The sequence below is a fragment of the Brevibacterium sanguinis genome, from assembly GCF_039528855.1.
In the GTDB taxonomy this organism is placed as follows: Bacteria; Actinomycetota; Actinomycetes; order Actinomycetales; family Brevibacteriaceae; genus Brevibacterium; species Brevibacterium sanguinis.
Genome location: NZ_BAAAMB010000010.1, coordinates 201576 through 256261, shown reverse-complemented (window position 1 = coordinate 256261; position 54686 = coordinate 201576). Strand labels below are relative to the sequence as shown.

The window sequence follows — 54686 nt, the reverse complement described above, 5'->3', positions numbered from 1 at the left end:
CCGCCCTGGGACTCGAACCATTCGCTCACCCACGCGGCGATGACCTCGGAGTAGAGGTACGAGTAGTAGCCGGCGGCATAGCCGGAGGCGAAGATGTGGCCGAAGTACGTCGTGCGGTAGCGCGGCGGGACGAGCGGGGAGAACCCGGAGGCCGCGAGGACCTCGGATTCGAAGGAGAGGACGTCGGTGATGTGCTCACCGGCTTCGAGCGAGTGCCAGGAGAGGTCGAGCATCGCCGCGGCGAGGTATTCGATCGTCGAGAACCCCTGCCCGAACGCTTCGCTGTCGATGAGGGCCTGGACGAGGTCCTGCGGCATCGGCTCGCCGGTGTCGACGTGCTTGGCGTAGTGGGGGAGGACCTGCGGGTGGAAGCGCCACATCTCGTTGAACTGCGAGGGGAACTCGACGTAGTCGCGGGGCACGGAGGTGCCGGCCGTCGACGGGTACGTCGAGTTCGCGAAGAGACCGTGGAGGACGTGGCCGAACTCGTGGAAGAGGGTCGTCAGCTCGGTGGGGGAGAGGAGCGTCGGCCGTCCGGGACCGGGCTTGGCGAGGTTGAGGGAGAGGGTGACGACCGGCAGGTGGCCGGTCAACCGGGAGGCGGGGACGAGCTGGTCCATCCAGGCGCCGCCGCGCTTCGTGTCACGGGCATAGGGGTCGATGAGGATGAGCCCGAGGGTGCGTCCGCCGAGGTCGGTGACCTCGACGCTGATGACGTCGTCGTGCCAGCCGACGGTCCCGTCGCGCCGGGCGAACGTGATGCCGTAGAGACCGGTGGCGGCGCGGAAGACGCCCTCGGTGAGCACGGAGTCGAATTCGAAGTACTGCGCGACCTCGTCGGGGTCGACCCCGAATTCGTCGGCCCGGTACTTCGCGAGGTAGTGCATGACGTCGGCGGGGGCCACCTCGGTGAGGCCGTAGCGCTGCCTGACCGTGTCGAGTTCCGCGCTGAGCTGGGCGTTCGCGGGGGCGATGAGGGAGGAGACGATGTCCGCGGCGGCGTCGGGACCGCCGGCGGTCTGGTTGTCGATCGCGTACGAGGAGTACGACGGGTAGCCGAGCAGCTTCGCCTGCAGGGCGCGCAGGGCGGTGATGTCGGCGACCTGGGTGCGGGTGTCCCCGTCGCCGCCGCGGGAGCCGCGGGCCATCGAGTTCGTCAGGACGTGGTCCCGGGTGGCGGGGTCGTCGAGCGACCCGAGGACGAGCTGCTGGGTGAAGTTGTTGAGTGGCAGGAGGAAGCCGTCGACCTCGCGCTCGCCGGCGCGGGCGGCGGCAGCCGCGATCTGGTCCTCGCTCAGGCCGGTGAGCTGGACGGCCTCGCCGAGGTGGACGGCGAGCTCGCGGGTGTCAGTGCCGAGCGCACGGGAAAAGGATGTCGAGAGGGCGGTGAGTTCGGCCTCGATCGTCGCCATCTGCTCGCGCTCCTCGTCGCCGAGGCGGGCCCCGGCGCGGACGAAGTTCTCGATCGTCAGCTCCTGTTGGCGCTTGTCCTCGGGGTTGAGGTCGGTGGTCGGGACCTGCTCGATGCGGTGGAAGAGGTCGACATTGAGCAGAATCGCGGTCCGGGTCGCCGACAGCCGTGCCCACACCTCGGCGACGGCGTCGGTGAGGTCGGCGGTGAGGTGGTTGGATTCGACGGTGCGGACGAGAGCGGCGAGCCGGGCCATCGGCACGGTCGCGGACTCGAAGCGGACGGTCGTCGTCGCGAACGTCGGGTCCGCCTCGTCGGCGACGATCGTGTCGACCTCGGACAGCGCGAAGGAGGCGGCCGCCTCGGCGGCGGTGAGGAGGGACTCCGCGGTCACCGCGGTGAAGTCGGGAAGTGAGAAGTCGCCTTGTGGGTCGAGGAGGGAGTCCCAGACATCGATGGCGGTGGATTCGGAACTCATCGTCGACGTTTCGCTTTCTTGATGGTCTTCTCAGGTTTCGCCTCCGATCCTAACGCGTGGCGGCGGCTGAGCGCATGGCTCCTGGCTAGACTGGGGCGCATGACCAGCGCATCCCTCCCCATCACCAGCGCCTTCCGCGTCGGGTTCACCGGCACGCTCGGCGTCGGTCTGGCCATCGCGCTCATCACCGCACTGCAGTCGGTGGGCACGGTGATCATCTACATCGGGCTGGCGCTGTTCCTCGCGCTCGGGCTCGATCCGATCGTGCAGTGGCTCGTGGCGCGCAAGCTCTCGCGGACCTTATCGGTCATCGCCGTGGTGCTCGCCTTCATCCTCGTCGTCGCCGGGATCATCCTGCTCATCGCGCCGACGCTCATCGCGCAGATCCAGCAGTTCATCGGGGATCTGCCGGGGATCATCTCCCGGCTGTCGACGACGGAGTGGGTCAACGAGCTCGAGCGGCGGTTCACCGGCTCGGTCGATCTCGACGCGATCTTCGCGAGCGTGAGCTCGTGGGTCTCCGATCCGCGCAACGTCCTGTCCGTCGGCGGCGGCGTCGTGTCCGTGGGAGCGGGGATCCTCAGCTTCCTCACCGGGGTCATCATCGTCGTCATCCTCACGATCTACTTCGCCGTGACCCTGCCGACGATCAAGGCGGCGATGCTCTCGCTCGTGGCGAAGAGCTCGCGGGAGACCGTCGACTCCGTCACCGAGGAGGTCACCCGATCGATCGGACGCTACGTCCTCGGGCAGCTGTCGTTGGGTGTCATCAACGGCGTGTGCTCGGCGATCTTCCTCACGATCATCGGGGCCCCGCTGCCGGCGCTGCTCGCGTTCGTCGCGTTCCTCGCCTCGCTCATCCCGCTCATCGGTCCGATCTCCGGAGCGATCGTCATCACGGCGTCGTGCCTCATGGTCTCGCCCGGTCTCGGCATCGCGGCGGGCATCTACTACCTCATCTACATGCAGGTCGAGGCGTACCTGCTCAGCCCCCGCATCATGAAGGCCGCGGTCGATGTGCCCGGTGCGCTCGTCATCATCGCCGCGATCGCCGGCGGCACCCTCGGCGGTGTGCTCGGCGCGGTGGTCGCCGTGCCCGTGGCCGCGTCGTTCCTCATCGTCATCCGCAAGGTCGTCATCCCCGCCCAGGACAGGAAATAGGGGGCGGTCGTCGTCGGGTCAGGGCTTGGTGGGGGTGTCATCGTTATCCTCGCCGAGGCTGTTCCCCCGTGAGGCGAGACGCTCGATGACGAACCGGCTGAGGTAGAAGGTCGCGAAGTACGTCAGGACGATGACGAGCACGGCGAACAGAGCTTCGCCGGCACCGAATGCCGGAATCCCCGCAAACACGGCCACCGTGATGGCCAGGAGATAGGGGATGAGCCGGAGGACGGGGCTCAGTTCGCTGCTCATGACACGAGCCTAGCAACGAGGGTGGGCCAGTGGCCCACCCTCGTGCTCATCCGTCGGTGACAGACGCTCGTCAGCTCGCGGCTCGCGTGCCAGCTCTGTCAGCCTACGGCTCGCGAGTCAGCTCTTGACTGATCCGTCAGCTCGTGAAGGGCTTCGCCTCCTCGTGGAGGGCGTTGTGGAGGAAGTCGATGGCGACGGTCCTGGCGAGGTTCGCGGCCTTCGTGTCGCGCAGGCTGTCGAGGAGCAGGAAGTCGTGGACCATGCCGGCCACCCGCATCGAGGTGACGGGGACGCCGGCCTCGCGCAGCTTGTTCGCGTACTGCTCGCCCTCGTCGCGGAGCACGTCGGCCTCGTCGGTGATGACGAGGGCCTCGGGCAGTCCCTTGAGATCCTCGAGTGAGGCCTGCAGCGGTGAGGCGTACTTCTCCTTCCGCTGTGCCTCGTCGGTGGTGTAGGCGTCCCAGAACCACTTCATGCCGTCGCGGGTGAGGTAGTAGTCGTCGGCGAACTGGATGTAGGACGGGGTGTCGAAGTCGGCGTTCGTCACCGGGTAGAGCAGGGCCTGGGCCTTGAGCTCGAGGCCGCCGCGATCCTTGTTCATCAGGGCGAAGACGGCGGACATGTCACCGCCGACGGATTCGCCGGTGACGGCGATGCGCGAGGTGTCCATGCCGTGGTCGGCGCCGTTGGCGGCGACCCACTGGCCGACGGCGTAGTTCTGCTCGACCTGGGTCGGGTACTTCTTCTCCGGGGCGCGGTCGTAGACGGGGAAGACGCCGACGGCGTTCGCGCCGACGGTGAGTTCGCGGAACAGTCGGTCATGGGTCTTGTCGTCGCCGAAGACCCAGCCGGCGCCGTGGATGTAGAAGAGGACGGGGAGGTCGCCGGTCGCGCCCTTGGGGCGGATGATCCGGGTCTTGACGGTGCCCCATTCGCCGGCGTCGACGTCGACCCATTCCTCGTCGACATCCGGGCGTTCGACGCCCTCGCCGCTCTGGAGGTCGAGGAGGATCTTGCGGCCCTCCTCCGGCGGGACTTCGTAGATGCGCGGATGCGGTGCGGTCGCCTCGGCGAGGTCCTTGGCTTCGGGCTCGAGATACGGGGTGACGGGCTGGGGGATCTCGGTCATGGGAATCATGCTCCTTCGTTGTCATCAACGGCGTCGGTTCATCGTGGTCGGCGATGCCGGGTCCACGTGAACGACGGGGTCGGCGGGTGGATGCTGCAAGCCGACCTGTGCATTCAGCCTACGGAGGGGGATATCATTCCGCTATGGTCACAAACGACACGTACCAGGGAGATCGCGACAGGCGGAGTCCGGAGATCGCTGTTGTCCGCTACGGTGACTGTCAGTTGGCGGCGGTGTATGGGCTGACCGATGTGTTCCGGGTGACGAATGAGCAGCTCGAGCTGCTCGGCGGTGATGAGCGGCGCGTACGGGTCAGTCATTGGGAGTGGAACGGGGACGGGGTGACGTGCACCTTCGATTCGCATTCGGGAACGCCGCATGCTCCCACCCATGTCATCTTCCCGCCGAGTCTCGTGGCCCCGGAGCTGATGGGGGAGTCCGGGATTCTGCGCGATTGGGCGCTGGCGCAGCGGGCGGACGGGGCGGTGCTGTGCGGTCTGTGTGCGGGGGTGTTCGTGCTGGCGGAGACGGGACTCCTCGATCATCGGCGGGCGACGACGCATTGGGCGTTCGTCGATGAGTTCGCGCGGCGGTTTCCGCGCGTGCGTCTTGATGCCAGTCGGATGGTCATCGACGAAGGTGATGTCATCACGGCGGCGGGGATCATGGCGTGGCTCGATTTCGCGCTGTCGTTGGTCGAGGCACTGTTCGGGCCGAGCATGATGATCCGGACGTCGCGGTTCATGCTCGCCGATGCGCCGCGGACCGAGCAGCTGCCGTACATGGCCCAGCTGCCGTCGACGGCGCATCAGGACGAGGTGGTTCTGGTCGCGCAGGAGACGATCGATCGGGAGCTCGCGTCGTCGCTGACGCTGAGTCGGCTGGCTGCGGTCACGTCGACGCACCCGCGGACGCTGCAGCGTCGCTTCAAGACGGCGACGGGGATGACCGTGACGCAGTACGTTCAGAGGCTGAGGGTCGAGCGGGCCAATCATGCGCTTGCGACGACCGGTGACACCTTCGAGGCGATCGCGCGGTCGGTCGGCTACGACGATCCGACGACGCTGCGTCGGCTCATCCACCGCGAGACCGGTCTGACTCCGACCGGTTACCGGCAGCGTTTCGGTGCGAAGGGGATGCTGGAGGACCGAACCGACGCGCCGTAGCGGAGAGCTGGGGCCGGCCGGGTTCGGGCCGAACCGCATCGGCCATGATCTGCGTCGTCGCAACGCTGCGGGACTGAGGTGGTCGATCGGTCCGGACGAGAGCAGGCTGGGACTCGAGGAGCTTCGGATTCGGGCGGATGTTCACAACAGCGGTGATCCAGAACGGCGGCGGGTCAGTACGGCGGCTATTCAGAACGACAGTGGTTCGGAATGGCAGTGGTTCAGAACGGCGGAGGCTCGCCGTTGTCCCAGACCCACTCCTGTTTCGCGGGGTCCTTCCTTTGAATCGAACTCGTGCGCTTCGTCCATCCCGGGAATCCTCTGTCAGCGGCCGGCCCCGGGCAATCCCTGGAGGTCCGCACCTCCCCGGGAGCTGGGGCAGTCGAGTCCCCCTGGGGTGGGCCGGGGTCAGGAGCTTCATGTTCGGGGTCGGGGGTGGCTGAATGGTCGGCGGTGTCGGCACGATCGGAGGTGTCTGCGTCCCCACGAGTCTCGATGAGGCGGGCGTTCTCCGCGTTGACAGGGCTGTCCCCGGGGACTGTGGACACACGTGTCCCGTGGGCGAACGTGTACTCCAACACTCCGTGGCGGTTCATCCGGACCGAGTATCTGCCGTCCGTTTTGCCCTGATGATGCTGCTCGCACATCGGGTGGAGGTTGCCGAACACCGTGAGCCCGCCTGCGGCGGGATCGTCGTGGTTGAACGGGATGATGTGGTCGATCTGGGAGGACTCGGCACGCCTGCGGCATCCGGGCATGGAACACCACTGCCATTGGGAGACCAGTGTGTTCCGGACTCCTTCGGGAATGTAGTACGACGTGGCTTTCGCATCGATCGGAGTGCCGGTGGCAGGGTCGGTGAGGATCCGCATCCACGATGAGCAGTTCCCTGCGATCATTCGGGCGGTCTCGGCGGGGACGGGTGTGCCGTCGGAGAAGGTGCCGGGCAGGTCGCAATCGCCCATGAGGCTCATGCACGGGACAGTGATCATCATGCGCGCCTGCCCTGCCAGCCAGTAGGGGGCCGTCGGGCTGACGAGGACGAGGGAGAACGCAACTCGCCCCTGCTCGTCGCACTCGATGCCGTCCAGGCGCGTCATCCGGATACCGGTCGAGGGCTTGAGCTTCCGATCGTCCGGCGTCGTCTCGTTGTGGGCGGCGGTGCCGCCTACCCCAACGTTGAGTGAGGTGGCAGGATCGCCGGAGTCGACCATTCCCTCGGTGCCGCTCATCTCCGATTCACCTGACGACCCCTCATTGTCGGCCGCAGAGACAGTGCTGGCCGCAGGATTCATGCCGTCTGCTGAGTCGATGCCGATCGCCGTGTGGATCGCGGCAGCCATGTCGTCGACTGTTTGCACGTTCTCGAGGTCGAGCGGGATGTCGCGAGTCGTCGTCGACCCCGTTTCGGTGTCCCGGGCTCGCACCTGAACGCGCAGCTGGGGAACGCTGCTGGTGAGAATGTCGAACATCAGTGCGTCGATGCCGCGCAGATCGTCGAGGCAGGCACCCTCGGGCAGTTGATCGGCGAAAGCCGCGGTGTTGCCATTCCGAATCGCCTTCGCGAATGCCTCGATGCGCAGGTAGCAGGCCTGCAGCTCGGCAGAGGATCCGGTGAGCATCATGCACGCGCTGCCGTCGGGGTTCGTCATCAGAGATACCCGTCGCCGCTCGTGCGCCGTTTGCGTACGGTCCTCGGGCGGCTGCAGGATGCCGATCTTCATGCTCAGTGACTTCTTGAAGGTCTGGATCGTGACATCCGGGCGCCGCTGGCACAGGTATTCGTCGATGACCGGCAGCAACGAGAAGTGCACGTTCTCGCACTGACGGGTCGCGGCGATGACGTGTTCGATGGTGAATTCTCCGGCCAGGCAGCGGGCATGGAACTTGGGGAGCCCGTGGATGAGCGTCATCGCGTGCGTGACGTGCGCGTACGTGCTGCCGATGGTGGTTCCGAGGATTGAGGTGAGCTCGGCGATGTCTTCGGAGTGGGAATGCATGTGGACCCAGCCGTCGAAGGTCTGCGTGGGCCGGAAACGGGGAAATCCGGGCAGCTTCGCCGAGGTGGTGCCGGGCATCCCTGCCGACGCATCCTCGGCGTCGTCGGCAGTGACCCAGTCGGCGGTACAGCCGGCGTTCTTGGCGAATCGATGCACGGTCTGGGAGAAGCTCGCGTGCTCATAGGGCCGATCGGGGTCGGGGTTGAGCAGGTTGAGGTGCGCAATGACGTCGGCGAGGAAGAGCTTCGCTGTGACCTCGAATGCCGTGATCTGGGCCCGATCGCTGGCGGTGTAGAAGGCGACGGCCTCGGCGTAAGGAGATGAGGGATCGATGTCGAGGCGTGACGGTGTGCGGCCAGGTTCGTCCGCGGAAAGAGCGGATTCGGTTGTGTCTTCCACGGCTGGTCACCTGTCTTCCCACGTCAGCGTGGCTGATGACAACAGTGTAGTTCACGTCACATCTGATGTCAATGAATATTTCGAAACTCGTTCGAACGAAGAATTCATTCATTTCGCGGTGCTCAGTGATTTTCGGTCGGTGGAAGATCGTCTCGGTTGGGTGTGATGGGGGTGCGTCCAGAGGTCGTGTGGGTCGGTCTGGGGGTGTGCGAGCGTGCTCGCCGACCCTGGGAGTGGGTCAGATTTCTGTGCGCCGAGAGGGGCACCGCGGATCGTGTGAGCATGGCCGGTGCCAGCGTCATCAGGACTGACGGTTCGAGTGACAGCCACCTCACACGCCGGTACCCTCGGGGAGAACACGACAGGGACCCGGCGAGCGGTTTCGGGAAAGCATCGGTGACGGCGCGGAACGTCGGCAGCCAGACTTCAAGAGGAGGCGCACATGCACTGTCTTCCGCGAAGTGCGCTGATTGAGCGCCTTGCGGCTGGGGGCTTTTGTTCGTACCGGATGTCCGACGGAACATCCTCATCTCGACACCGGTCGACTGGCCCAGGGATTCCGACTGCCGCGAAGAAGCCTCCGTCATGACGGGGAGTCCGTTGCCGCCGTGGCCGAGTCGCGCGCCGACGTTCGGAGGAGTTTCACTTCGTGCCGTTGACGAGCGCGACGTCGCGATGGCCATGGAACTGTCGACCGACCCGTACGTGCCGCTGACGGGATCTCTACCGCACAATGCTGCTGACGACGATGCTCGGGCATGGACGATGCGCCAACAACGGCGATATGCCGAGGGCACCGGCTTCTCGTTTGCCATCGTCAGCGTTGACAGCGGAAAGTCTGTCGGCCATTGCGGTCTTTGGCTGAGGGAGCTCGATGATGGTCGCGGTTCGGCCGGGTACGCCATCGTGCCGTCCGCTCGAGGTCGAGGTTTCGCCGCCGATGCGCTGAGCGCTCTGACATCATTCGGGTGGACTCTGCCCGAACTTCACCGCATCGCTCTCTTCATCGAACCGTGGAACCATGCGTCTGTGCGAACTGCGAAGCGAGCGGGGTATCGTCGGGAAGGACTTCTCGCGAGTCATCAGCGCATCGGCGGCGAACGCAAGGACATGCTGCTCTATGCTGCCATCAAGCCCGTTCGGGCATCGCGATCGTGAGATCAAGAACCTGCTTGGCGATCGGGAATTCATGGGTGTGACCGCGCCGAGGCGGTCGGGAATCCTTCGCTATGTGGATGGGGAACGTGGATGGGGGAACTCTGTGGAGTCGAACGACGGTGACGTGATCCGAGCAGTCGTCTTCGACGTAGGAGAGACGCTCGTCGACGAAACGAGAATGTGGACTGCTCTGGCCACGTCGGCCAATGTCCAACCTCTCACACTGTTCGCTGTATTGGGGTCGATGATCGAGCGCGGTATCGACCATCGTCGCCTCTGGAACGAGCTCGGAGTGCGAGCCCCCGATATCACGCACCGCCTGGAGCCCTCCGATCTCTACCCGGATGCGCTGCCGTGCCTGAACGCTGTGCGGAATGTCGGCTATCTCGTCGGCATCGCCGGGAACCAGCCTGCGGGTGTCTGCCGTCAATTGGAGACGCTCGGATTCGAGGCTGACTTCATCGCGTCTTCGGCGGAGTGGGGCGTGGAGAAGCCCGATGCCGAGTACTTCGACCGGATCATCGACGCGACCCGGATGCGACCTGCACAGATTCTCTACGTCGGTGACCGAGTCGACAACGACATCATCCCTGCGCATCGAGCCGGGATGGCCACGGCATTCCTCCTTCGCGGACCATGGGCGCATATTCATGTGCGGAGCCCCGAGGCGGCGCTCGCCGACCTGACCGTCAATTCGCTCGACGACCTCGAACGCGTACTGACAGACGCCGACTTCTCTCAACCTCGCTGAGGTGCACAGCTCGACGTGATCAGAACAGCGATCCACGACGTTCCGCCGGTGGACCAGCTTTCGACACTCTCTGCGATGTCGTGGACGGTGCGCGGTGGGCACAGCACCTATTGTTCGATCGGACCGGTCACCCTAGGCTGGAAGAACGTCGGTGGCGTTCTCGACTTCGAAGATCGCCGCTCGGATGACGAATGATGCAGCACGAAGGAGTGCCATGACCGATACCCCCGAACAGACGTCGACGACGCCCGAGCAGACGTCCGTTGCGGTTCTCGACTCCGCGCCCACGATCGAGGGGGAGTCGAAGTCACGGGTCGCGATGACGCAGGCCGCCGTCGACCTCCTCGGCGATCTCGTCGCCAAGCACGGCCAGCTGATGTTCCATCAGTCCGGCGGCTGCTGCGACGGATCTTCGCCGATGTGCTTCCCCGAAGGCGACTTCATCACCTCCGACGCCGACGTCCTCCTCGGCCACTTCGAGCTGCCGCTGCCCGCGCCCAACGCGAAGGGGGAGACGACCTCGGGCATCGACTTCTGGATGTCGGCCGAGCAGTTCGAGTACTGGAAGCACACCCACCTCACCGTCGACGTCGTCCCCGGCCGCGGCAGCGGATTCAGCGTCGAATCGCCGACCGGCAACCGCTTCCTCATCCGCTCGACGCTCATGGACATCGCGTGAGCTCGACACCCGACGTCTGACTCGCGCCGGCCCAGCAGCCCTGCTTCCGCGCGTAGGACTCCCGCGCCCTACTTCCCCGGCGCGATGAGCTCGGGTTCGCCGAGGGAGAGCATGAGCCGGTTCGCCCAATTGAAGAACGCCGCCCCGCCGAGCACATCGACGATCTCCGCATCATCGAGGCCCGCCTCGCGCAGCGCCCCGACGCGCTCGGGCCCGAACGCCGACGGCGTGAGGCTGAGCGCGACCGAGGCGTCGACGATGGCATCCCACACCGGATCGCCGAGGCGCGACGCCGTCCCCGTCCCCTCGTCGAGCAGCGCCTGCACGAGGTCCCGCCGCCCCGACTCCTCGGTCGCGCGGTCGGCATGGATCGACGCGCAGAACAGGCACCCGTTGAGCCGTGAGGCCGCCGTCGCCGCGAGCTCCCGCTCCGCCCGCCCGACCCCGTCGCTGACGTTGAAGAAGATGTCGAGATCCGTCAGCGTCCGCGCCCGCAGCGCCGCCGGATCCCGCGCGAGCAGACGGAAGTAGGGATTCTTCGCCCGTCCGGCCTCGATGAGGGCAGCGCGCTGAGCCTCGGTGAGATCCGCCTCGGCGACCGGCGCGATCCACGGCACCCACCCGAGCCCCGCCTGCTGGAACACCTCGGGCCGCCTCAGCTCGGGATACGTGCTCACCCGGGCGCGCGCCTCGGCGATGTCCGGGGACTCCTTCCCGGTGGCAGAGGTCCGATCAGCCGCCGAGGCGGTGGACCGATCCGGGGCCTCCGCGGGAGTCAGCGGGCGCAGCGGGACCTGCTCCTCGGCCGCCGCCGGCGCGTGAGAGAGCGCGGTCAGCCCGACGCTCAGCCGGATCTGGAAGTTAAGGAACGACACGAGCTGCGCGAGCGTGACGATCCCGTCCTCATCCCAGCCGGCCGCGAGCAGCCGCACGAGATCCTCCGGCCCGGCATCGCGGGGATGGAGCACGAGCAGGTGAGCGAACTCGAGCGCCGCCGAGGTGACCGGACCGAGCGTCTCCCGTGACTTCGCGTCGACGACGAGCTCCGGCCCGGGAACGCTCTCCGCGGCCAGGGCCGCAGAACCGTAGGACCCGAAGGGCCCTCGCACGGGACCGCTGGCATCGAGGTCGACGACGACCTCGTCGAGGAGCTCCGCCACGGCCCACGAGGCGGCCTCGTCCTCGTCGCGGAGGAGATCGCGGTAGAACTCCTCACCCGCGCTCGATCCGAGCAACCCCGCGGTGAACGCGGCGACGACGTAGCGATCGCGGTGGGAGAAGTCGCCGGGGTCCTCGGGTTCGAGGAGCGCCTCGAAGCTCAGCTGCGCATTCTCCTTCGCCTGCGCGCGGTGGTCGCGGACGAGATCGAGCGGGTCACCGGGGGCGATGCCCGCGAGCGTGTTGATGATGTCGGTCATGGCGCGACCCCTGCGGATTCTGCGATTCCCGCTGACCGTGCGCCTCCCGCAGACTCTGCGACCCCCGCGGACTGTGCGATCCCCGCAGACTCCGCCGGAGCCGCCCCGTCGACGCGCAGGCCGAGGGCGGGGGCCACCTCGGTGGCGAGCAGCTCGATCGAGCGCAGGGTGTGCGCGTTCGTCGCCGGCACCGAATGGACCTGGAAGCTGACATCCGACACCCGCCCGAGCACCCGGTCGGCCGCGAGCCGCTCGATGATCTGCTCCGGCGTGCCGAGGTAGGTGTCCGTCGCGGTGAGCAGCTCGTCGAGGTCGAGGCCCGAGGTGTCGTACCCGACGAGCCGGTCCGCCTCGGCGCGCAGTGCGGGTTCGGTGAGCGCGCGCAGACGGGGCAGGTCCTCGGCATCGGCGACGACGGCGGTCCGCGACGCGAGGATCCGCGGTGCGACACCCGCCGGCAGCGCCTCGAGGTACGTGTCGATGACGGGCAGTTGGATCTCATCGAGGCTCGCCCCGAGGTTGTCGCCGGGTCGCGGCTGCGTGCGCGAGAGCATGAGGCCGTCCCCGGCAGCTCCCGCAGCACCGGCCCCACCGGCGGAGAACGTCGCCTGCCAGAGCCGATCACCGAGGCCGCGCCGAGTCTGCGAGCCATCCGAGGCAGACCCGGCCGCCGACCCACCCGCCTCACCGGGGGCCGCCCCGCCATCCGCCGACCCAACGCTGTCCGGTCCCGGATAGAGGAGGTGACCGGTCTCGAGCGCATCACCGCGGAGCAGCGTGCGCAGGGTCGCGAGGTTGTCGGCGAAGACCTCGCGCCGCTCATCGAACGTCGTGCCGAAGGCCGGGAACGATCGGGGATTGCCGCCCGAGCCGAGGCCGATCTCCAGCCGTCCTGCGGCGAGCACGTCGACGACCGCGGCGTCCTCGGCCACGCGCACCGCGTTCTCCATCGGCAGGGTGATGATCGCCGTGCCCAACCGGATCCGGTCCGTCCGCGCGGCGGCGTGGGAGAGGAAGACGAGCGGGGAGGGCAGTCCGCCCTCGGCGGCGGAGAAATGGTGCTGGGCGACCCATGCCGTGCCGAATCCGAAGCGCTCGGCCTGCTCGATCTGCTCGAGCGCGAAGCGATACCGCTGGTCAGCCGGAGCATCCTCGAGGAGGCGGGTGAAGAACCCGAGCGTCGGGCCCACCGGTGTGGTGTTCGTGGTCTCAGTCGCAGAGTTCCCAGTCGCAGAGTTCTCAGTCGCAGAGTTCTCAGTCATCGGTGTCTCAGCTTTCTGTCGGAGCGGAAGGAGTGGAGGCGGCAGGGGCTGGCAGGTCCAGCGGCCGGGGGATCGCGTCGAGGAGCGAGCGCGTGTAGGCGGTCTGCGGTCGGGTGAAGAGGTCCTCCGTCCGACCGCTCTCGACGAGGTGTCCGCGCGACATGACGGACACGGTATCAGCGATCTGGCGCACCACGGAGAGGTCGTGGGAGATGAAGACGTACGTCAGTCCCAGCTCGGTCTGCAGCTGCCCGAGGAGGTCGAGGATCTGCGCCTGCACCGTGACGTCGAGAGCGGAGACCGCCTCGTCGAGGACGACGAGCTCGGGTCCGGCGATGAGCGCACGGGCGATCGCGACGCGCTGCAGCTGCCCGCCCGAGAGCTCCCGCGGCCGCCGATCGACGAACGCCGTCGGCAGTGCGACTCGCTCGAGCATCGCGGTCACGCGCGCACCGCGCTCGGCCCGGGTTCCGATCCGGAAGTTCCGCAGCGGTTCGGTGAGGATCGCCCCGATCGACTGCTGCGGGTCGAGCGCCGAATACGGGTTCTGGTGGACGAGCTGGACGGTCCGCCGCAGGCTCCGCAGCCGCGCCCGGCGGTCCCGGCCGACGCCGAGGTCCGCGGCATCGATCTCTCCGATCCGCACCGTCCCGGCCTGCGGGGTGAGGAACCCGGCGAGCGCCCGACCCGTCGTCGTCTTCCCCGACCCCGACTCCCCGACGATGCCGTGCGTCGTCCCGCGCGCGACCGTGAGCGAGACGTCCTCGACCCCGATGACCTCGCCGAGGCGGCCGGCAGTCCCGCTCTCACCATCAGTCCCGTTCTCACCGGCAGTCCCGTTCTCACCAGGAGCGTCGTCCCCGCGGGCGTAGATCTGCGTGAGCCCCTCGACCGCGACGAAGGGGCTCTCACCAGGCTCACCAATATCGCGGGCCACCCGGTCCCGGAGCCCGGTCCGCGCGTGCAGCGCGGGGGCGTCGGCGAGGAGCCGGGCGGTGTAATCGGCCGCCGGACGGGAGAAGATGTCGGCCGCCGTCCCGGTCTCGACGACGCGGCCTGCGCGCATGACGACGACCTCGTCGGCCCGCTCACCGGCGACCGCGAGATCGTGGGTGATGAGGAGGACGCCCATGCCCGTCTCCGCGCGCAGCTCGTCGAGGAGGTCGAGGATGCGCTTCTGCACCGTGACGTCGAGAGCCGAGGTCGGCTCGTCGGCGATGAGCAGCCGGGGCCGCAGCGCGATCGCCGCCGCGATGAGCACCCGCTGGCGCATGCCCCCGGAGAGCTCGTGCGGATACTGGTCGGCGCGCATCATGGGCCGGTCGATGCCGACGCGTTCGAGGAGGTCGATGACCTGGGCGCGAGCGGCCCGGCGGTCGGCCCGCTTGTGGATGCGCAGCGCCTCGGCGACGGACGTCCCCACGGTCTGCAGCGGGTTGAGCGAGTTCCCGGGATCCTGCGGCACATACCCGATCTGCGCCCCGCGCACCCCGCGCCAGCCCTGCCGGGACAGCGTCGTGAGATCGACGTCGCCGAGGCGGATCCCTCCTGAGGTCACCCGCGCGGTCTCCGGGAGGAGGCCGAGGACGGCGTTCGCCGTCGTCGATTTGCCCGACCCGGACTCGCCGACGACCGCCGTCGTCTCACCCGGACGGACGACGAGGTCGACGTCGTCGACCGCGGGATCGGCGGAACCGCCTCGGCGGGAGTAGTCGACGGTGAGACCGCGGACGGCGAGCAGCGCAGCGGACCCGGCGGGAGCCGGCGCGGTGACAGCGGGAGCGGTCGAGAGGGTCATGAGGTGACCTTTCGCAGGGTGTTGCCGATCTGGTGGGTGGCGAGCACGACGGCCATGACGACGAGGCCGGGCAGGACCGTCAGCCACCATGCGGTGGCGACGAAGTTGCGGCCCTCGGCGATGATGAGGCCCCATTCCGGGGTCGGCGGCGGGGTGCCGTAGCCGAGGAAGCCGAGCGTCGAGATCTGGAGGATCGCCGACCCGATCTGGAGGACGGCGAGCGTGAGGACCGGGGAGATCGAGTTCGGGAGGATGTGGCGCCCGAGCACCGACCAGTACGTGCCGCCGGACCCGTAGGCCGCGGCGACGTAGTCACTCGTGTTGATCCGCACGGCCTCTGACCTCGTCAGACGCGCGAACTGCGCAATCGCGGTGACGCCGACCGCGATCGCCGCGTTGATCGTGCCGAAGCCGAGGACGATGACGATCGAGAGGCTGAGCAGGATCGCGGGGATCGAGAGGAGGACGTCGACGGCGCGCATGAGCACGTCATCGACCCAGCCGCGGCGCGTGCCGGCGATGAGCCCGATCCCGGTGCCGACGATGAGCCCGACGCCGACGGCGACGAGGGCCGCCAGCAGCGACTGGGACGCGCCGTGGACGACCCGGGCGAAGACGTCGCGGCCCGTCTGATCGGTGCCGAACCAGTGGTCGGCGCTCGGCGCGAGAAGGGCCGCGGTGTCCCCGCCGTCATTGGGATCGTACTGCGTGAAGAGACCGGGCACGAGCGCCCAGGCGACGGCGATGAGGAGCACGAGCGCCGACACCGCGGTCGCCGGCCCGATGACCGCGCCCGCCGCCCCGAGCCGAGTGACGCTGAAGCGAGTGCCGCCGGACCGACTGCCGCGGGACCCGTCGGGGCCGGTGCCGTCACCGGTCGGTCGGTTGAGGCTCGTGCGGGTGAGACTCGAGATGAAGCTCATGGCCTCGCCTTCCTCGTCGCATGATCGTCGGTACCCCAGTCCAGCTCGACGCCGACGCTGCTCGCGCTCGCCGCCAGGGCCTGCTTCGTCCGGTCGTCGGGTGTCCGTTGTCGTGTCGCCGTCTGCGATGGTCTCCGCAGTCCCCGCGCCGAGGCGGTTCCCCGGCCGCGTCGGAGTCGGACGTCGACGACGGGGTAGAGGAGGTCGACGACGAGGTTGATGACGACATAGCCGAGCGTGGCGAGGACGACGACGGCGAGCAGGATCGGATTGTCGCGGTTCGTCACCGCCTGCGCGGTGATCTGGCCGATGCCGTTGCGGCCGAACACGGTCTCCGTGACGACGGCGCCGGCGACGAGTTCGCCGAAGATCAGGCCGACGATCGTCAGCCCCGGCAGCAGCGCGTTGCGGGCGACGGCGTGGACGAGGATCCACAGCTCGGAGGCCCCCTTCGCGGCCGTCACCTTGACGAAGCCCGCGGCCTTGACCTCGGTGATCGAGCGGATGAGGACCTGCGCGATCGGGGCCGACAGCGGGACGGCGACGGTGAGCGTGGGGAGGACGAGCGCCTCGGCGGGGCCGGGGGAGACGACGGAGACGAAGCCGAGCTGGAACGAGAACACCTGGATGAGGAGGATCCCGAGCCAGAACACGGGGATCGAGATGAAGAGGCTCGGCACGGAGTCGAGGACCCGGCGCACCCACGCCCGCGGGCCGGTCGTCGGGCCGAAGGTCGCGAACACCGCGATGAGCACGCCGAGGACGACCGCGGTGAGGAAACCGGAGACCGCGAGTGCGAGCGTCGAGGGCAGGGCGGCGGCGACGATCGTCGACACGGCGGCTCCCGTCTGCACGGAGAACCCGAAGTTCCCGGTGAGGAACCCGCCGAGCGTGATGAGGTAGCGGGTGAGCAGCGGTTCGTCCGCGCCGGTCTCCGCGCGGATCGCCGCGACCTGGTCGGCCGAGAGTCCGAGCGCGGGATCGGCGAAGCGGGCGGTCACCCCGTCCCCGGGGATGACGGAGAGGAGGACGAACGCCGCGGTGAAGGCGAGCAGCAGGACGAGGAGAGCCTGTCCGAGCCGCAGCCAGAGGTATCTCAGGTCGATCATCATCAGCTCGCAATCCAGGTGCTGTAGAAGTCGGGGCGGCCCACGGGTTCGGTGGCGAAACCATGGACGCGGCGGCGGAAGGCGAAGACCTGCGGCTCCTCGAAGAACGGGAGGACGTAGGCCTGGTCGACGAGGTAGGACTGGACCGCCTCGGCGGCGGCCTGGCGACGCGCCGTCGCCGGTTCGGAGGCCAGGGCGTCGAGGAGACGGTCGATCTCCGGGTCGACGGTGTCGTCCGCGGCGTCGTCGCGGCCGGCGGCGTTGAGGAAGACGTCCCGGTTGACCGAGGCGTAGTTCGACCGCAGGTTGTCGTAGTCGGCCCGGGCGACCATCGAGTGGTAGATCTGGATCGAGTCGAGGTCGAGGGCGTCGAGCGTCTGCTTCGCCTGGTCGCCGGGGTTGATCGACAGGCGCACCCCGACGCGGCGCAGCTGCTGCTGGACGAGCGTCTGCACCTCGTTCGACCGCGGCTGCGGCAGTGCCGTGTTGACGGTGAGCGCGAGGACCTGTCCGTCCTTGACGCGGTACCCGCCGGCCCCGCGTTCGGCCCAGCCCGCCTCGTCGAGGAGGCGGTTCGCCGCGGCGGGGTCGTAGACCCAGGCCCCGGTCTGGTCCGTGTAGCCCATCGCGCCCTGCGCGAGCAGCCCCGTGGCGAGCGGGTAGTTCGGGGTGAAGAGCTTGTCGACGATCTCCTGGCGGTCGATCGCCGAGATGAGGGCCCGGCGGACGCGGATGTCGGCGAGCAGGGGGTGGCGGAAGCGGAAGTTGATGCTGTTGTTGATCCCGTTCGTCGCCTTCGCATAGAGGCGCAGCCCCTGCTCGGACACGCGCGGCTCGTCGGGGGCCTGGACGTCGCGGACGCCGTCGGCCTGGCCGGAGAGCACTGCGCCGATGCGCACCGAGTACTCGCTGTTGACGAGGTAGTCGATGCCGTCGAGGTACGGCCGGCCCTGATGCTTCAGGTGCGGCGGCGCCCAGTCGTAGTCCTCCCGGGCGCGGATCGAGAGCTTCGTCCCGATCGTCTCGGCGGTGATGCGGAAGGGACCGGCCGTGTGGATCTTCGTCGCGCTGCCGGGACCGAAGCCCTCGGCGTCGAGGTCGAGGGTGGAATCGGCGAGGAGTCCCGCGTTCATCGTCGATGTCGCCTGCGCGAAGCCGGGGGAGGGCGCGGTGAAGTGGAAGCGCACGCGACGGTCGTCGAGGACCTCGGCACGGTCGTAGTTCGAGATCTGCTCGGACACGGGCAGGGTGCGCGATTCGTCGCCGCGGCCGAAGAGGTCGAAGTTCTTCGCGACGTTCGCCGCCGTCAGCGGGGACCCGTCGGAGTACGTGACGCCCTGCCGCAGGGTGAACGTGAACTCGGTGGCGTCGGCGCTGATCTCCGGCAGCGCGGTCGCCAGCCACGGGAAGAGCTCGAGGGTCTCAGGGTCCTGCCAGAGCAGGCGCGCGGAGATGTTGTTCATGATCCCGCCGTTGGGGTAGAAGCCGACGGACGGCGGGTAGAGGAGCGTCCACGTCTGCGGCTCGAAGTACGTGAGCACCCCGCCGTTCACGGGCGGACCGTCGGTGAGCGGATCGGTGTCGGTCGGGGTGCAGGCGCTCAGTGCGGCGAGCGCCCCGAGGCCGAGACCGACGCCGAGCACACTGCGCCGGGTGGTTCCGCCGAGGCGGGCAGCAGGCACAGCGGTCGCGCGGTGCCGGGGACGGAGGTCCGTCATGGTGGTGAAGTCCTTCGAGCAGGCGGGGCGGTGTCAGTGGGGCTGCGGAGATCGCGGCGCCGGTGGAGCTTTTTAGCTCAACAATCGACGCGGTGAATCGATTCCGCGTCGGCGCACATCGGCATTCGCCGTGTCGCGTCCCAGGTGGTCGTCTGCATGCCCTGAAGTCAATCCCATCCGCGTCATGACTGTCAATTCGTGCCTTAATATTGAGACATGATGCTGCCTGCGACCTTCGATCATCTCGTCATCGCCGTCCCGGATCTCGCGCAATCTGTTGAGCAATGTGAGGCGATTCTCGGTGTTCGTCCGGTGTCCGGAGGGGCGCACCCCGGGCGCGGCACCGCGAACGCGCTGCTCGGGCTCGAGATCGCCGGGACCCGGACCGAGCGCGGCTACCTCGAGCTCCTCGGGCCCGACCCCGAGCAGAACCCCGATCCCGCCGCTGACCCGACGGCGCCGGACCCGACGGCCCCAGACCCGACGGCACCCGACCCGACGGCGCCCGCACTGCCCCCGGCGCTCGCGGGGGTCACCGCACCGCTCGTGCAGCGGTGGGCGATCCATCCGCGGGGATTCGACCGGGCCGTCGCGGCTGCCGCGGAGGCGACGGATCCGCCCGTCGACCTCGGCGCGGTGTTCGATATGTCCCGCCGGACACCGGATGGTGAGACCCTGCGGTGGCGGCTGACGCGACGGACTCCGCTCGCGCTCGGCGGGATCCAGCCCTTCCTCATCGACTGGCTGGACACCCCGCACCCGGCGAGCCGCGCGATGCCGACCGTCGCCCTCGCCCAGTTCTGGGCGACGAGCCCCACGGTCGCGGACACCCGCGCCGTGCTCGCAGCTCTCGATGCGAGAATCGAGGTCGAAGCGGGGGAGACCGACGCTCTCCACGCCCGACTGGAAGGACCCGGTGGCACATGGCTGCTCTGATCCCCGCCCATCTCGACCACCTCGTCGTCACCGTCCCCGACCTGCCCGCGGCGGTCGCGGAGATCGAACGGGCCACCGGAGTGCCGGCCGTGCCCGGCGGCCGGCACCCCGGACTCGGGACGGCGAACTTCCTCATCGGGCTGGCACCGGCTGGCCGGCCGGACGGGGCGCACACGTATCTCGAGATCCTCGGACCCGATCCCGAGCAGGAGGCTCCGGCCGACGGCACGCTGCCGCTCGACGCGCATCTCGCGACCGCCCCGACCCTGCGCACGTGGGCGATCCACCCGCCGGCCATGGCGGCGACGGTCGCCGCCGTGCGCACCGCGGGCATCGACGTCGGCGAGGTCAGGGACATGTCGCGCGAGACCGCCGAGGGGAACCTCCTCGCGTGGCAGCTGACGAGCCGGTCCCCGCTCCCGCAGGAGGGGATCCAGCCGTTCCTCATCGACTGGGGTGACTCGGTCCATCCCGCCGAGGCGGCCCTGCCCTCCCTCGATCTCCTCGAGTTCATCGTCGAGGTGCCCTACGTCGCTGCGACGCGGAGCATGCTCGAGGTCCTCGGGGCCGGTGACACCGAGGTCGCCACCGGGCCCGAGCGCCGCCTGCGGGCGCGGCTGCGCGGTCCGGGCGGGGAGCTGACGTTCTGAGCGTACGGTGCCCGTCGCTTCGAGACTCGGCAGAGACCGCGATCCGGCAGAGACCGCGATCCGGCAGAGACCGAGATCCGGCAGGGACTGAGATCCGGCAGAGAGAGGGAACCCGCGGCTAGACTCGCAGGTGTGATTCCGCCCCTCATCCCCACCGGCCGCAGTCCGCGCGCTGCACGGATCGGTCGCGCCGCCTCGGCGTTGGTCGTCGCTGCCCTCCTCACCGCCGTCAGCGCGTGCGCGCCCGAGGAGGCCGAGGAGACCCGGCCGACACCGCAGGCGGTCGAGACGATCGCTGCCCCGTCGGTGACCGACCCGGCCGATCTCCCAGGACCGACGGCCACGGGACCCGGCGGTGATTCGGCCGGTGCGGTCGGCGTGACCGAAGGCGACATCGAGATGCAGGGCAGCGGGAAATGGGCGCGCCCGGCCGCTGAGGTCGGGCCCAACCGCGACGGCGGCAGGGCGTTCACGGTCGCCGTCCGGGTCGAGGACAATCTGCCCATCGACGTCGATGGCGCCTCCGACTTCATCATCGCGACCCTCCAGGACGAGCGCGGCTGGCAGGACATCGACGACGTGTCGATCGAACTCGTCGATTCGGGGCAGGACGCGATGATCAGTATCGCGAGCCCGAACACCGTCGATGAGATGTGCCTGCCGCTCAAGACGCTCGGGAAGCTCTCGTGCCGCAACGGCCCGAACGTCATCCTCAATGCCAAGCGCTGGGTGAGCGCGACTCCGGAGTTCGACGACATCACGCAGTACCGGCAGTACCTCATCAACCACGAGGTCGGGCATGCGCTCGGTCACGGCCACGAATCGTGCCCGGGTTCGGGGGAGACCGCCCCGCTCATGCAGCAGCAGACGAAGGGCCTGTCCGGCTGCACGCCCAACGGCTGGCCGTCCCAGGGGTAGTGGGTTCGGCCGCCTCGGGGATGACCGGCCGACTGCGATTGACGACAAGCTGAGAGTCGAGGTCAGCCCTCCCTGAACCGTCTGATCGCAACGTCCTGTTGGGCGAGGCGGCGCAGGGCGAGCAGTACCGGTTCGAGGAGCAGGGTGCCGAGCACCGCCTGCCGCACGGCGCTGTCGATCTCGGCGGTGGGCACGGTGTCGACCTCCGCCTCGGCGAGGTCGTGGACGGTGCGCCCGTAGCGAGCGAGGCCGCCGTCGATGAGGTCGATGCCCGCCGCATCGAGAGCCCGCAGCGCCGTGGCGAGCTGGTCGACTTCGACGCTGTCGGGGTCGATCGTCCACCCGAGTTCGGCGACGAGGCCGAGGGCCGCCTCGGTGCTGGTTCCCTCTGGCCCCTGACGGGACGAGCCTGTCTGACGGGGTGGGCCTGCTTGACGGGGGGCCTGCGCGGGCATCGTCGCGTGCTGTGCCGCGCCGAGCACCTCGGAGAACGTCTCCGGCGGATCGTCGATGACGCCGAGCACGCGTTTGGCCGCCTCGATGCTCAGTCGGGCCGGGCCGAGGAGGGCGCGGATGAGCTCGAGACGGTCGACGTGCGCCTCGGAGTAGACCGCCTGCGTCGCCGACGTCCGCTCGCCGGCCGGCAGCAGTCCCTCCCGCAGGTAGTACTTGATCGTCGCCACCGGCACGTCGCTGCGTCGCGACAGCTCAGAGATCCGCACAGAGTCCTCCTTCTTGCGTCTGATCCTTCTTCCGGCTGATTCCACCCTCCGTCCCCTTGACATTGGACAGTATAACTATCCAATATTGGAGAGTGCAGGTATCCATTATGTCAGGAGCTCACGATGACGACGACTCGACTCACCCATGATTACGACGGCGAACTCGTCGTCTTCCACATCGGCATGCGCATCCGTCAGTGGTGGCGCCCCGACCTCTGGCTGCCCGTCTTCCAGGCGATGCCGCCGATGCTCCGCGAGCTCTCGCAGGACCCCGACTCCGGACTCCTCGGCTTCCGGCTGATCGCCGACCCGCGCGGTCCGTGGACGGTGCAGTACTGGAGTTCGCTCGAGAAGCTCTATGCCTACGCCTCCGATCCGCAGGCGTCCCACCGACCCGCATGGTCGGCCTTCAATCGGCGCGCGCGGAATGCGCCGCGTGCCGTCGGCGTGTGGCATGAGACCTACCCGGTGGCCGGTGCGGAGTCGATCTACGTGGGCATGCCCCCGATCGGACTCGCCGAGGTGGTCGGATCCCGCCCGGTCACCGGTCGCAGCCATCGCGCGGCCGACCGCCAGGCCCGTCTGGATCGGTGAAATCACTGGTCAGAGCCTTGGTTCCGATGGGTAAGCGAGACCTCCATCACGCCGGGGAGGGACGGGGAATATCACCGGGAGGATTCTCGTTGATTGAGTCAAACAGACGTATATGAGTCACCCTGGCTCAACTTCCAAAGGAGACCGTTTTGGCTAACTTCTTCGGACCTTCCAGTGGTGGCGAAGGCTCTTTCGACGAGTTCCTCGCCCGCTATCTGCAGGGTCAGAACACACCACGGCAGGGCCGTTCCGTCGACATCAACCGGTTGCTGTCCAAGCGCACGCGTGAAGTCGTCGATGGCGCTGCCGAGTACTCGCGGCGGCGCGGACAGGAAGAGGTCGACGCCCTCCACCTGCTGCGCGTGATGGTCGATTCCGAGCACGGCTCGGCGTCCCTGCGCCAGGTCGGCGCGGACCCCGAGGCGATCGCCCGGGCCATCGACGAGCGCCTGCCCGAATCCGCCGAGGCACGCGAGACCGAGGGCGCGCCGACACTGACCGGCGCTGCCCAGAAGTCGCTGCTCGACGCCTACCAGGTCGCCCGCGCGTTCGGCTCGACCTACATCGACCCCGAACACCTCTTCTTCGCCTTCGTCCTCAACCAGGAGATGCCCGCCGGGCGGATCCTCGCGCAGGCCGGGGTCACGCAGGCGACCCTGCAGGCCGGTGCCCAAGCGGCCGAAGCCAAGCAGACGCAGGGCGGGACGACCGAGTCCGGTGAGGGGGAGTCGATGCTCGAGAAGTTCGGCACCGACCTCACGGCGCTCGCCGCTGAAGGCCGGCTCGACCCGGTCATCGGTCGTGCCACGGAGATCGAGGAGACCATCGAGATCCTCGCCCGCCGCACGAAGAACAACCCCGTTCTCATCGGTGAGGCCGGCGTCGGCAAGACCGCCATCGCCGAAGGCCTCGCCCAGGCCATCGAATCGGGCGAGATCCCCGCGCAGCTGCGCGGCAAGCGCGTCGTCTCCCTCGACATGCCCGGCATGCTCGCCGGCACCCGCTACCGCGGTGACTTCGAGGAGAGGCTGACGTCGACCCTCGACGAGATCGCCGAGGACGGGGACACCATCGTCTTCGTCGACGAGCTCCACACCCTCGTGGGCGCCGGCGGCAACGGCGAATCGAACTCGATGGATGCCGGCAACATCCTCAAGCCGAGGCTCGCCCGCGGGGATCTCCACCTCCTCGGCGCGACGACTCTGCGCGAGTTCCGCACGATCGAGAAGGACTCGGCCCTGGCCAGGCGCTTCCAGCCGGTCATGGTCGGGGAACCGACCATCGAGGACGCCGTGACGATCCTCGACGGCCTCTCCGGTCGCTATGCCGAACACCACGGCGTCACCTACGACGCCGAGGCGATCCGCGCCGCCGTCGAACTCTCGCACCGCTACATCACCGACCGGTTCCTGCCGGACAAGGCGATCGACCTCATCGACCAGGCCGGTGCCCGGCTCTCCCTGCGCCGCGGACCGGTCGTCGACACGGCGGCGATGCGCGCCGAACTCGGCGAGCTCGAAGCGGAGAAGAACTCGGCGGTCGCCGCGGAGAACTTCGAACGGGCAGGCGAGATCCGCGACGAGATCTCGCGCCTCACCGACCGACTCGAGGAGGTCCTGAACTCAGCGACCGCCTCGGCGGAGGACGGTGACGGCGTCGTCGATGCCGAGCAGATCGCTCAGGTCGTCTCCCGGGCCACCGGGATCCCGGCTTCGAGCATGACGCAGGAGACGAAGATCCGTCTCGCCGGGCTCGAGGATATGCTCCACGGGCGCGTCGTCGGTCAGGACGACGCCGTGACCGCGGTGTCGAAGGCCATCCGCCGGTCGCAGACCGGAATGGGCGACCCGGCCAGGCCCATCGGCAGCTTCCTCTTCCTCGGCCCCACGGGCGTGGGCAAGACGGAGCTGGCGAAGGCACTCGCCGCGACCCTCTTCGACGACGAGTCGGCGATGATCCGGTTCGACATGAGCGAGTTCGGGGAACGGCACACCGTGTCCCGTCTCGTCGGCGCCCCTCCCGGGTACGTCGGCTACGACGAGGCCGGTCAGCTCACCGAGCAGGTCCGCAGGCGGCCGTATTCAGTCATCCTCCTCGACGAGGTCGAGAAGGCGCACCCGGATGCGTTCAACCTGCTGCTCCAGGTCCTCGACGACGGTCGGCTCACCGACGGTCAGGGCCGGACGGTCGACTTCCGCAACACGGTCATCATCATGACCTCGAACCTCGGGTCCGAGTTCATCGGCCAGAGCACTCCGCTGGGCTTCACCTCGGCGGATGCCACGGTCACCGACCATGACCTGCGGGCGAAGGTGATGGGCAGGCTCAAGGAGGTCATGCGTCCCGAGTTCCTCAACCGGATCGACGAGACCGTGATGTTCACCCGCCTCGACCGCGCCCAGCTGCGGGAGATCGTCGGACTCCAACTCGAACTCTCGATCGAGCGCCTGGGGCGTCAGGGCATCGCCCTCGACGTCACCGCGGAGGCCATGGACTGGCTCGCCGAGGCGGGCTACGAACCCGAGTTCGGTGCCCGTCCGCTGCGCCGGGTCATCCAGCGCGAGCTCGACGACCGGATCGCTGACATCCTGGTCACCGAGGCTGTCGCCGAAGGCGGAACCGTCGACGTCACCGTCGTCGACGGACAGCTCACGGTGGCTCCTCGCACCGAGGCGGCTCCGCTGGCGGCCTGACCGGTCGCCGGCGCGAGGCGCCACCCTCTTCGACGCGGTGATCCGACATTTACGCCCTTTGCAAAGGGCGTAAATGTCGGATCACCGCGTTGTTGTGTCTGCAGGGCGTTGAAGGCGCTGCCTAGGCCCGTGGGGCGCCCGTGTGATCGACGCCGAGGGCGCGGTTGATCGTGATCCGCTCGACGAGTGTCCACGCGGTCGTCGTCATGAGGTAGAGGGTCGCGGCGAGCGGCACGAACGCGGCGAAGACGGCGGTGAGGAACGGCATGAAACTGAGCATCCGCGTCATCCCCGACAGGTCGACCCCGCCGGGCAGCTGGGTCGCGGAGTCGGCCGCCGAGGTGGTCGGCTGCGGCATGAGCAGGTGGCGGGAGAGCGCGGCGACGACGGCGATCGCGACGATGAGCCCGGCATAGAGCAGTCCCGCGACCCAGGTGAGGTCGCCTGCGCCGATGAGACCGACGAGGCTCGAGCTCAGCGGAATCCCGAAGAGCGTGTGCCCGAGCAGCTCGTTGGCCTGACCGCCGATCGTCGGCTGGACGAAGAGGCCGTAGACGGCCATGAGCACGGGAATCTGCAGGAGCACCGGCAGGCAGCCGGCGAACGGGGAGGCGTTCTCCTCCCGATAGAGCTCCATGAGCTTCTCCTGCATGACCTGCTGGTTCCCCTTGTGCCGCTTCTGCAGCTCGGCGATCTTCGGGGCCAGGCGCTTCCGTGTGATGCCGGCCCTGACCTGCGAGAGGCCGACGGGGATGAGGAGGGTGCGCACGGCGAGGGTGAGCACGATGACGGCGATCGCCGCACTGCTCTCACCGGCGAGCGGTTGGAGGAGGTCGCTGAGCGCGGTGACGAGCCAGTACGCGCCGGAGACGAGGAGTTTGATGGGTGGGAATTCGTAGATGTTCACAGACGGTGTCCTTCGTTCGTCCGGGTGAGCACGGAACCGGGCTCACGCGGCGTGCACGCGCACTGCGACAGTGCTCGGGCACAGGGGTGGGGTCGTCACCTGAACGAGGAATAAGCTGCTGGACTCCCGCGCCGAGGCGGGGCAACGGGGCCGTGCCAACAGGACAGCACCGAGGCGGGGCAACGGGGCCGTGCCAACGGGGCAGCACCGAGGCGGGACAACGGGGCCATGCCAACGGGGCAGCGCCGAGGTGGGGCAACGGGGACATGCCAACAGCGCAGCGCCGAGGCAGGGGGCAGTCCCGTCAGAGCATCGCAGAGGAGTCGTCGTTCAGGCGTGGGCTGAGACGACGAAGGACGGCGCTCTGGCCATCACGGTGCCCGGGGTGCCGGGTGCGGCCGGCATGCGGAAGTCGCGGACCGCCGAGGGCTCACGGCGCATCCACGGACCGTGCGGGGCCAGGGAGAGCACGCGCACGAGCGCACTCGCCGCCCACACCCCGACGGGAGTGAGGAACGCGGCACCGAGGAGGACGAGGACGAGAAGATGCGCCGGCGACTGCGGAAGCACCGCATCGACATCGGCGCTGAGCACGACGACGATGAGCTGGATCGCCATCCACAGACTCAGCATCGCACCCGCCTTCCCCCAACAGTTCCTGCGCTGTCGACGATAGCACGCGCGTCTGCCCACGGCAGGCACGATCCGCTCCCGGCAGAATCCGCACCGGCGACCGCCTCGGCGCTGTCATCGTGGGGACATGTTCACACTCACCGCTCCACCGGTCTGGGACGAGAACGACGACGTCCCCACCGTGACCCCCGTCCCCGAATCCCAGCGCATGCTCTTCGCCCACCGCTCGGTCGTCTTCAACGGCGAGCTGCGCGACGACAACGGCATGGAGATCGCCTCCCGCCTCATCCTCCTCTCGGCCGAGGACCCGGCCGCCGACATCTTCCTCTGGATCAACTCCCCGGGCGGGTCGGTGCCGATGATGCACGCGATCGCCGATGTCATCGCCGCCCTGCCGAACGATGTCGTGACGATCGCGTTCGGGTGGGCCGCCTCGGCGGGGCAGTTCGTCCTCACGATGGGCACGCCCGGCAAGCGCCTGGCGCTCCCGCACGCGAAGATCCTCCTCCACCAGGGGTCGGCGGGGATCGGGGGCGCGGCCGCCGACATCGAACTCCAGGGCGGGGACCTGCGCGACGTCCGCGACTCCGTCCTCACCCGCATCAGCGAGGCGACCGGGCAGACCTTCGACCAGGTGTTCCACGATTCCCTGCGCGACAAATGGTTCTCCGCCGAGGCGGCCGTCGAGTACGGCTTCATCGACCGGGTCGTGTCCGCCTCCTCCGAGCTCTTCGCGCCGCTGGGACCGGGGCGCACGCACGGACTCGCGACGGACGGAGCCCGGTGATGAGCCAGTACACGATCCCCCACGTCGTCGACCGGTCGGGGAACTCCGAGAAGATCGTCGACGTCTACTCGCACCTGCTCGGCAATCGGATCATCTACCTCGGCGTGCCGATCGACGACGGCGTCGCCAACACCGTCATCGCTCAACTCCTTCACCTCGAAGCGTCCAGCCAGGAGGTGCCGATCCACCTCTACATCAACTCACCGGGCGGTTCGCTCACCGCGATGACCGCGGTCTATGACGCGATGTCGCACGTGTCCGCGCCGGTCGCGACGACGTGTGTCGGACAGGCGGTCGCCGACGCCGCGGTGCTGCTCGCCGGGGGAGAGGCGGGGCAGCGGTCGATGCTCGCCCACGCCCGGGTCGTCCTGCGGCAGCCGCACGCGGACGGGGCGCGGGGGACGATCCCGGACCTCATCGTCGCCGCCGACGAGATCGTCCGGCAGCGCCGAGAGGTCGAGGCGATGCTCGCCGCCGACACGGGGCGGACTCCCGAGCAGATCCACGCCGATCTCGACCGTGACCTCGTCCTCGACGCGACCGCGGCGAAGGCGTTCGGGATCGTCGACCAGATCGTGTGAGGCGGGTGCGCCGCGCTGGAGGTGGGTTGGGGTGCCGGGCGCGAGGTGGGACGCCGGGCTGGCGGCTTGCCGAGCTGTGGGATTGACGTCCTGTGGGTTCGGTATGGCGGAGGTTCGCCGGGCTGTGCGTTCGCCGTGCTGCAGGGGCTCAGGCCGCGAGTGAGAGCTGAGCCTGGCCGGTGCTCCGCGCGGGTGCGGGAGCCTGGGCGAGGCGGGCGAGCTGGAGCGAGCCGGCCTGGAGATCGGCGGCGGCGAGCACGAGGACCTGAGGGAGGGAGAGGCCGAGGACGGCGGCGATCGCCTCGATGACCTCCGAAGAGGGATCCTTGAGGCCGCGTTCGATCTCGGAGAGGTACTGCGTGGAGACCCCCGACAGCTTCGAGACGGCGGCGAGGGTGAGCGCGAGCTCCGTACGCCGCACCCGCAGCACGCGGCCGAGGGTCTCTCGCCAGAGCCGGGGCGGGGTCACGGGGGCGCGTTGGTCGTCCATGCTGTGAGCCTAGGCCGACCGACGTCGGCTCGCGAGGCTTTCCGCTGTGAGCAGACGACCGCGGCAGCAGCGCGGGAGGTCGCGCCAGCCTCGCGCGAGGTCGATTCGGCATCGCGTGGGGCTAACGCGGCACCGCGGGAGGCGCCTCGAGGTGGATTCCGCTCGACTCTCGCGTCGATCTCGAGCGGAATCCACCTCGGGAGCACTCTCAGCTCACGTCACCGAGCCCGACTCACGTTACCGAGTCCCGACTCATTTCGTCGGGGCGTCGGCGACGGTCGAGTCCGCGCCCGCGGAGAGCAGGTAGCGGAGCACGTCGGTGGCGGTGACGACACCGAGCGTCCCGTCGGCGCGCTCGACGAGAGCGAGCTGTGAGCCCTCCTCCTTCATCACGGCGAACGCCTGAATGACGGTCATCGTGCCCGGCAGCACGGTGACCGGTCGCAGCGCCTCGGTGACGGGGTCGGCGTCGTCGAGCATGAGGACGTCGCGCACGTGGACCATGTGGGTCGGGGGTCCGTTCTCCTCCGACCGCACGAGGATGCGGCGGTGCCGCTTCTCGTGTGAGGCGCTGCGCACGTCCCCGGCGGTGGCTCCGGGGCCGACGACCGTCGGCGCCCCGTGCCCGGCGACGAGGTCGTCGAGCGTGAGCTTCGACAGCGCCAGGGCGCTGAGCAGGGAGTCCGAATCGTCCTTCTCGAGCGTCCCGGCCTGCGCCGAATGCTGGAGCAGCTGCCGCAGATCGTCGGGGTTGTGCGACTGGTCGACCTCGTCGACGGGTTCGACGCCGACGCGCTTGAGGCACCAGTTCGCCGCGTTGTTGAGCGCGATGAGCAGCGGCCGGGTGACGAACATGAACGCCCGCATCGGCAGGGCGAGCATGATCGCCGACCGCTCCGGGTGGGCCACGGCCCACGACTTCGGCGCCATCTCACCGACGACGAGGTGGAGGAACGTGACGATGACGAGCGCGAGGACGAACCCGATGACGTCGGCGAGCCACAGGGGCAGGCCGGCCGCCTCGGCGATCGGGGTGATCCAGTAGTGGACGGCGGGCTTCGTGATCGCACCGAGGGCCAGGGTGCAGGCCGTGATGCCGAGCTGGGAGCCGGCGAGCAGCACCGAGAGCTCGGTCGAGCTGCGCAGGGCCGCCCGGGCCGAACGGCTCGTCGGGGCGGCGTCCTCGAGCCGGTGGCGCTTGGCCGCGATGAGGGCGAACTCGACGGCGACGAAGAACGCGCTGAGTCCGATGATGAGGATGGTCAGGGCCGCGACGACCCACGGGTTGCTCATCATGAGGCCTCCTCGATGGTCACGGTCAGGCGGGAGGGCACGTGCGAATCGACCTCCACGACTTCGGCGGCGAGCACCTCGGCGACGGGCGGCTCGGCACCGGCGAGATCACCGGGATCGATCGGCAGGGGGATCTCGAAGCGGTCTCCGACCTCCGGGAAGCCCTTGGCGTGCTCGACGACGAGACCGGACAGGGTCTGCGCACTCGTCTCCGGCAGCTCGCGCTGCAGGGCCCGCTCCACCTCGTCGAGCGGGATGACGCCGGGGGCCGACCAGCGGCCGGGCACGATCTCGACGATCTCCTCGACGACGGCGTCGTGCTCGTCGACGATGTCGCCGACGATCTCCTCGCCGAGGTCCTCCATCGTGATGACGCCGGCGAAGCCGCCGAACTCGTCGACGACGCACGCCATCTGGGCGTGGTTGTCGGTGAGCACCCGGACGGCGTCGGGCAGCGGCAGCGACTCGGGCACGAACACGGGGTCCTTCATCAGCGACGCGAGATCCGCGTCGTCCGGGTCGGCGGCGATGACGTCGAGGAGGTCGATCGTGCCGATGACCTCGTCCTCGTCGGAGAGCACCGGATAGCGGGAGTGCCCGGTCTGCATGAGCGCACGGATCTCGCGCAGCGGGGTGCCCTCGTCGATGACGTCGACACGGGAGCGGGGCACGACCGCATGGTCGACGGTCTGCTGCGGGAAGTCGAGGATGCGGTCGAGGACGAGGGAGTCCTCGTCGACGAGGTCGCCGCTCTCCCGCGACTCCGCGACGATGTGCTTGAGGTCGCGCCGGTTGACGGCGTGATCGACGTCGTGGACGGGTTCGATCCCGAGCACCTTGAGCAGGGCGTTCGAGGAGGCGTCGAAGATCTTGATGAGCCACCCGAAGATCGCCAGATAGATCGAGGTCGAGCGGGCCAGCCACAGCGCCAGGGCTTCGGGGCGGGCGATCGCGAGGTTCTTCGGGAAGAGCTCGCCGAAGAGCATCTGGATGATCGTCGAGACGACGAGCGCGAGCACGGTGCCGATGAGGACGCCGGTGCCGGTCGGGATCGGGGTGCCGCCGAGGGCTTCGCCGACGGCGGTGCCGATGAGCGGCTCGGCGACGTAGCCGACGAGCAGACCCGTCACGGTGATGCCGAGCTGTGCGCCCGAGAGCATGAAGGAGGTGCGGCGAGTGATGCCCAGCGCGCGATCAGCGGCGCGATCGCCTCCAGCGGATCTGGCCGCGAGGCGGGAGCGGTCGACGGCCATGTAGGCGAACTCCTGGGCCACGAAGTAGCCGGTGGCCACCGTGATGAGGAGAACGACGATGAGGCCGATGAGCAGAGAGAGCAGCCAGGTCATCGTCGGCCACCTGCCTCTGCAGGATGAAGTTGTCGAGTGTGGTGCGAAGTGATGTCCCAGCCGGGACTTCGATAGTCGTCCATGTTCCTTCCGAAAGAGACTGTGGCAACGGCTGAGCACGATTATCCGGGTGTCAGCTGGCAAAAAGCTGAGTCGATGACGGCCGGGGTTTCAATTCTCTTGAAAACTTAAGTTAGGCTGTCCTTGTCAAGCACACGGACCGCGTCGCGGTCCACCACTGTCGAAAGGGCAGGGATGTCGATTCCATTCGCGCGCCGGGCACTCGCCGCGGGCACCATCGTCGCACTCGCGTTCACCGCGAGCGCATGCAGCACAGACTCCTCGGCGTCGGAGGCCACCGCGTCCTCGGACTTCACCCCGGTGACGATCGAACACGCACTCGGCCAAGCCGTCATCGAGGAGGAGCCGCAGCGCGTCGTCACGCTCGGACAGGGGTCGACGGAGACCGCGATCGCCCTCGGCAAGACGCCGGTCGGCATGGAGGAGTACGCGTGGGGCAGCGATGACACCGGCTACATGCCGTGGATCTACGAGGCCGTCCAGGAGCGCGGCGACGAACTGCCCGAGCAGTTCCAGGGCGCGACCGAACTCGACGTCGAGAAGATCGCCTCGCTCGAACCCGACGTCATCCTCGCCCCATGGTCGGGCATCACCGCCGACCAGTACGAGCAGCTCGACGCGATCGCCCCGACGGTCGCCTACCCGGAGCAGCCGTGGACGATCGAATGGGACGACCAGATCACGACGATCGGCAAGGCGCTCGGGCAGGAAGAGGAGTCGCAGCAGCTCGTCGAGGACGTGCAGAGCCAGCTCGACAGCGCCAAGCGCGATGAGTACAAGGACCTCACCTTCTCCTTCATCTACAACGACGGCCCGGGCACCCTCGGCGTCTTCTACCCGCAGGAGCAGCGCGTGGCCATGGTCTCGGCGCTCGGTCTCACCCCCGATCCCATCGCCGAGGAGCTGCGCGCCGACTACGATGCGCCGGGCACCGATTCCGCGCTCATCGGTCTGGAGAATGCCGACAAGCTCAACAACTCCGACCTCATCTTCACGTTCTACTCGGATCCTGCGAGCCGCAAGGAGATCGAGGGGCAGAGCGTGTACGCGAACATTCCCGCGATCAAGGCCGGTGCCGTCGTCGCCCCTGAGGACCAGTCGTTCGTCACCGCGTCCTCGATCATCAACCCGCTCACCGTGCCCTGGGCGCTCGAGCGCTACGTCCCGATGATCGACGCCGCCGTTGAGAAGGTGCAGAAGTAAGATAGCGCGCCGCCATCGCTCGGGCCCGATCGCCGAGGTGGTCCCGGATGTCGTCCGGGGCGATGACCTCGGCATCGGGCCCGAGCTGCCACAGCGCCCAGATCGCGTGCTCGGCATCCTGGAAGGTCACGGTGAGGTCGAGTTCACCGCCTGCGACCGTGCTCTGCCCGGGAGGCCGCTGCTCGACCGGCCGCGCCCGACCGAGGTCGATCGCCGTCGCGCGCAGGGCCGCGGCGCCGGCGCCTGACGTCCGCACCGTCACCTCGACGGTGTCACCGGCCGTGCGGAAGCGCTCGCTGCGCTCGCGCCACAGCGCCGGCAGGTCGACGGTCTCGGGGCGGTCGGCCACCTCGGCGAGGAGTTCAGCGGCCTGGATCCGCGACAGCCGGTACGTCCGATCCTCCCCGCCGGCCAGGGCGAGGAGATACCCCCGACCCCGCGCGGAGACGAGTCCGACCGGATCGACGATGCGCCACCTCGGTGAGCGCTCGGGTGAGCCTCCCGCGGACCGATAGAGGAGCCGGAGCCTGCGGCCGCGGAGCACACCGAGGCGAACGGACTCGAGCACCTCGGCCGGCACCGTCTCCGATGCGCGGGGCCTGGCGAGGAGGTCGATGTCGGGGTCGATGAGGATCCGCTCGCTCACCGTCGTCGCCTGGGAGCGGTGACTCTCCGGCAGCGCGTCGACGAGTTTGCGCATCCCCGAGCCGAGAGCCGGAGCTAGCCCGAACAGCTCCTCGCCGCGGGGGAGACCGGCGGTGAGCAGCGCGAGCGCCTCATCGTGGCGCAGGCCGGTGAGCTCGGTGCGGAAGCCGGGCAGAAGGGAGAAGCCGCCGTGCCGACCCCGCTCGGCATAGACGGGCACGCCTGCGGCCGAGAGCGCGTCGATGTCGCGCAGCACCGTGCGCGTCGAGACCTCGAGTTCGCGGGCGAGCGTCTGCGCCGACAGTCGGCCCCGCTGCCGCAGCAGGAGGACGAGGGAGACGAGCCGGTCCGCACGCATGTCGTCACTCTATGCGAATACCTGACAGGAGATGTCGTGATTGTCGGACAGCCTTGAGGGACGGGGCGTCGACCACGGCGTCCTCACACCCACCTTCAGGAGGAACGATGGACCGCACGGCAGTCAATCCCGTCACCTGGTCGACCGAGCTCGGCTTCAATCAGGGCGAGCTTGTCACCGGGCCCGCCCGCACCCTCTTCATCTCCGGTCAGACGGCCATGGACGCCGAGGGCCGACCCCAGCATGAGGGCGACATCGCCGCACAGCTGCGCCTCAGCCTCGACAATGTCGAAGCCGTCCTCGCCGCAGCGGGCATGGGGTTGAGCGATCTTGTGCAGCTCAACGTCCACACGACCGACATCGACGGGCTCTTCCCGCACTACGGGGAGCTCGCCGGGCGCCTCGCCGCGGCAGGCGTCGCCCCCACGACGACGATGCTCGAGGTCAGTCGGCTTGCGGTGCCCGGCCAGCTCGTCGAGCTCGAGGGGATCGCGCTTGCGTGAGCGCGGCTTTGTGCGTCTCCCACGCCGCAGCGAGGTCGACGTCGTCGATGAGCCACGACATGTAGTCGTGCATGTTCGTCACCCGGGCATGGGCGTCCGTGCCCGGGGCGACGCGCTCGAGCGCCGAGGCGGCAAGGCTGCGCTGGGCGCGCAGGTAGGCATACTCGCGCTCGAGGAAGCCCGCCCACACATCCTCGTCCATGATGAACCGGTCCGCCCGGGTCCCCGGACGGCGCACCCGGCGGACGAAGCCGGAGTCGACGAGGCGGCGGGTCGCCGTCGACACGGTGCCCGCACTGATGCCGAGGGCCTCGGTCAGCTCGGCCGCGGTCACCCCGCCGGAGGAGTCGAGGAGCAGGTAGCCGGCGATCCGGCCCTCGAGGACCGAGGCCCCCGACATCGCCCACATCGTGCCGAAACGGGTGCTGAACTCGATCCGGAAAGCGCGGCCTGCGGTACTGTCGTCGGACATCAGCTCAGCGCGCTCAGCTTCTTCCATTCGTCCCAGGAGTACACCCAGTCCGAGATGTCGCTGTCCTCGGTCGACAGGTCGACCGAGGAGTCCTTGATGATGACCGGATCCCCGTAGATCGCGGAGTCGTAGTACTCCTTCGCCCGCTGCGTCGTTAAGTTGATGCACCCGTGGGAGACGTTCTGCGACCCCTGGACGCCGGCCGACCACGGGGCGGCATGGACGAACTCGCCGTTGTTGTGGATCCGCACGGCCCACTGCACCGGGGTCGTGTAGCCCCACCGCGCCGAGGTCATCGTGTAGTTCGCGTGCTTCGACATGACGACATGCGTGCCGTTGTACGACGGCGCCTTCGCCGAGCCGAGCGACGTCGGGAAGTCCATGACCTCCTTGCCGTCGCGGGTGACCGTCATGCGATGGGTCTTCGCGCTCGCCTCGGTGACCTGCTCACGGCCGATCTCGAAATCCAGGGTGAGATCATTGGCGCCGATGCGGCCATCGGCCATCGGCACGTTCTTCACCGGCGCATCGACGGAGACCTTCGAGTACGCGGGCCAGTACTCCTTCGGGCGGAAGTGGAGACGCGACTCCGGATCGTTCGGCAGCCATGCCCACGACCCTTCGACCTCGCGCTTCTTCCCGTCCTCGTCGGTGACGTCGACGGAGAGCCGATGCTCGACATCGTCCCGGTACTCCTTCGCGACCGTCGACCCGAAGGTGAGGACGATGGGCGCTGCGACCCCGACGGTCTGGTCGTCGGAGAGCACGGTGCGCATCGTCATCGGCTCACCGTCGGCCGCAGCGACCGTGGCCGTGGCCTCGAAGTCGTGGTCCTTGCCATCGGGCGTCGTCGCCGTCGCGCTCACCTCGTACGTGCTGTCGGCGACGAGATCGAAGTCCGAGGTCCACCCCGCTGCGCTGTCCGGTGCCGTCACGGTGTCGGCGTCATTCGGCGCCGAGGCGGTCGACGGGCTCTCCGACGACTCCGGCGCCGAGGTGGCCGACGGGGACGGCGCGTCCGTGTCCTCCGGTGAGGTGAGTCCCCCGGCGGTCGGGTCGCCTTCGCTCTCGAGTTCCGTGCCGGCGGCGTCGACGAAGGTGCCGGGATCGACGGCGATCCTCGGGTGGTCGGGATCGACGAGGCTGACGTCCTTGAGCACCGCGCCGTCGACGCTGAGGACGAGGCGCTTGCCGGAGTCGACGTCGATGTCGGCACCGGTCTGCACGGTCTCGCCGACGGAACTGCCGGTCGCGGTCGGGGAGGCGCTCGCCTCGGAACCGTCCGCCTCGGCGGAGTCATCCGCTTCGGAGGCAGCGCTGTCGGCGACGGTGCCGATGCGGAACTCGGGTGCGGGGGAGACCTCGGCGGACGTCGAGTCCTCACGGGTGTCAGAGGGGTCGGAGCTCGACGGGGTGCAGGCGGCGAGGAGGGCCAGAGCGGAGACGGCGGCGATCGCCCCGGAGATCTTCGTGCGTGACAAAACAGGGAACCTCGTTCGGAAGACAGAGAAGGGGAGCGGAATCAATGCTATTGATGCGAAATCACGAAAGTATTGAGAATGCGTGACAAAGCCCGCGTGGAATTCCGCTTAACGCCTCTCACCTGGGGAATCGGTGCGTCAGGGAGTTGTGGAATCGTGATGTGGAGGGGAATCGAAGGACTCCCCGTGCACCCGCCAGAGCTCGCTTACCCTTGCTGCCTTCCGGCCCTGGGGGAGTTCACAAGATGACGCCGCACGGGGAGCCACCGACCAGTCTAGGCGAGGTCGCGGGCTGCGGACAAAATGAGCGCGTGCGAGGTCGATCACTGCAGCCGGCGCGCCTTCGCCAGCAGCACCTCCCGCTCCCGGTCGTTCGTCGCCAGCGCGGCCGCCCGCTCGAACTCGGCCACCGCCTCGGCGCTCCGTCCGGCCCGGGCGAGGAGCTCACCGCGCACGCTCGGCACATGATGGAACCTCGGCAGCGCCGCGGTCACGCCCCGGTCGGCGATGTACTCGAGCCCCGCCTCGGGGCCGTGGGCCTCAGCGAGGGCGATCGCCCGGTTGAGCGTCGTGATCGCCGACGGGGCGGCCAGTTCGAGGTCGCCGTAGAGGGCGGCGATGCGCTCCCAGTCCGTGTCCGCGAGCGTCCGCGCTCGCGCATGGACGGCGGCGATCTCCGCCTGCAGCGTGTACGTTCCGCGGGTCTCGCGCAGGGTCAGCGCCGTCGTCAGCGAGGCCTCGCCGAGGCGGATGAGCGACCGATCCCAGCGCGTGCGGTCCTGGTCGGCCAGAAGGACGGGTTCGCGGTCGGGGCCGAGCCGGGCGGGGAAGCGCGCGGCCGTCAGCGCCATGAGGGCGACGAGTCCGTGGACCTCGGCCTCCCGCGGCAGGAGACCCGCGGTGATGCGGGTCAGTCGCAGGGCATCGAGCGACAGCTCCGGCTTCATCCAGTCCGGACCCGAGGTCGCCACGTGGCCCTCGGAGAACATGAGATAGAGGACGGCGAGCACCCCGGTGATCCGGCCCGGCCAGGCGTTCGCCGGCGGCAGCTCGAAGGGGACCTCGGCGGCGGCCAGCGCCTTCTTCGCGCGGACGATGCGCTGCTGGATCGTCGGAACGGGAAGGAGGAACGCCCGGGCGATCTCCTCGCTCGTCAGCCCGCCGACGACCCGGAGGGTGAGCGCGAGCTGCGCCTCCCGGGAGAGCACGGGATGGCACGAGATGAAGATGAGGCGCAGCACGTCGTCGTCGATGGCATCGGGATCCCACGGCAGGGCGGTCGCCGTCGTCTCCTGCTCGTCCTCGAGATCCTCTCCGAGGGCGGCGATCCGCTCGGCGAAGCGCTCCTGCCGCCGCCACGTGTCGATCGCCCGGCGTTTGGCCACGGTCATCAGCCAGCCGGCGGGGTTCGCGGGGATCCCCGCCTCCGGCCACGCACTCAGCGCCTCGGCCACGGCCTCCTGCGCGAGATCCTCGGCGAACCCGAAATCGCCGACATGGCGGGTCAGGGACGCGATGATCTTCGCCGCCTCGATCCGCCACGTCGCCGCGACCACCCGAGCCGCCGCCTCGGCGGTGCTCCGGTGGTCGCGGTCGGTACCGCCGGCAGTCGGCGCCGCGGTCTCCGGTGGGGACATCAGTTCCCGGCGAGCCGGCCCTCGGCGATCCACTCCTGTTCCTTCTGCACCCATTCGTTGTCCTGAGGGAAGTCATCGGGCCCGGTGACGCGGCGGACCTCGATCTGGGAGCCGGCGCTCAACGGTGCGCGCTTGGCCCATTCGACGGCCTCCTCCTGCGAGGAGACCTCGACCATCCAGAATCCGTTGAAGAGCTCACGCAGCTCCCCGTAGGGCCCGTCGGTGACGACGGGATCGTCCTCGCTGAAGTCGACGACCGCGCCCTCCGAGGCGTCGGTGAGCCCGGCGCCGTCGGCGAGGACACCGGCCTCGATCATCGATTCGTTGTACCGTCCCATGGCGGCGATGACCTCGTTGAAATCGGCCTGTTCGAAGGCGTCGACGGCGGCCTGGTCGACGGCCCGCATGATGAGCATGTACTTCATGATGACTCCTAGCAGTCAGATGAACCTCGGAGAGTCCCGGTCGAGACCCTCTCATGCACTACGTCGAACAAGCCTAGAGCGGATCGACAGGGTGGCGAGGAAAACTTCGAGAAACTTTTCCGGCGAGGTGTCTCCTCTGCGCGTGTGGGCGACGTCACCGGCCGAGACCACAGTGTTATCACCTCGTGACCCCGCCGCAACTGCAGATGGTGTGACCTCTGCGTAGGGTGGAGTGTCCCTCCCGTCGATCCCCGTCCCCGATCCCCGCCGTCTAAGGAACCATGCAGATCTTCCGCCGCGTCATCCTGCCCAGCGCCTTCCTCTTCGTCCTCGTCGTCATCGCCGCGATCCTCGCCTGGATCGCCTTCAAACCGGCGCCCGAGGACGGCTTCGACGCCGCCTCGGCGACGGGTGAGCCGGTCGGCTCCTCGGTCTTCGCCGAACGCGGATCGATCGCCAACACCCTCGAGCTCAAGGGCTCCATCGCCGTCGACAAGCCGACCGCGGTCAAGGCCGGACGTGAGGGCACCGTCAACCACTTCTTCGTCAAACCCGGCGACGAGGTGCTCAAGGGCGCCCAGCTGTTCCAGGTGAGAAGCGAAGGTCAGCCCGCCGAGGCGGCCGCCGGTGACGCTGCCGACGGCGCAGGCGACGGGCAGGAGGCTCCCGCGGCCCCGGCGCCCAAGCCGAGCTATCACACGGTCGTCGCTCCCGACGACGGCACCGTCGGCGACTTCGCGGTCGAGAAGAACGACACCGTGACCGCCGACACCGAGGTCACGCAGCTGCTCAAGGACTCCTTCACCGCCCAGGCCGACATCCCCGCCGTCGACCTCTACCGGGTGCCGAAGCTCCCGGAGACCGCATCGATCGCCATCACCGACGGGCCCGAACCCTTCGACTGCACGGCCCTGCGCCTCGACCAGGGGTCCTCGGTCAAGAGCGCCCCGAAGCCCGAGGACGCCGGTGCCGAGGACGGCACCATGCCCGAGGACGGCGGGGCAGGAGCCGCCGGTTCCGGAGACGGGCCGAAGCTCATCTGCGGCATCCCGGACAAGCAGACGGTCTACAACGGACTCGCCCTGACGATGACCGTCGAGGCGGGCAGTGCCGACGACGTCCTCGTCGTCCCCGTCACCGCGGTGCGCGGAGTCACCGACTCCGGCACGGTCTGGGTCGTCGGCGAGGACGGCAGCCAGGAGGAGCGTCCGGTCGAGCTCGGTCTCAACGACGGCGCGATGGTCGAGGTCAAGTCCGGTCTCGAGGAGGGTGAGGAGATCGAGGAGTTCGTTCCCGGCGCCGAACCCGAGGACGAGGACGACATGTCCGGCGGCGAAGAGTTCGACTTCTGATGGGGGCGACGCCAGACATCCCCGCCCCGCCCGGAACCGCACCAATGACAGAGGAGTCCACGGCCGCCTCGGCGCCCCTGCTCTCGCTGCGCCACGTCGCGCGCACCGTGCCCATCGGTGAGGGCACGCTGCTGACGATCCTCTCCGACATCAACCTCGACGTCCGGCCGGGTGAGCACATCGGCATCGTCGGGCGTTCGGGCACCGGCAAATCGACGCTGCTCAACATCCTCGGCCTCCTCGACCTGCCGACGGCAGGGGAGATGGACTTCAACGGGGAGCCGGTGCAGTCGATTCCCCGCAATCGCGCGGCGAAGATGAGAGGCCGGGACATCGGCTTCGTCTTCCAGCAGTTCAACCTTCTGCCCGGCCGCACCGCCGTCGAGAACGTCGAGGCGCCGCTCATGTACGGCACCGGCAGCGAATTCCGGAACCGGCGGAGGATCGCTTCCGAGATGCTCGAGCGGCTCGGTCTCGGCGACCGGATCGATGCGAAGCCGAACCGGCTCTCCGGCGGCGAGCAGCAGCGGGTTGCGATCGCCCGCGCCCTCGTGCGCCGGCCCAAGCTCGTCCTCGCCGATGAGCCGACCGGCGCCCTCGACGTCGAGACCGGCAGGACCGTCATGGGCCTCCTCGACGGCATCACCCGCGAGTCGGGTGCCGCGCTCATCACGATCACCCACGACCTCAGCATCGCGAACATGGCCTCCCGCCGCTACGCCCTCCACCGGGGCGAACTCCAGGCGATCCGCAACGACGCGACGGCGCAGGCGCTCTCCGGCGCGCCGGCGGCAGGAGGTGCCCGATGATCTCAGCATTCCTCGCCTCGATCGTCGAGGCCTGGCAGGAGCTGCGCGTCCACAAGGTCCGGGTCCTCATGTCGCTCATCGGCGTCGGGGTCGCCGTCTGCGGCCTCACCCTCGTCGTCGGCTTCGGCAACATGATGCAGAAGGGACTCGTCGACGACTTCGAGCGCTCTGGCGGTCGTGATTCGACGTACATGTTCTCGGTGATCAGCCCCAGCGGCGAGACGAGTTCGGCAGACGCGGAGAAGATCTCCGACGCGATCGAAAAGACCCAGAGCCGGTTCGACATCGACTACGTGTCGGCGACCGGGCAGTCGGACCTGCGGCTGCAGAGCCCGACGGGCAGCATCGACGCGACGCTGACCATCGTCGATGCCGACTACGAGGTCATGCACAGGGTGCGGGTCGAGCACGGACGATGGTTCACCGCAGCCGACGCCGAGAACATGGCCCCGGCGATCGTCGCCGATCAGGTGTTCCTCGACCAGTACGGCCTCGACGCCGGTGCGCTTCCTGCGACCGTCGACCTGCCCGGGCATCAGGCGGGAGTGGCCACCGTCATCGGGTCGGTCGCCAGCCCGAGCTATGCGGAGATGGGCACCTTCTACGCGCTGAGCGCGCAGGCGGAGAAGTTCGGACCGACGGTCTCCCGTCCCACCGAGTTCGAGATGTGGCTGCCCCCGGACGTCGCGCAGCAGCTGAGCAAGCAGGTCACCTCCGACCTCAAGCGGCAGCTCCCCGGGTACACCATCGACAGCTATCGCAGCGATTTCGCCGAGGATGCCGCCGGCGCGCTCGGCCCCGTGCAGAACGTCCTGCTCGCCATCAGCATCCTCATCCTCTTCATGGGCATGCTCGGGCTCATCAACATCTCGATGGTGACGATCCAGCAGCGGATCAGGGAGATCGGCATCCGCCGCTCCTTCGGCGCGACGAGCCGGCGGATCTTCTTCTCCGTGATGATGGAGAGCGTCGTCGCGACGACCGTGGCCGGCGCGATCGGCGTGCTCATCGCCGTCCTCGTGCTCAAGGCCCCGATCGTCGGGCAGGTGCTCTTCGACGGCATGGTCACCCCGCAGGTGCCGTTCTCCGCAGTCGTCGTCGGCATGCTCGTGTCGATCGGGATCGGGGCGCTCGCCGGACTCGTCCCCGCGCTCGTGGCGATGCGGGTGCGCATCATCGACGCCATCAGGGCGTAGCGCGCGGCGGGAGCCAACCGCCGGGCGACGGGAGCCATACGCCCGGTGACTGCTGCGAGCCCGGACCGAGACGATCGGTCCGGGCTCGCGGCGGTTTCGAGCCGGTGCGCTCAGGCTGTGATCGTCCGCCTCGCTTCACGGAGCAGGACGAGGGCGCCGATGCCGAAGATCACGCTCATTCCGATCTGGGCGAGGCTCGCGACGGCGAAAGCCGTGTCGAAGCCGAAGCCGGCCGCCACCGCGTGGAAGAGCGCACCGAGGAGGGCGACACCCACGGCGATGCCCGCCTGCTGCATCGTCGCGATGAGTCCGCCGCTCAGGCCCGCCACCCGGTCGGGCACGGCGCTGACGACCGTGCCGACGAGCGGACCGAACTGCAGCGCCTGACCGACGCCGAGGAAGATCGAGGGGAGCTGGATCCACAGATTGAAGGCCTCGCCGGCGGCCGCGGCTGCCCAGGCCACCCCGAGCAGGCCGATGACCTGGAGCAGCGTGCCGAGCAGCATCGTGCCCGGGCCGGTGAGCCGCCGGACGACGCGGGGGACGGCGAGCGAGGTGAGGAGGAAGGCCGCGGCGAAGAGGCCCAGGGTGAGCCCGGAGATGTAGGCGGGGTCGTGGTGACCGGTCTGGCTCGTCTGCGCGAAGTTGTACATGAAGGTGCCGAACCCGCCGAAGAAGACGAACGACATGACCATGCCGACCCATGCCGCCGGCATGCGCACGACCTGCGGAGGGATGAGCGGATGGCGGTCGGTCGCCTCGGCGCGGGCCTGCCAGGCGACGAAGGCGCCGAGGGCGAGGACGGCCGTGACGAGGAGGATCACGGGCAGCGGCAGCCAGCCGGTCACCGGTCCCAGGGCGAGGCCGATGACGAGGCAGAGCATGCCGATGCCGAGCAGTCCCGCGCCGCGGAGGTCGAGCGGCACCGGATGAGGAGTCCGGGACTCGGTGAGCCTCAGAGAGCCGAGGAACGCGGCGAGGGCGACGACGGCGCAGCTGAGGAATGCCGCGCGCCAGCCCCACGCCGCACCGAAGAGGGAGATGAGGCCGCCGCCGATGACCTGACCGCTGACGGTGCCGACCCCTGAGAATGCCCCGAAGAGGCTGATCGCCCGCAGCCGCGCCGCACCTGCGAGGGCGTGCTGGATGCTTGCGAGGATCTGCGGCATCATCAAGGCCGCGGCCAGACCCTGCCCGGTGCGGGCGACGAGGAGAGCACCGGTCGTCGGAGCGAGACCCACGGCGAGGGAGACGATGACGAGGGCGGCGGTGCCGATCGTGAAGAGGCGACGCCGGCCGAAGCGGTCGCCGATGCGGCCGCTGAGGATGAGCCCCGCGGCGAACGATGCGGAGAACAGGCCGACGACGAGGGCGGAGGCGGAGTCACCGGCGCCGAGGTCGGCCTTGACGGCGGGGATCGCGATGTTCGAGACGGAGAACATGTAGGTCGCGAGGAACGCGCCGACGTGCAGCGGCCACAGAGTCGCCTCGGACTCCGAGGTCGCGGTCGGTTGGGGGCGCGATGGCGGCTGCGTCGACGATGCGGTCGGGGCGGTCGCCTCGGCGGGGTTGTCGTTGTGGACGGGAGCACTCGATTCTGCCGTGGCGGCACCGGGAGAGATTCTCATGCTCCCATTGTTCGGTCGCGGTGACCAAGGTGGGAGGGCGTGGTCATGGTGGTGGTCGCGCCACCTGGATGCGGGCGGGGGAGTGGGCGGAGAATGAGGGCATGGCACAGGAGAGGACAAGTGAGCTGGGGCGGTTCCTGCGGTCGCGGCGCGATCGGGTGCGGCCCTGCGATGTCGGGCTGGCGAAGGGGACGAGGCGGCGGGTGCCGGGTCTGCGGCGCGAAGAGGTCGCGGTGCTCGCGAACATCGGCACGAGTTGGTACACGTGGCTCGAGCAGGGGAGGGAGGTCCACCCCTCCGAGTCGGTGCTCGAGGCGATCGCCGAGGCGCTGCTGCTCGACCGTGAGGAGCGCGCGCATCTCTTCCTCCTCGGCGGATACCCGGATCGGGCGACGAATCCCGGCGATTCGGAGGTCGGCGAGCAGCTGCGGATGATGCTCGACGAGGTGCTGCCGCTGCCGGCGATGGTCACCGATCCGACGTACACGATCCGCGCGTACAACGAGGTCGAACGGTATCTCACGACCGATCTCGCCGAGGTGGCCCCCGCCGACCGCAACTGCGTCATCCAGGCGTACGAAAACCCCGAGTGGGCCTCGATCTTCCAGCCGATCGACGAGCACAAACGGCTGCTCGTCGCGAAGATGAGGGCGGCGTACGCCGAGTCGCTCGAGGACCCCGAGTGGGGTCCCCTGCTCGAGCGGCTGAGCCGGTACCCCGACTTCCGAGCGCTGTGGGATTCGGGCAATGTCGGGCGGACGCCGGGCCGGACGAAGGTCGTCGAGAACCCCTACGTCGGCACCCTCAACCTCACGATGGCCACGCTCATCGCGCAGGAGAACCAGCGGCTGACGCTGTCGGTGTATCTGCCGGTCGACTCCGTGACCCGGGCGCGGCTGGAGACGCTGCACGGGTGGATCAGGGACGGCAGCATCGAGAAGAAGCGCGCCGAGGTCGTCGCCGAGCATGAACGGGCGCTCGCAACCGCGGCTGATGGGGGCGATCGGCCTGTTCACCTGCGGGTCGTGTGATGGTTCACACTGGGCCTCTGCGATTTCGCATTGCGGTCACGACTCCGATAAGCTGATCCGCGGAGGATTCGCCTAGTGGCCTATGGCGCTCGCCTGGAACGCGGGTTGGGTTAACGCCCTCAGGGGTTCGAATCCCCTATCCTCCGCCAGCAAGCGCAAGCCCCTCACCTGGGAAGATTCGGGTGAGGGGCTTCTGCGTGCCGGGGTGCCCGCGCGACACGGGGCATCGTTGCAGAGGCACACGGCGTCGGTGCGGCGACACGCTGCGATCGGCACGGCGCAGGCGCGACACGGGGCAGATGTCGGGCAAAAGTAAAATTGCCCCACGACTAGTCGCCTGCATTTTCACTTTTGGCCCGCAGGGTGGCGTGCACACTAGCGTTCGCTCGGTAGCCGGTAGCCGGTAGCCGGTAGCCGGTAGCCGGTAGCCGGTAGCCGCCGGCCGGGCCGTCCCTGCGCGCGCCGCAGCTCGCGAAGCTCAGCCGCTCGGGAGCGTGGGCGCTCCGGAGCGGTCTCCGCCGGACGCCAAGCGCCGGCAGTGCTGAACCCCGCCGCTCACCCCATGGTGAACGATGCGGACTTCAGCTTGAGCGCACTGCGCAGCTCGGCGCCGGAGCGGGTCGCGGTCGCCCCCTTCGTCGAGGTCGCCTTCGCCGAGGTGACGAGCCCCGCCTTCGTCCGGGTCAGCGTCACCGTCGCGACGTCGGGCAGGCCGAATGCCTTCGCCATCGCCGCCTGCGAGGGCGTCACCGTCCACGCGGCATTCGGGTTCCCGGCGGCTTTCGACTTCGACGCCGCATCGTCACGGGACTGCAGGTAGGGGACATCGCTGCCCCACACCTCGGCGGCGGAGTTCGTCACCCCCGCCGAGGACGAGGAGTACACGGCGTCGATGAGTGCACCCTTGTACATGACGACCTTCGCGTTCCTCACGTTCGCCCCCGATCCCGACTGCGTGGCCTGGACGGCCCTGCGCCAAGGACCGCTTTCGCGAGCGTTCTCGTGCGCCCAGCCCTTGAAGTGCTGCGAGGTGACCTCGTCGTAGACGTTGCACGCGCAGTCGGCCTTGAGCGGCCCCAGATTGCGGTAGGCATACGTCCGCGCGGCGATCGCCTGCGCCTCGAGCGCAGGCGACTGCCAGGACGCGGGGACCTCGGCGATGCCCGGCAGGTACTCGGAGTTCGTCCGCATGACGCCGAGGACGTTGAGCGCGTTCTTCAGCTGCCGGATCTCGATCTTCCCGTGCCGATAGGTCCCCGTCGACCCCGACTGGGCGCGGCTGACCGCGACCGTCGTCGCCTGCGACCCCGACCAGTAGCGCGTGTTCTGCCACTCGACGGTCATCCACGAACCCTCGTAGGACTGACCCCCGACCTTCGCCCTGACTCTGCCCGACGACGTCCGCTCGACGGTGATCGCCGAGCCCGACTCGACCGTCGTGCGCCCGACCTTGACCCGCAGGCGGCCCGCGGACGGGGTGAGCGTCACCGACTTCTCCCCGGCGAGCAGCTGGACGGTGATGTCGGAGTTCGCGTTCGCCGAGGTCTGCGTGACCGTCGCCGGGTTGTAGTAGTGCTCGAGGATCTGCGTCGCGCTCTTGCCGGCGGCGGCCATCCCGCGGGCCCCGTACTGGCTCATCCCGACCCCGTGGCCGAACCCGGAGCCCTTGAGGGTGAACGACGACGGCGCCGTGGTCAGCTCGATCTTCGCCCCGGCGGCGCTCGTCCACGTGATGCGCCCGTTCTCGAAGTCCTGCCGGGTCACCGAACCCGCCCTGTACTCGTTGCTCGTCGGGTACCCGAGCGGCCCGTTCTCCCAGCCCGACTTCTGCCACGCCGTGCGGATCGCACCCCACGTCGCGTGGGCCCCGGTCGCCTTCGTCCAATGGATCGTGCCCGCCCTGAACGTCTGGTAGCACCCGCCGTCCCTGAGCGTGCACCGCTCGGGGCTGACCGCCGGGCCCAGCCGTCCGGTGTCCCCGCCGAGCGAGCGGTGCATCGCACCGATGCCGCCGCCGGTGGGATAGGCCGCCGCGGCCGGCGCGGGCACGGTGACGGTGAGCGCGCCGGAGACGGCGACGAGGAGAACGGTGAGCAGACAGGAGAGGACGCCGGACGGCATACGCCCGGTGGAGGAAGCACGCATGTGATGATCATATGCGCAGGTGGCGCGTCCACGGACACACCGAGGTGAAACGCAGACGAACTCCCCGGAACCGCGGTCCCGGGGAGTTCGCGCGCCGAGGCGGCTGGCTCAGCTCAATCCGCCAGCCGGTTCACTTGAGGGCATCGGCGATCGCGGCGTTGAACGCGTCGAGATCGCCGGGGTTGCGGGAGGTGATGAGGTTGCCGTCGACGACGACCTCGGAATCGCTCCAGTCGGCTCCCGCGTTCTCCAGATCGACCTTCGTCGACTCGAACGACGTGAGCTTCCGGTCCTTCGCGAGGTCGGCCTGCGCGAGGATCCACGGGGCATGGCAGATCGCGGCCACCGGCTTGTCGGCGGCGAAGAACGCCTTGACGAGTGCGACGGCGTCCTCATCGGTGCGCAGGGTGTCGGCGTTGATCGTGCCGCCGGGCAGGACGAGCGCGTCGTAGTCGTCGGCGTTCGCCTCGGCGACGGGCACGTCGACGGTGAACGTGTCGCCGTGGTCCCAATCGTTCTCCATCGCCTGCAGGGTGTTCTCCGAGGGCGAGATGATCACGGTCGTCGCGCCCGCCTCATCGAGTGCCGTCCGCGGACTCGTCAGCTCGACTTGTTCGACGCCGTTGGTGAGCAGGAATGCGATCTTCTTGTCGGATACGGCCATGGTGGCTCTCCTTCTCTGGTGCACTGCTGTCGGACACGGGCCGGCGCGATGCCGGTCGACCCGAAGGCTGCGCTTTGACGCAACTCGGGTTGTCTCCATTCAACAGCCTGACCCTGGGAGAACATTCCGAACATCGGCCGGCGGGTCAGGGCAGATGATCCGCGGCGTCCTGGTCAGAGCGTGGGGACCGCGCCGGTCGGGGCGGGGGCGCGAGATCCGCGGGGTCCCGGTCAGGGCGGGGGATCGCCGAGGCGGACGATCGCCTCAGCGGAGGCGGCGACAGCGTCGTCGACCCAGTCGGGGATCGCCGTGCCGATGAAGGGGCGGACGATGCCGTAGGGGGCCAGGCGCGTTCCCATCGAGAGGAGTTCGCGCCGGTGGGGCGTCGGGTCGCCGAAGCGCCGGGCGAGGAGGCCGTCCATCGCCGCGTCGATGTCGTCGTTGATGTGCGCGGCGTCGTCGCGGACGCCGAGCGGGCCCTCGGCGGCGAGTGCCGACTGACGGAAGAGGAGCATCGAACGCGCCTCCTCGGGGTGAGCGCGGCAGAACGCCGGGATGTGGCGCGCCGCGGCCCGTACGGCCTCGTGCGGATCGTCGAGGTCGTACGCGGCGAGGAGGCCGACGTGGAAGCGGCCGATCGAACGCAGCCAGAGGCGGGCGAAGACATCGTCACGGGAGGGGAAGCGGTGATAGATCGATCCCGTCGGGCCGCCGATGCTCCGGGCGACGTCGGCGATCGTCGCCCGGGGGCCGCTGACGGAGAGCGCATGAGCGGCTCCGTCGAGGATGTCGTCATCGGAGAAGCGCGCAGGTCTTGCCATGGCACCCGATCATAGCTAGTTTTAGAGCATGAGTTTTAGAACGAAGGATTTAAAACCGGCGAGGCGGGAGGCGGAGGACGGGGAGCCAGAAGGCAGGCGGTCAGGCAACCGGGAGCCGCAGAGCCGAGAGCCACGGAACCGAGAGCCGCAGAACCGAGAGATCCCCCGCTGGGCGCTCATCGCCGGCTGGGGCGCGCTCGTGCTCCCGCTGCCGAGCGTGGCTTGGCGGATCGCGCTGCTCGCCGGTCTCGATGTGGGATTCGGCCTCGCGGACGAGGTGCGGTTCTCCGCTGGCGGCGTCGTCTACGTCCTCGGCCTCGAGGTGCTCACGCTGCTCGTCGCCGTGGCGGGCTTCGGACTCATCCGGCCGTGGGGCGAGGTCGTTCCGCGGTGGGTGCCCCGCCTCGGCGGGAGGACGATCCCACCCCTGGTGCCGCTCATCGTCGGCGGCATCGGCACCGTGGTCCTGCTCGGGCTTATCGGGTCCGTGCTCGTGAAGTTCGTCCTCGCCTGGACCGGGGTCGTCCCCGGCTGGACGCCCGATGTGGGGATGAGTGCGGGGGAGCGGGCCGTCCTGCTGGCCTGCTACATCCCGTTCTTCGTCTGGCCCGTCGCGATCGCTGTCGCGCTTATCGGCTACGGGCGCAGACGCCTCGGGGCCCGGTCCGCGCGCGTGTCTGCGGACCGGACCCCGGGGTCGGCCGTCACTGTGTGAGGTAGTCCGTCTGCTCTGCGGTGAAGGGCTTCGGCTCCATCCGCAGCAGCACCTTCCCGACGGGGTGGCCGCCGGTGAGGAACCCGTAGGCGGCGCGGACGTCGTCGAGGTCGAACACCCCGCCGATGGGCACGACGACGTGGCCGTAGGCGATCGCCATCGCCAGCCAGGGGAGGTCGTCGCGGCGGGCCTTCGCCTGGCCGTCGGTGTGGACGCCGTACTTATCGGCGACCTGCGGGCCGGCGGCGATCGAGTTGATCCGCGCGGCGGGAACGCCGAGGCCGAGGAGCATCTCGATCTCATCCTCGCCGCGCGTCGAATACGCGGCCTGGATGCCGTCCGGGGCGGCTTCGCGCAGACGCTCCTCGAGCTCGGGACCGTATTCGACGGCGTCGATGCCGAGTCCGTCGAGCAGCTGGACGTTGCCGGGGCTCGTCGTGCCGATGACACGGGCGCCGAGGCCGAGGGCGAGCTGGGCGGCGATGATGCCGACCCCGCCCGAGGCGCCGGAGACGAAGATCGTCTCGCCGGCCTGCGGGGCGATCGCGCGGATGCCGGCGACCGCGGTGCTCCCGGCGACGTTGAGGCCGCCGGCGACATCGGTGCCCAGTCCCTTGGGGATCTTGTTGAGATGCTTGGCGGGATCCTTGACGAGGACGTAGTCGGCCTCCGACTGGTTGGGGACGCCGCCGAAGACGAGGTCGCCGGGGGAGAAGTCCTCGACGCCGTCGCCCACCTCGGCGACGACACCGGAGAAGTCCATGCCGAGGCCGCGAGTGCCGCTGCCGGACCCGAAGCTTCCCGAGAGGATCGCGAGGTCGACCGGGTTGAGGCCGGCGAAGCGGACCTGGACGCTCACCTGTCCCGGGCCGACCGTGGGGGACTCGACGTCGACGACCTCGAGTTCGTCGGTCGTGCCGTGATTGTCGTACTGGACGCGCTTGGTCATGCTGCACTCCTCAAATGGTGGGAATCGCTCGCGGTCGGGACCGTGGCGCAGGCTGAGCCCTGCACTGTCATCAACGACGCACACGCGGGTCGCATTCCCGGGACGCGGGCCTACCCTGGGAGGTGGGAAGGGGCAGATCGGGCTCGCCGAGGTGGTCCGGCGCTCCCGTGATCGGAGGAGGAGCCAGCGATGGCCAAGTACCAGATCTTCAAGCACTACCGGGGGACGCCGGAGTACATCGACTTCGTGCCCATGGACCAGTGGACGCCCGCTGAGGTCGACGCGCACGTCCAGTACATGAACGATTTCGCCGATCGGCTGCGCGAGTCCGGCGAATTCGTCGACTCGGCGGCGCTGTCGCCGGACGGCGCCTTCGTCCGGGCGTCGGGGCCGGACCTCTCCCCGGAGGTCAGGTCGCCGTTCCCCGATTCGAAGGACCTCGTCGCCGGGTGGATGATCATCGACGTCGCCGACTGGGATCGCGCGCTCGCGCTCGCCGCCGAACTCTCCGCGGCCCCCGGCTTCCAGGGTGCCCCGATCAACGAATGGCTCGAGGTCCGGCCCTACCTCGGCGACGACGCGCACTGACGGTTTGACGACGCGCGCTGACGGTGCGACGCCGGTGCGACGACGCGGAGTGACGGTGCGACGACGCGCGGCGAACACGCGATGTGGGGCAGAATGAGGGTGCGCGGCAATGGGAACGACAGCGAGGGGACGAGCATGGTCGAGGCGACGGTGGCTGGTGTCAGGGCGGAGCTCGCCGAGCTCGAGGACCCCAAGGCTCGTGCGGTCAATGAACGGCACGGCGACGACCACGGGGTCAACCTCACGAAGCTGCGCGGCATCGCGAAGGAGCTGAAGAAGAACGACGACCTCGCCCGGCAGCTGTGGGCGACCGGGGACACCGCCGCCCGCCTCGTCGCGATCCTCATCATGCGTCCGCGCAGCTGGGACGCGGCCGAGCTCGACGCGATGCTCCGGGAGTCGCGGGTGCCGAAGGTCCACGGGTGGCTCGTCAACTACATCGTCAAGAAGTCGAAGCACGCCGAGGCGCTGCGGACGACGTGGATGGCCGACCCCGATCCGGTTGTCGCCTCGGCCGGATGGGCTCTGACCTCGGAGAGGGTGGCGAAGGATCCCGAGGGCCTCGATCTGCCAGGCCTCCTCGACGTCATCGACGCCGAGATGAAGGAGGCACCCGAACGCCTGCAGTGGGCGATGAACGAGACGCTGGCGTCGATCGGCATCGAGAACCCCGAGCTCAGGGACCGTGCGCTCGAGATCGGCGAGCGCCTCGAGGTGCTCAAGGACTATCCGACGCCGCCGAACTGCACCTCGCCGTTCGCCCCGATCTGGATCACGGAGATCGTCCGCCGCCGCGCCGAGGGGAAGTGACGGCCGGCGCGACGATCGGGCGGACCGGCGACCGGACGACCAGCGTCTGACCGGCGCGGCCTCAGCGTCCGCTGGCGAGTTCGCGCAGCGCCTCGACGTGACCGTCGAGGCGGGCGGCGCCGTCCTTCGTGATCGAGACCCAGGTCCGCGGCCGTTTGCCGACGTAGCCCTTCGCGACCTCGACGAGACCGGCCTTCTCCAGTGCCGTGATGTGTCGGGAGAGCACGGAATCCGAGACTCCGAGCGAATCGCGCAGCAGCTTGAACTCCGCGCGATCGCGGTTCTTCAGGCTGGCGACGAGTCCGAGCCGGGTCGGGTTCCCGAGGTCCGGATCGATCCGGGAGAGGGTCTCGCCGAGGTGGGGGATCGTCTCCTCGGGCGCGGACTCCGAATCGGCTCCCGTGCCGTCGGTGGGGGCGGTGGAGGGGGTCATCGTGGTCTCCTCATTCGTCTCTGCGCGCCTCACCGGCGCAGTCCGATGAGAGCACCGAGGATGCCTGCGACCCAGACGACTCCGGCGGCGGCGACCGTCACCCACGATCCCGCGGTGAGGCTGTCGGCGATCACCCCGGCGATGAAGGCGAGGACGATGACCGGCAGCCAGGTCAGCAGCAGGAGCGTCGACCGGCGGCTCCAGCTCAGGGCGGAGACGAGGTAGACGACGAGCGCGGCGGCGAGCCACGCGGCGCTCGCCCCGAGGAGGGTGAGCTGGGTCGTCGAATCGTCGATGAGCGCCATTCCGACGAGCCCGATCGAGGCCGCGGCGCTGATGACGAGGAGGAAGAGGACGAGCGGCCACGCATCGGTGCTGCGGGCCTGCTTCTGCGTCGAATCGATCTGGGCGAGGAGGTCGGTGGCTTGCTGCGGGGTGGGCGTGGTCATGGCTGCTCCTTCGATGCGATTGCGGATCCGCCGAGGCGGCCGATCCAACGAGATGACCGTTGACTTCCGGTGGAAGTGATTTCACCCTACCAACTACTTTCTATATTGGAAAGTAGTTTCTCGGAGCAATCTCAGAGCGTCGAGGCGGCCACCGTCGCGGCGAGCTCCGTCGCGGTCTCGAGATGCTCCTCGTCGACCGCGCCGGTGAGGACGAGCGGATCGAAGACGAGCGACCATCCCAGCCCGGTCGTGATCTGCGTCATCGCGGTCTCCGCGCCGGTCGTGTCATAGCCGCCGTGTATCCAGTAGGAGAACGGCCGACCAGCCGTGGGCTCGCGCACCGCGTCGTACGTGGTGTCGAAGAAGTGCTTGAGCGCCCCGGAGATGTAGCCGAAGTTCGCTGTCGTCCCGAGCACGTAGGCGTCGGCGGCGAGCACGTCGTCGACGGTGGCCTCGAGGGCGGGTCTGACGGTGACGTCGATGTCGCCGAGCTCGGGCAGGCGCAGTCCGGCCTCGGCCGCCTCGGCGATTCTCTGCGTCGATGGTGACGGTGAGTGATGAACGAGCAGTACGCTGACCATACGGCCACGATAGACGCAGTCGATGGGGACTGGGGAGAGAGAATGAGCAAGGAGACCGAGGAGACCATGGCAGTCATCGTCGATCCGCTGCGCGGGCGCACCCGTCCGGTGGCCAGCCATACCGACTCCGAGATCATCGACGTCCTCACCACGGGGTACGACCCGAGCGACTGGGCGGTGCTCACCGGGGCGGGGATGAGCACGGATTCGGGAATCCCGGATTACCGCGGCCCCGATGCCGCGCCCCGCCGGCCGATGACGATCCAGAACTTCCTCTCCTCGCCCGAGCAGCGTGCTCGGTACTGGGCGCGGTCCTGGGTGGGCTGGCCGCGGATGGAGTGGGCGGATCCCAACCCCGGTCACCTCGCGCTCGCCCGTCTGCCGGTCGCCGGCATCATCACTCAGAACGTCGACGGGCTCCACCAGACCGCGGCGCGGGAGGTCGGCAGCCGGAGTCCCGTCATCGACCTCCACGGCAGCCTCGACCGAGTCGTGTGTCTGAAGACCGGCCACACCTTCGACCGCGACTGGGTGCAGGACGAGCTCACCGCCCTCAACCGCGATTTCATCGCGCTCACCGGCATCGATCCGATCGACGTCGAGACCGCACCCGACGGCGACGTCGACCTCGAGGAGACCGCGCACTTCCGGGTCCTCGACTGTCCGATCTGCGGCGGACTCCTCAAGCCCGATGTCGTCTACTTCGGCGACGCCGTCCCGCCCGATCGCGTTGCCGAGGCGAATCGGATCTCTGATTCGGCGGCGGGTCTCCTTGTTCTCGGATCGTCGCTCGCGGTGCTCTCGGGGCTGCGCTTCGTGCGGTCGGCGGCGAAGGAGGGCAAGCCGGTCGTCATCGTCACCGACGGCCCCACCAGGGGAGATGACCTTGCCGATTACCGGTCGATCTCCCGGGTCACCGACTTCGTCAGAGAGTGGGCGTCCAGAGAAATCCAATGAGGCAATGACAGACTGCCACCATGACCAGTCTTGCTCGCGCAGAACGACTGCGCCTCGTTGCCGCTGCCCGCGCCGCCGGTGAGGACGCGCCCACCCTCTGTGAGGGGTGGACGACCAGGGACCTCGCCACCCACCTCGTCATCCGCGAACGCGAACCCGTCGCGGCCATGGGGATCATGGTCCCCGCGTTCGAGGGCAGGCTCGAGGACAAGGAGCGCGACTACGCGTCGATGCCGTACTCCGAGCTGCTCGGCCTCGTCGCCGCCCCACCGAAGTGGACCCCGGGAGCGTGGCCCGGCGTCGGCTCGGTGATGAACACGACCGAATACCTCGTCCACCATGAGGACATCCGCCGTGCCGAACTCGAATGGTTCCCCCGCCGCCTCTCCCGGAAGGACAACGCGACCGTGTGGGCCCAAGCCCGGTTCGCGCTCCTGCCCTACGCGGCGAAGGCGAAGGGCCGCACCGTCATCGTCAGTCCCGGCTTCGGCACCCACGCCGCCGGCCGCGGAGAGACGACGACCGTGACCGGCGAACCCGTCGAGGTCCTCCTCTGGCTCCTCGGCCGCACCGACCACGCCCTCGTCGACGTGCGCTGAGACCCGCCGAGGCGGGGCGAAATGCCGGTGTTGACCGCCCGCCGAGGTGGTGCCGGGCGCCCGCCGAGGAGGTGTCGGGCGCGCGCAGAGGAGAGGCCGGGCGCCCGCCCGATGAGCCTGTCGGATGCGACCGGGGGAAAACCCCCGCCGAGGTCGACGGATAGGTCCCTTTCCCCTCACCGGTCCGGTTCCTAGGCTGAAGCCATCAGCCTGGAGTTCGGACCACACGAGAGAGGCACCGCGATGAGCACACCGGTCGCACCCCAACCCGACAATCGATTCGACCCGACCGGAACAGGCCAGCTGGGAGCCCGGCCGGACGTGACCGATCCCGACCGGCAGTCGGCCTACCCGCAGCGGCCCGACGCACCCCGGTCGTACGCCCAGGGGCCCTACGCCCAGCCGCATGCCGATCAGCCCTATCCCGATGAGCCCTACGCTGATCGGCTCTACCCGGCCCAGCGAGCGGCAGAGGATCCGGGCAAAGTGCTCGGCATCATCTCGCTCGTCGCGACCCTGTCGACGTTCATCGGCTTCAACTTCATCGGCCCGGCCATCGGCATCGTCACCGGGTACATGGCCCGTCGCGCCTCGAAGGAGGCGGGCTTCGGCGACAACGAGTTCGGCAAGTGGGGCTTCATCCTCGGCCTCGTCTTCATCGGCATCGCCGTCGTCGGCGGCTTCCTCGGCGTCTCGCTCAGCGTGCTCGCCGCGATGATGTCGTAGCCGCGATGATGTCCTAGCCGCGACCGCAGCAGAGGGCCCGCGCCCGGTCACCCCGACCGCGCGCGG

General features: G+C 68.9%; 54 protein-coding genes, 1 tRNA gene and 1 other RNA gene (1 of these 56 only partly in view). 26 read left to right on the top strand and 30 right to left on the bottom strand.

Features of this window, described 5'->3' with window-relative positions; all coding sequences use genetic code 11:
* Positions 1 to 1889: the 5' portion of a M3 family metallopeptidase gene (locus ABD154_RS13135; protein ID WP_211978071.1), read on the bottom strand. The gene continues 772 nt to the left of window position 1, outside the view; 1889 of the gene's 2661 nt are visible here — the first part of the coding sequence; its start codon is at positions 1887 to 1889; the stop codon falls past the left edge of the window.
* Between the two features lie 99 nt (positions 1890 to 1988).
* On the opposite strand from ABD154_RS13135, the gene ABD154_RS13130 reads away from it, so the two are divergent.
* Positions 1989 to 3050, top strand: a complete 1062-nt coding sequence (locus tag ABD154_RS13130; RefSeq protein ID WP_211978070.1) for an AI-2E family transporter — start codon at positions 1989 to 1991, stop codon at positions 3048 to 3050.
* An 18-nt stretch (positions 3051 to 3068) separates the two neighbouring features.
* On the opposite strand, the gene ABD154_RS13125 is transcribed toward ABD154_RS13130, so the two are convergent.
* Together ABD154_RS13125 and ABD154_RS13120 are read right to left on the bottom strand one after the other, a co-directional pair.
* Positions 3069 to 3302 carry a hypothetical protein gene (locus ABD154_RS13125; protein ID WP_211978069.1) on the bottom strand — a complete coding sequence of 78 codons (234 nt, stop codon included), beginning with the start codon at positions 3300 to 3302 and terminating at the stop codon, positions 3069 to 3071.
* A gap of 136 nt (positions 3303 to 3438) precedes the next feature.
* A complete protein-coding gene (locus ABD154_RS13120) occupies positions 3439 to 4431 on the bottom strand; it encodes an alpha/beta hydrolase (protein ID WP_211978068.1) in 993 nt (330 codons plus the stop codon).
* Between the two features lie 86 nt (positions 4432 to 4517).
* On the opposite strand from ABD154_RS13120, the gene ABD154_RS13115 reads away from it, so the two are divergent.
* Complete coding sequence (locus ABD154_RS13115) at positions 4518 to 5597, top strand: GlxA family transcriptional regulator (protein ID WP_344251405.1); 1080 nt, start codon at positions 4518 to 4520, stop codon at positions 5595 to 5597.
* A gap of 221 nt (positions 5598 to 5818) precedes the next feature.
* Here the strand turns inward: ABD154_RS13115 and ABD154_RS13110 are convergent, their stop codons facing one another.
* Positions 5819 to 7996, bottom strand: a complete 2178-nt coding sequence (locus ABD154_RS13110; protein WP_211978066.1) for an HNH endonuclease signature motif containing protein — start codon at positions 7994 to 7996, stop codon at positions 5819 to 5821.
* Between the two features lie 585 nt (positions 7997 to 8581).
* On the opposite strand from ABD154_RS13110, the gene ABD154_RS13105 reads away from it, so the two are divergent.
* The 4 genes from ABD154_RS13105 to ABD154_RS13090 are packed head-to-tail and all read left to right on the top strand — an operon-like array spanning position 8582 to position 10584.
* The gene (locus tag ABD154_RS13105; protein WP_211978065.1) at positions 8582 to 9154 is read left to right on the top strand and encodes a GNAT family N-acetyltransferase; all 573 of its coding nucleotides are present in this window, start codon (positions 8582 to 8584) and stop codon (positions 9152 to 9154) included.
* Positions 9117 to 9905, top strand: coding sequence for an HAD family hydrolase (locus tag ABD154_RS13100; RefSeq protein ID WP_249120907.1), 789 nt, complete (start codon positions 9117 to 9119; stop codon positions 9903 to 9905). The genes ABD154_RS13105 and ABD154_RS13100 overlap by 38 nt, the downstream gene beginning before the upstream one ends.
* Before the next feature lie 15 nt (positions 9906 to 9920).
* Positions 9921 to 10100: a hypothetical protein gene (locus tag ABD154_RS13095; RefSeq protein WP_211978064.1), complete on the top strand. Its 180-nt coding sequence runs from the start codon at positions 9921 to 9923 to the stop codon at positions 10098 to 10100.
* Between the two features lie 19 nt (positions 10101 to 10119).
* Entirely contained in the window at positions 10120 to 10584 is a 465-nt protein-coding gene (locus tag ABD154_RS13090; protein ID WP_211978063.1) for a DUF779 domain-containing protein, read from the top strand.
* Positions 10585 to 10652: 68 nt separating this feature from the next.
* On the opposite strand, the gene ABD154_RS13085 is transcribed toward ABD154_RS13090, so the two are convergent.
* The 6 genes from ABD154_RS13085 to ABD154_RS13060 all read right to left on the bottom strand — a co-directional run bounded on the left by ABD154_RS13085 (position 10653) and on the right by ABD154_RS13060 (position 18812).
* On the bottom strand, positions 10653 to 12002 hold the full coding sequence (locus ABD154_RS13085; protein WP_211978062.1) for an alkylhydroperoxidase domain protein: 1350 nt from the start codon (positions 12000 to 12002) through the stop codon (positions 10653 to 10655).
* Positions 11999 to 13192: an LLM class flavin-dependent oxidoreductase gene (locus ABD154_RS13080; protein WP_249120906.1), complete on the bottom strand. Its 1194-nt coding sequence runs from the start codon at positions 13190 to 13192 to the stop codon at positions 11999 to 12001. The genes ABD154_RS13085 and ABD154_RS13080 overlap by 4 nt, the downstream gene beginning before the upstream one ends.
* A gap of 79 nt (positions 13193 to 13271) precedes the next feature.
* On the bottom strand, positions 13272 to 15062 hold the full coding sequence (locus ABD154_RS13075; protein WP_211978060.1) for a dipeptide ABC transporter ATP-binding protein: 1791 nt from the start codon (positions 15060 to 15062) through the stop codon (positions 13272 to 13274).
* Complete coding sequence (locus ABD154_RS13070; protein ID WP_211978059.1) at positions 15059 to 15985, bottom strand: ABC transporter permease; 927 nt, start codon at positions 15983 to 15985, stop codon at positions 15059 to 15061. Before ABD154_RS13070 ends, ABD154_RS13075 begins: the two co-directional genes overlap by 4 nt.
* Positions 15982 to 17094: an ABC transporter permease gene (locus tag ABD154_RS13065; protein WP_344251404.1), complete on the bottom strand. Its 1113-nt coding sequence runs from the start codon at positions 17092 to 17094 to the stop codon at positions 15982 to 15984. Before ABD154_RS13065 ends, ABD154_RS13070 begins: the two co-directional genes overlap by 4 nt.
* Before the next feature lie 2 nt (positions 17095 to 17096).
* A complete protein-coding gene (locus tag ABD154_RS13060) occupies positions 17097 to 18812 on the bottom strand; it encodes a TIGR04028 family ABC transporter substrate-binding protein (protein WP_211978057.1) in 1716 nt (571 codons plus the stop codon).
* A 216-nt stretch (positions 18813 to 19028) separates the two neighbouring features.
* Here ABD154_RS13060 and ABD154_RS13055 point away from each other — a divergent pair, with 216 nt between their 5' ends.
* The 3 genes from ABD154_RS13055 (at position 19029) to ABD154_RS13045 (ending at position 21316) form a co-directional block, all read left to right on the top strand.
* Positions 19029 to 19748: a VOC family protein gene (locus ABD154_RS13055; RefSeq protein WP_211978056.1), complete on the top strand. Its 720-nt coding sequence runs from the start codon at positions 19029 to 19031 to the stop codon at positions 19746 to 19748.
* Positions 19736 to 20398, top strand: coding sequence for a VOC family protein (locus ABD154_RS13050; RefSeq protein ID WP_198500621.1), 663 nt, complete (start codon positions 19736 to 19738; stop codon positions 20396 to 20398). The genes ABD154_RS13055 and ABD154_RS13050 overlap by 13 nt, the downstream gene beginning before the upstream one ends.
* A 132-nt stretch (positions 20399 to 20530) precedes the next feature.
* Positions 20531 to 21316 (top strand): DUF3152 domain-containing protein, encoded by a 786-nt coding sequence (locus tag ABD154_RS13045; RefSeq protein WP_232623842.1) that lies wholly within the window; start codon positions 20531 to 20533, stop codon positions 21314 to 21316.
* Between the two features lie 62 nt (positions 21317 to 21378).
* Here the strand turns inward: ABD154_RS13045 and ABD154_RS13040 are convergent, their stop codons facing one another.
* Positions 21379 to 22038: a MerR family transcriptional regulator gene (locus tag ABD154_RS13040; RefSeq protein WP_198500622.1), complete on the bottom strand. Its 660-nt coding sequence runs from the start codon at positions 22036 to 22038 to the stop codon at positions 21379 to 21381.
* Between the two features lie 123 nt (positions 22039 to 22161).
* Here ABD154_RS13040 and ABD154_RS13035 point away from each other — a divergent pair, with 123 nt between their 5' ends.
* Complete coding sequence (locus ABD154_RS13035) at positions 22162 to 22632, top strand: DUF4188 domain-containing protein (protein WP_198500623.1); 471 nt, start codon at positions 22162 to 22164, stop codon at positions 22630 to 22632.
* Between the two features lie 149 nt (positions 22633 to 22781).
* Positions 22782 to 25325, top strand: a complete 2544-nt coding sequence (locus tag ABD154_RS13030; RefSeq protein WP_344251403.1) for an ATP-dependent Clp protease ATP-binding subunit — start codon at positions 22782 to 22784, stop codon at positions 25323 to 25325.
* 121 nt (positions 25326 to 25446) lie between these two features.
* Here ABD154_RS13030 and ABD154_RS13025 read toward each other — a convergent pair whose 3' ends face one another.
* Positions 25447 to 26232 carry a YidC/Oxa1 family membrane protein insertase gene (locus tag ABD154_RS13025; protein WP_198500625.1) on the bottom strand — a complete coding sequence of 262 codons (786 nt, stop codon included), beginning with the start codon at positions 26230 to 26232 and terminating at the stop codon, positions 25447 to 25449.
* 330 nt (positions 26233 to 26562) lie between these two features.
* Complete coding sequence (locus tag ABD154_RS13020) at positions 26563 to 26865, bottom strand: hypothetical protein (protein WP_198500626.1); 303 nt, start codon at positions 26863 to 26865, stop codon at positions 26563 to 26565.
* A 127-nt stretch (positions 26866 to 26992) separates the two neighbouring features.
* Here ABD154_RS13020 and ABD154_RS13015 point away from each other — a divergent pair, with 127 nt between their 5' ends.
* Positions 26993 to 27652, top strand: a complete 660-nt coding sequence (locus ABD154_RS13015; protein WP_211978055.1) for a ClpP family protease — start codon at positions 26993 to 26995, stop codon at positions 27650 to 27652.
* Positions 27652 to 28233 (top strand): ClpP family protease, encoded by a 582-nt coding sequence (locus tag ABD154_RS13010; protein ID WP_211978054.1) that lies wholly within the window; start codon positions 27652 to 27654, stop codon positions 28231 to 28233. The genes ABD154_RS13015 and ABD154_RS13010 overlap by 1 nt, the downstream gene beginning before the upstream one ends.
* Before the next feature lie 148 nt (positions 28234 to 28381).
* Here the strand turns inward: ABD154_RS13010 and ABD154_RS13005 are convergent, their stop codons facing one another.
* The 3 genes from ABD154_RS13005 to ABD154_RS12995 form a co-directional block, all read right to left on the bottom strand.
* Positions 28382 to 28723 (bottom strand): helix-turn-helix domain-containing protein, encoded by a 342-nt coding sequence (locus ABD154_RS13005; protein ID WP_211978053.1) that lies wholly within the window; start codon positions 28721 to 28723, stop codon positions 28382 to 28384.
* A 252-nt stretch (positions 28724 to 28975) separates the two neighbouring features.
* Positions 28976 to 30019 carry a CNNM domain-containing protein gene (locus ABD154_RS13000; protein ID WP_376904146.1) on the bottom strand — a complete coding sequence of 348 codons (1044 nt, stop codon included), beginning with the start codon at positions 30017 to 30019 and terminating at the stop codon, positions 28976 to 28978.
* Complete coding sequence (locus tag ABD154_RS12995; RefSeq protein WP_140955727.1) at positions 30016 to 31362, bottom strand: hemolysin family protein; 1347 nt, start codon at positions 31360 to 31362, stop codon at positions 30016 to 30018. The genes ABD154_RS13000 and ABD154_RS12995 overlap by 4 nt, the downstream gene beginning before the upstream one ends.
* Positions 31363 to 31617: 255 nt before the next feature.
* Between ABD154_RS12995 and ABD154_RS12990 the strand changes: the two genes are divergently transcribed.
* Positions 31618 to 32646, top strand: coding sequence for an iron-siderophore ABC transporter substrate-binding protein (locus tag ABD154_RS12990; protein WP_211978051.1), 1029 nt, complete (start codon positions 31618 to 31620; stop codon positions 32644 to 32646).
* On the opposite strand, the gene ABD154_RS12985 is transcribed toward ABD154_RS12990, so the two are convergent.
* Positions 32576 to 33649: a helix-turn-helix transcriptional regulator gene (locus ABD154_RS12985; protein WP_211978050.1), complete on the bottom strand. Its 1074-nt coding sequence runs from the start codon at positions 33647 to 33649 to the stop codon at positions 32576 to 32578. The two genes, ABD154_RS12990 and ABD154_RS12985, sit on opposite strands and share 71 nt — an antisense overlap.
* Positions 33650 to 33756: 107 nt before the next feature.
* Here ABD154_RS12985 and ABD154_RS12980 point away from each other — a divergent pair, with 107 nt between their 5' ends.
* A complete protein-coding gene (locus tag ABD154_RS12980) occupies positions 33757 to 34152 on the top strand; it encodes a RidA family protein (RefSeq protein ID WP_140955730.1) in 396 nt (131 codons plus the stop codon).
* On the opposite strand, the gene ABD154_RS12975 is transcribed toward ABD154_RS12980, so the two are convergent.
* The 5 genes from ABD154_RS12975 to ABD154_RS12955 form a co-directional block, all read right to left on the bottom strand.
* Entirely contained in the window at positions 34094 to 34624 is a 531-nt protein-coding gene (locus ABD154_RS12975; protein ID WP_211978049.1) for a GbsR/MarR family transcriptional regulator, read from the bottom strand. The genes ABD154_RS12980 and ABD154_RS12975 overlap by 59 nt on opposite strands.
* Positions 34624 to 36105 carry a L,D-transpeptidase gene (locus tag ABD154_RS12970; protein WP_198500630.1) on the bottom strand — a complete coding sequence of 494 codons (1482 nt, stop codon included), beginning with the start codon at positions 36103 to 36105 and terminating at the stop codon, positions 34624 to 34626. Before ABD154_RS12970 ends, ABD154_RS12975 begins: the two co-directional genes overlap by 1 nt.
* A 172-nt stretch (positions 36106 to 36277) precedes the next feature.
* An RNA gene (gene ffs, locus ABD154_RS12965) (signal recognition particle sRNA small type) lies at positions 36278 to 36373 on the bottom strand.
* A 55-nt stretch (positions 36374 to 36428) separates the two neighbouring features.
* Positions 36429 to 37742 (bottom strand): RNA polymerase sigma factor, encoded by a 1314-nt coding sequence (locus tag ABD154_RS12960; protein WP_198500631.1) that lies wholly within the window; start codon positions 37740 to 37742, stop codon positions 36429 to 36431.
* Complete coding sequence (locus ABD154_RS12955) at positions 37742 to 38167, bottom strand: YciI family protein (protein WP_198500632.1); 426 nt, start codon at positions 38165 to 38167, stop codon at positions 37742 to 37744. The genes ABD154_RS12960 and ABD154_RS12955 overlap by 1 nt, the downstream gene beginning before the upstream one ends.
* Before the next feature lie 281 nt (positions 38168 to 38448).
* On the opposite strand from ABD154_RS12955, the gene ABD154_RS12950 reads away from it, so the two are divergent.
* Genes ABD154_RS12950 through ABD154_RS12940 form a run of 3 tightly spaced genes read left to right on the top strand, consistent with a single transcriptional unit; the run spans position 38449 to position 41524 of the window.
* Positions 38449 to 39519 (top strand): efflux RND transporter periplasmic adaptor subunit, encoded by a 1071-nt coding sequence (locus tag ABD154_RS12950; RefSeq protein ID WP_198500633.1) that lies wholly within the window; start codon positions 38449 to 38451, stop codon positions 39517 to 39519.
* Positions 39520 to 39563: 44 nt separating this feature from the next.
* Positions 39564 to 40328 (top strand): ABC transporter ATP-binding protein, encoded by a 765-nt coding sequence (locus tag ABD154_RS12945; protein WP_198500634.1) that lies wholly within the window; start codon positions 39564 to 39566, stop codon positions 40326 to 40328.
* The gene (locus ABD154_RS12940; RefSeq protein WP_198500635.1) at positions 40325 to 41524 is read left to right on the top strand and encodes an ABC transporter permease; all 1200 of its coding nucleotides are present in this window, start codon (positions 40325 to 40327) and stop codon (positions 41522 to 41524) included. Before ABD154_RS12945 ends, ABD154_RS12940 begins: the two co-directional genes overlap by 4 nt.
* Before the next feature lie 110 nt (positions 41525 to 41634).
* Here ABD154_RS12940 and ABD154_RS12935 read toward each other — a convergent pair whose 3' ends face one another.
* Positions 41635 to 43152: an MFS transporter gene (locus ABD154_RS12935; protein WP_198500636.1), complete on the bottom strand. Its 1518-nt coding sequence runs from the start codon at positions 43150 to 43152 to the stop codon at positions 41635 to 41637.
* A 101-nt stretch (positions 43153 to 43253) separates the two neighbouring features.
* Between ABD154_RS12935 and ABD154_RS12930 the strand changes: the two genes are divergently transcribed.
* Positions 43254 to 44183 carry a helix-turn-helix transcriptional regulator gene (locus tag ABD154_RS12930; RefSeq protein WP_198500637.1) on the top strand — a complete coding sequence of 310 codons (930 nt, stop codon included), beginning with the start codon at positions 43254 to 43256 and terminating at the stop codon, positions 44181 to 44183.
* A gap of 61 nt (positions 44184 to 44244) precedes the next feature.
* A tRNA-Ser gene (locus ABD154_RS12925) sits at positions 44245 to 44332 on the top strand.
* 406 nt (positions 44333 to 44738) lie between these two features.
* Here the strand turns inward: ABD154_RS12925 and ABD154_RS12920 are convergent.
* The 3 genes from ABD154_RS12920 to ABD154_RS12910 all read right to left on the bottom strand — a co-directional run bounded on the left by ABD154_RS12920 (position 44739) and on the right by ABD154_RS12910 (position 47813).
* Positions 44739 to 46328 carry a SpoIID/LytB domain-containing protein gene (locus ABD154_RS12920; RefSeq protein WP_211978048.1) on the bottom strand — a complete coding sequence of 530 codons (1590 nt, stop codon included), beginning with the start codon at positions 46326 to 46328 and terminating at the stop codon, positions 44739 to 44741.
* A gap of 130 nt (positions 46329 to 46458) precedes the next feature.
* The gene (locus ABD154_RS12915; protein WP_198500638.1) at positions 46459 to 46992 is read right to left on the bottom strand and encodes a type 1 glutamine amidotransferase domain-containing protein; all 534 of its coding nucleotides are present in this window, start codon (positions 46990 to 46992) and stop codon (positions 46459 to 46461) included.
* 230 nt (positions 46993 to 47222) lie between these two features.
* The gene (locus ABD154_RS12910; protein ID WP_198500639.1) at positions 47223 to 47813 is read right to left on the bottom strand and encodes a TetR/AcrR family transcriptional regulator; all 591 of its coding nucleotides are present in this window, start codon (positions 47811 to 47813) and stop codon (positions 47223 to 47225) included.
* A gap of 28 nt (positions 47814 to 47841) precedes the next feature.
* Here ABD154_RS12910 and ABD154_RS12905 point away from each other — a divergent pair, with 28 nt between their 5' ends.
* The gene (locus ABD154_RS12905; protein WP_198500640.1) at positions 47842 to 48528 is read left to right on the top strand and encodes a hypothetical protein; all 687 of its coding nucleotides are present in this window, start codon (positions 47842 to 47844) and stop codon (positions 48526 to 48528) included.
* Here ABD154_RS12905 and ABD154_RS12900 read toward each other — a convergent pair.
* Positions 48518 to 49477, bottom strand: coding sequence for an NADP-dependent oxidoreductase (locus ABD154_RS12900; RefSeq protein ID WP_198500641.1), 960 nt, complete (start codon positions 49475 to 49477; stop codon positions 48518 to 48520). The two genes, ABD154_RS12905 and ABD154_RS12900, sit on opposite strands and share 11 nt — an antisense overlap.
* 189 nt (positions 49478 to 49666) lie before the next feature.
* Between ABD154_RS12900 and ABD154_RS12895 the strand changes: the two genes are divergently transcribed.
* Positions 49667 to 50065 carry a YciI family protein gene (locus ABD154_RS12895; RefSeq protein ID WP_198500642.1) on the top strand — a complete coding sequence of 133 codons (399 nt, stop codon included), beginning with the start codon at positions 49667 to 49669 and terminating at the stop codon, positions 50063 to 50065.
* Between the two features lie 135 nt (positions 50066 to 50200).
* Positions 50201 to 50875, top strand: coding sequence for a DNA alkylation repair protein (locus tag ABD154_RS12890; protein ID WP_140955552.1), 675 nt, complete (start codon positions 50201 to 50203; stop codon positions 50873 to 50875).
* Between the two features lie 61 nt (positions 50876 to 50936).
* On the opposite strand, the gene ABD154_RS12885 is transcribed toward ABD154_RS12890, so the two are convergent.
* From ABD154_RS12885 to ABD154_RS12875, 3 genes are all read right to left on the bottom strand, one after another.
* On the bottom strand, positions 50937 to 51308 hold the full coding sequence (locus ABD154_RS12885) for a winged helix-turn-helix domain-containing protein (protein ID WP_198500643.1): 372 nt from the start codon (positions 51306 to 51308) through the stop codon (positions 50937 to 50939).
* 29 nt (positions 51309 to 51337) lie between these two features.
* Positions 51338 to 51757: a hypothetical protein gene (locus ABD154_RS12880; RefSeq protein WP_198500644.1), complete on the bottom strand. Its 420-nt coding sequence runs from the start codon at positions 51755 to 51757 to the stop codon at positions 51338 to 51340.
* 131 nt (positions 51758 to 51888) lie between these two features.
* Positions 51889 to 52338 (bottom strand): flavodoxin family protein, encoded by a 450-nt coding sequence (locus ABD154_RS12875; RefSeq protein WP_198500645.1) that lies wholly within the window; start codon positions 52336 to 52338, stop codon positions 51889 to 51891.
* Positions 52339 to 52380: 42 nt separating this feature from the next.
* Here ABD154_RS12875 and ABD154_RS12870 point away from each other — a divergent pair, with 42 nt between their 5' ends.
* The 3 genes from ABD154_RS12870 to ABD154_RS12860 all read left to right on the top strand — a co-directional run bounded on the left by ABD154_RS12870 (position 52381) and on the right by ABD154_RS12860 (position 54620).
* On the top strand, positions 52381 to 53295 hold the full coding sequence (locus ABD154_RS12870; RefSeq protein WP_232623845.1) for a Sir2 family NAD-dependent protein deacetylase: 915 nt from the start codon (positions 52381 to 52383) through the stop codon (positions 53293 to 53295).
* Positions 53296 to 53315: 20 nt separating this feature from the next.
* Positions 53316 to 53894: a TIGR03085 family metal-binding protein gene (locus ABD154_RS12865; RefSeq protein ID WP_140955476.1), complete on the top strand. Its 579-nt coding sequence runs from the start codon at positions 53316 to 53318 to the stop codon at positions 53892 to 53894.
* Positions 53895 to 54137: 243 nt separating this feature from the next.
* A complete protein-coding gene (locus ABD154_RS12860; RefSeq protein WP_198500646.1) occupies positions 54138 to 54620 on the top strand; it encodes a DUF4190 domain-containing protein in 483 nt (160 codons plus the stop codon).
* Positions 54621 to 54686 lie beyond the last annotated feature (66 nt).

Excerpts from the sequence above, each read along its gene's own strand:
- ABD154_RS13130 (WP_211978070.1), top strand. The coding sequence starts at position 1,989 with ATGACCAGCGCATCCCTCCCCATCACCAGCGCCTTCCGCGTCGGGTTC.
- ABD154_RS13125 (WP_211978069.1), bottom strand. The coding sequence starts at position 3,302 with ATGAGCAGCGAACTGAGCCCCGTCCTCCGGCTCATCCCCTATCTCCTG.
- ABD154_RS13120 (WP_211978068.1), bottom strand. The coding sequence starts at position 4,431 with ATGACCGAGATCCCCCAGCCCGTCACCCCGTATCTCGAGCCCGAAGCC.
- ABD154_RS13105 (WP_211978065.1), top strand. The coding sequence starts at position 8,582 with ATGACGGGGAGTCCGTTGCCGCCGTGGCCGAGTCGCGCGCCGACGTTC.
- ABD154_RS13100 (WP_249120907.1), top strand. The coding sequence starts at position 9,117 with ATGCTGCCATCAAGCCCGTTCGGGCATCGCGATCGTGAGATCAAGAAC.
- ABD154_RS13090 (WP_211978063.1), top strand. The coding sequence starts at position 10,120 with ATGACCGATACCCCCGAACAGACGTCGACGACGCCCGAGCAGACGTCC.
- ABD154_RS13085 (WP_211978062.1), bottom strand. The coding sequence starts at position 12,002 with ATGACCGACATCATCAACACGCTCGCGGGCATCGCCCCCGGTGACCCG.
- ABD154_RS13075 (WP_211978060.1), bottom strand. The coding sequence starts at position 15,062 with ATGACCCTCTCGACCGCTCCCGCTGTCACCGCGCCGGCTCCCGCCGGG.
- ABD154_RS13070 (WP_211978059.1), bottom strand. The coding sequence starts at position 15,985 with ATGAGCTTCATCTCGAGTCTCACCCGCACGAGCCTCAACCGACCGACC.
- ABD154_RS13065 (WP_344251404.1), bottom strand. The coding sequence starts at position 17,094 with ATGATCGACCTGAGATACCTCTGGCTGCGGCTCGGACAGGCTCTCCTC.
- ABD154_RS13060 (WP_211978057.1), bottom strand. The coding sequence starts at position 18,812 with ATGACGGACCTCCGTCCCCGGCACCGCGCGACCGCTGTGCCTGCTGCC.
- ABD154_RS13055 (WP_211978056.1), top strand. The coding sequence starts at position 19,029 with ATGATGCTGCCTGCGACCTTCGATCATCTCGTCATCGCCGTCCCGGAT.
- ABD154_RS13050 (WP_198500621.1), top strand. The coding sequence starts at position 19,736 with ATGGCTGCTCTGATCCCCGCCCATCTCGACCACCTCGTCGTCACCGTC.
- ABD154_RS13035 (WP_198500623.1), top strand. The coding sequence starts at position 22,162 with ATGACGACGACTCGACTCACCCATGATTACGACGGCGAACTCGTCGTC.
- ABD154_RS13020 (WP_198500626.1), bottom strand. The coding sequence starts at position 26,865 with ATGCTGAGTCTGTGGATGGCGATCCAGCTCATCGTCGTCGTGCTCAGC.
- ABD154_RS13015 (WP_211978055.1), top strand. The coding sequence starts at position 26,993 with ATGTTCACACTCACCGCTCCACCGGTCTGGGACGAGAACGACGACGTC.
- ABD154_RS13010 (WP_211978054.1), top strand. The coding sequence starts at position 27,652 with ATGAGCCAGTACACGATCCCCCACGTCGTCGACCGGTCGGGGAACTCC.
- ABD154_RS13005 (WP_211978053.1), bottom strand. The coding sequence starts at position 28,723 with ATGGACGACCAACGCGCCCCCGTGACCCCGCCCCGGCTCTGGCGAGAG.
- ABD154_RS13000 (WP_376904146.1), bottom strand. The coding sequence starts at position 30,019 with ATGATGAGCAACCCGTGGGTCGTCGCGGCCCTGACCATCCTCATCATC.
- ABD154_RS12995 (WP_140955727.1), bottom strand. The coding sequence starts at position 31,362 with ATGACCTGGCTGCTCTCTCTGCTCATCGGCCTCATCGTCGTTCTCCTC.
- ABD154_RS12990 (WP_211978051.1), top strand. The coding sequence starts at position 31,618 with ATGTCGATTCCATTCGCGCGCCGGGCACTCGCCGCGGGCACCATCGTC.
- ABD154_RS12985 (WP_211978050.1), bottom strand. The coding sequence starts at position 33,649 with ATGCGTGCGGACCGGCTCGTCTCCCTCGTCCTCCTGCTGCGGCAGCGG.
- ABD154_RS12980 (WP_140955730.1), top strand. The coding sequence starts at position 33,757 with ATGGACCGCACGGCAGTCAATCCCGTCACCTGGTCGACCGAGCTCGGC.
- ABD154_RS12975 (WP_211978049.1), bottom strand. The coding sequence starts at position 34,624 with ATGTCCGACGACAGTACCGCAGGCCGCGCTTTCCGGATCGAGTTCAGC.
- ABD154_RS12960 (WP_198500631.1), bottom strand. The coding sequence starts at position 37,742 with ATGTCCCCACCGGAGACCGCGGCGCCGACTGCCGGCGGTACCGACCGC.
- ABD154_RS12955 (WP_198500632.1), bottom strand. The coding sequence starts at position 38,167 with ATGAAGTACATGCTCATCATGCGGGCCGTCGACCAGGCCGCCGTCGAC.
- ABD154_RS12950 (WP_198500633.1), top strand. The coding sequence starts at position 38,449 with ATGCAGATCTTCCGCCGCGTCATCCTGCCCAGCGCCTTCCTCTTCGTC.
- ABD154_RS12945 (WP_198500634.1), top strand. The coding sequence starts at position 39,564 with ATGACAGAGGAGTCCACGGCCGCCTCGGCGCCCCTGCTCTCGCTGCGC.
- ABD154_RS12940 (WP_198500635.1), top strand. The coding sequence starts at position 40,325 with ATGATCTCAGCATTCCTCGCCTCGATCGTCGAGGCCTGGCAGGAGCTG.
- ABD154_RS12935 (WP_198500636.1), bottom strand. The coding sequence starts at position 43,152 with ATGAGAATCTCTCCCGGTGCCGCCACGGCAGAATCGAGTGCTCCCGTC.
- ABD154_RS12930 (WP_198500637.1), top strand. The coding sequence starts at position 43,254 with ATGGCACAGGAGAGGACAAGTGAGCTGGGGCGGTTCCTGCGGTCGCGG.
- ABD154_RS12920 (WP_211978048.1), bottom strand. The coding sequence starts at position 46,328 with ATGCGTGCTTCCTCCACCGGGCGTATGCCGTCCGGCGTCCTCTCCTGT.
- ABD154_RS12915 (WP_198500638.1), bottom strand. The coding sequence starts at position 46,992 with ATGGCCGTATCCGACAAGAAGATCGCATTCCTGCTCACCAACGGCGTC.
- ABD154_RS12910 (WP_198500639.1), bottom strand. The coding sequence starts at position 47,813 with ATGGCAAGACCTGCGCGCTTCTCCGATGACGACATCCTCGACGGAGCC.
- ABD154_RS12905 (WP_198500640.1), top strand. The coding sequence starts at position 47,842 with ATGAGTTTTAGAACGAAGGATTTAAAACCGGCGAGGCGGGAGGCGGAG.
- ABD154_RS12900 (WP_198500641.1), bottom strand. The coding sequence starts at position 49,477 with ATGACCAAGCGCGTCCAGTACGACAATCACGGCACGACCGACGAACTC.
- ABD154_RS12895 (WP_198500642.1), top strand. The coding sequence starts at position 49,667 with ATGGCCAAGTACCAGATCTTCAAGCACTACCGGGGGACGCCGGAGTAC.
- ABD154_RS12890 (WP_140955552.1), top strand. The coding sequence starts at position 50,201 with ATGGTCGAGGCGACGGTGGCTGGTGTCAGGGCGGAGCTCGCCGAGCTC.
- ABD154_RS12885 (WP_198500643.1), bottom strand. The coding sequence starts at position 51,308 with ATGACCCCCTCCACCGCCCCCACCGACGGCACGGGAGCCGATTCGGAG.
- ABD154_RS12880 (WP_198500644.1), bottom strand. The coding sequence starts at position 51,757 with ATGACCACGCCCACCCCGCAGCAAGCCACCGACCTCCTCGCCCAGATC.
- ABD154_RS12875 (WP_198500645.1), bottom strand. The coding sequence starts at position 52,338 with ATGGTCAGCGTACTGCTCGTTCATCACTCACCGTCACCATCGACGCAG.
- ABD154_RS12870 (WP_232623845.1), top strand. The coding sequence starts at position 52,381 with ATGAGCAAGGAGACCGAGGAGACCATGGCAGTCATCGTCGATCCGCTG.
- ABD154_RS12865 (WP_140955476.1), top strand. The coding sequence starts at position 53,316 with ATGACCAGTCTTGCTCGCGCAGAACGACTGCGCCTCGTTGCCGCTGCC.
- ABD154_RS12860 (WP_198500646.1), top strand. The coding sequence starts at position 54,138 with ATGAGCACACCGGTCGCACCCCAACCCGACAATCGATTCGACCCGACC.